Raw genomic sequence first — 57,671 nt, 5'->3', positions numbered from 1 at the left:
TACCAGGACAGCCGGCCGGTCGCGAAGTCGAACTCGCTGCCGTTCTTGGGCTGTCCGAGCAGGAAGACGGGAGCGGCGATCCCCTTCGGGAACGCCCGCATGCCCGGGGCCCGCTTGCCCCAGACGAAGTACCGGCTGGTACCCGCCTCGTCGATGTACTTGTCCAGCCACTGGTGCGCGACCGCACCACGGGTGCGCAGCCGCTCCAGGAAGATCCGCACGAACGCCAGGTACCGGGCATCGTCCTGCGCCACCAGCGGCAGCCCGTCCCGCACACACTCCTCGTGCAGTCGCTTGACCAGCGCGATCACGGCCGCCGGATCTTCGATGCGCACCTGCGCGGCGGCTGTGCGAGTCAGCTCCAGCGTGCGGCCGTTTCGGGAGCGGAAGCCGAACTCCATCAGCGCCTCGAATGCGAGCCGCTGACCGATCAGCCGCCATGTCCTGAGGTCTCCGCCGCGGCCCTGGCCGGACAGGAGCCGGTCCACGCCCTTGAAGCCGTGCAGGTCCGGCGGCACCACTGCGGAGAGGGTGTCCTTGTCCGTCGTGGCGGTGACGACGTTGGCGATCAGATCGTTCAGTGCGGTCGGCTCGTCGTGCCGCAAGTGGTCGGTGAGGAGGGCGCGGAGCGAGAAGGTGTACGAGCGGTTGGCGACGAACCCGGCCCGGTGCGCGGCATCCTGCACCGAGTCGTTGAACATCAGCGTCTTGTCCTCGTGTAGCTCCTCGTCGAGTTCCCCGCCGGTGAACAGCTGCGTGATGGACGCCGCGGCCATCGCGGCGGCGCCCGTACCGAGGTAGCGGATCGCGTTGCGCTCACCGCACGCCGGGCACCAGTCCTCCTTGGCCGCGGTGTTCGCCGTCTCGCCGAAGTTCACTAGGACGAACGCCGAGTCGCGGGCTGTCAGCCGGGGCTCCTTGGTCTCGCGGTCGTAGTCGTTCAGCGGATCGGGCAGTCGCAGCCGCTTACGGGTGCCGTCCAACACCATCAGCACCCCGCCAGCGCCCTGCGACGCGGCCGAGCCGGCCTTGCCGCTGGCTGCCGTGAGCGGCGCGGCACCTGAACCCTCCCGGGCCTGTTGGTCCGTCGCGGTGATCAGGTTCCGTACCCGCGCCTTGTCCTGGCCCAGTGAGGCCCGCCGGATCTTGTACGTGTCGAACTGAACGTCGTGGTCGTCGCTCTCTGGGGAGAACACCGCCCAGCCCGACCGTCCGCAGTCACGGCAGTAGATCGCCGGCAGGAACAGGTTCGCGCTCTGCCCCGAGGTTGCGGTCGTCACCGGCGCCGTGCGCCCACCGTCGGCCGCGTTCGCGTCGGCCATGCCGGCCGTGTCCCAGCGGAACTCTGCCTTCGGCCACGGCAGCACCCCACGCAGCAGGCGCGAGACCGACCGCGCCCACTGGTGCACCTCGACATGCACGAAGGGCCTGGGCTCGGCAGGCGAGGATTGCGGATCCCGGGCGTACGACAGCAGCGCGACAAACCGTGCCAGCGCCTCGGCCGCCTTCTCGGGCTGCCGCGCCACCGCCTCGGACCAGCCGGCCGCACCCGCCCGCCACATCACGTCCAGCACCTCGGCGCTGGTCTTCACCCCGCCGCCGAGGGCCTGCATCACCGCACGGGTGAACAGGTGCCGCCTGAGATTCCCGCCGAGCACGAAGGGATCGAGGTCACGGACGTCCGTCACCTTCTCGATCAGGTCCAGCAGCGCTTCGTCGCCGGTCGCCGGATCGGGCAGTGCCAGCAGCTCGTCGGGGGTCGGCATCGGCTGCATGGTCACCTCCCCGAGCGGGATGAACTCCTCGACGGTGAGCCGGTTCTCGCCGACGATGGAGTCCTTGGTGAACTCCGTTCCGAAGACGTAGGAGGCCACCTCCAGCAGCTGCGCCGTGCCGTCCTCGTCCGTGCCGGAAGCGAGCGTTGCCGACGTCGCCACCGGGCAGATCTTCCCGAGTGGGCGGCCTTCCTCGGCCGCCCCCACGGCGGCGGCGAGCCGACGCAGCAGAATCCCGACGTCCGTACCCTGCGCGCCGTCGTACGTGTGGAACTCGTCGACAACGACGTAGCGGATGTCCGATTCCCGCCACAGGGCAGCGTCGTCGGCGCGTTGGAGGAGGAGGTCCAGCATCTTGTAGTTCGTGATCAGGATGTCCGGCGGGGACAGCTGCATGTCCGACCGCCGGGTCCGCACCTTCTCGTACTGCGTCGCGGCCTGCTCACCGATGTACAGGCCCGCCGAGAGCTTTCCCAACTCGGCGGTGTTCTGCGTGAGCAAGTCGTTGATGCGCTGGGCCTGGTCGGTGGCCAGGGCGTTCATCGGGTACAGGAAGACCGCCTTCACCCCGGCCTGGCCCGCTGCCCGCTCCCGACGACAGTGGTCCAGCACGGGGTACAGGAACGACTCCGTCTTACCGGACCCGGTACCGGTGGTGACCAGTGTTGGCTGCGGGGTGTGGCTGTGTGCGGAGGTCAACCGCGCGAACGCGAACGCCTGATGCGCGTACGGTCGGAAGCCCGGCCGCTGCCACTCCAGATGCTTGCGCCACTCGTCGTCGGCCACCGTGAACGGCGTCCGGATCCGCAGGTACGGGCCACGGAACATCCCGGACGTCTCGTCCCCGAGGAACCGGTGCAACGCCTCACGCGCGCCCTCATCGGTAAGCGCGTACGTCGTCGACAGATACTGCAGCAGGCTCTCCTTGAGCCCGCGCGCTTGAAGCGTCGGCCTCACGGCTTGGGCACCTCCTGCTTCACCGGATCCCACTCGCCCCGCGCGACGGCGGCGACCAGCCGCTCTTGGAAGTAAGCGTGCGCCCCGCGCATCTCCGCCTCGCGATCAGCCTTGTAGAACGGCGCGGTGTAGCCGTCTGGCACTGAAAATACTTCGGGGTCGGCAAGATGCGATTGAAGCTGTCCGTAACTTTCCTTCGACTGCCCGTAGCCAAATGCATACGGATCCAGAGCGACACGTCGGCCAGCTGCGTCGAACCACATCTCAGTTTCCCGATCGGCAAGAATAGAATAGCGTGATCGGTAAATGGAGATCAGCTGCTCGGCCGTAATGCCCAGCCATACAGCCACAAGTGCGTCCAGCTCAACGAGAGCGGATCGGCGTTCATATTCGCTACGCAGCGGCGTCCTTGGGCTCCATTCTCCAGAGAGGCCGCCTGCGAGCGCTCCCTGGATAAGTGGCCATACTATAGCCCACTTCTCTTGTTCAAGCCATTCACGCCTGAAGAGCTCACTCCAAATCGGCGCAAATTCGTCTGTGATGCAGTTCAGGCGGAGAGTCCGAAGCACTAGCGCTTGAGCGAGCGGGTGCGCGGCGATTGCTGCAGGCATCTTCTGCACCTCGGCGATTTGGAGGTGGGACCGCCCTGTGACACGGAGGAGGTAATCCAATGGCAGCGATGCCCAGAATCCCGCATTGAGCGCCAATGAGAGATTGCCTTGCAACCTCAGGGAATGAACAGCATGAACATGAGTGGGGCCCGGAGGGATGATGGCAGAGAAGAGACTACGTTCAGTATTCTTTGCATCAATCATGGCACGCCAGGCCAGACGGAAGAAACTAGATGAGGGCTTTCCATCCCACTGGTCCTGGCGCGCCAGATACTGCTGCCGACTGCAGGCGCGCGCATAGGTGGCCCGGGGGACGGCATCGACTGGAACACAGGGGATTTCCCAAGGCAACCAGTCCTTCACGTTTCGCATGGGCAGGTTTGGCTGTTTAAAGAAGATTGACGAGATCCCAATATGGGACCCTTGGAGAATCACCTCCCCCCAGTTCTCCGGACTGTTCACCTCATGGCGAATGGTGCCGTCAGACTTCCGCGATGCTTCATGATATCCGGAGCTAATGAGCGGCGCGGAATTTCCGAGTCTCATCTTATATTCACCCAGCGCCGAGATTGCCTCCTGCTCGACAGTGGTGACTGGGTAGAGGAGCTGCGTCTCCTCCAGCTCCTGCCCCGCTTCACCAGTCAGCTTGCTCCATTCGGAAAGGAGCGCACCAGTAACGTGCACGACCCGCGCGCGGTGAGGCCTCACGTCCCATGTTCCAGCATGCTTCTGGGCTGGCCTGTCACCAGCTCCGTCATGCGTTAGAGAATCTGGCAGTGTCCGTGCGGCACGCAGCTGGCTCAGATTCAAGAAGTCAATCTGCTTGCGTTCTGATCCATAGATATGCATGCCAAAGGAGACGGTTCGGTCAACGTCCTCGAAAGCCCAGTTTGCCGAGTTAACGAAGCTAGCATGCAAACGAAGATGGCGATAGGAAGCGGCACGAAGTCTACCTTCCTTTACGCCTTCCAGATGCGTGTCCGGGTGGAGCAACCCAGCCACCCCATCATGGCCTAGGTGCTCCCAAACCTGACACATGAAGGATCGGTAGAGATTGGCTTGAGTGCCAGCCATAAGTGGATAAACGTGAGGCGCGGTCAAGTAGTCAGCAAGGGTGACCGTCACTGTCAGCTCGCTGAGGACGTAATCACGTACGCTCTCTCTCGCGAACTCGCTGTTCCGGCGCCTATTGCGCTCGTCGTTTGGAGGTTTCTCAGCGAGCATGAACCACGGCTCATGCTCCGCCAGGACTGAATTCTCCTTCCATACCGGCCGCACCCAAGGCGGATTTCCAACTTGGAGATCGAAGCCTCCCTGTTTGGCGAAGACGAGGGCGAACTCGAGCTCCCAGTGCAGGAATCCCTGGCTCTCTGCGATGTCGTGCACCTCCCGGAGCCACGGAAAGCGGTCCTCCGGGTTGCCGGCGTCCATGCCCATGAAGCCGGGGAGTGTCTCCTCGAAGACCTTGAGCTCGTCGAGGTCGTTGAAGGTGTAAATGAGCGTGCCCTCGGGCACGTCATCCGTGCCGAGCATGGCCTCCAGGAACTCCAACCAGTCGTCGAGGTCCTTGAGCGGGACGATCGGTCGACGCTCCGGAGCCTTCGGCTTCGGAGCCGTCGCCTGCACTCTGCCTCGCGACGTGATCTCCTTGATCTCCACGACGGCGTCGTCCGCGCTCAGTTCGAGGTCCGCGAAGCTGGTCTGCTCCGGACCGAATGCGAACAGAGCCGGCGCCTCGACGAATCGCGGCATGGGCGTGGGCGTCGGGGCAGCCGGTGGTTCCGGTCCGGAGAGGGCGCCAGGCGCCTCCGTCAACATCGGCGCTCCGTCGAGCAGCTGGCTGAGGCCGTCCGCTCCCGTCACCTGATGACCAGCCAGGTACTCCCCGGCCGTCCCGTCGAGCAGCCCCGCCTTGTCAACGGGCCAGAACCACAGCGCACACCAGGCATCCATGATCTTCTTCAGGCGCCAGTACGGAGTATCCACAGCATTGAACAGGTCTTCGAGGACCTGCTCCTTGGTCACCGCCTGATCCGGGTGGCGCAGGAAGGCGTACTCGGGATCGGCCGGATCGGCGCCCCAGACGTCTATCCGCCGGGCGATCGCCCGTTCGGAGAGCTCCATACGCTTGACGACGAGCGACCAGAGGAACTCGGCCCGGCGGGCGGCGTCTCGGAGACGGGTGAACTGGGATCCCGGTTCCTTCCTCGCCTTGCCGACCTTGCCTCGCTTCGGACGCTGGAGGATCCCCTTCTTCCAAGCAGCGAGCTGTTCGACGCCTTCCTGCGCGAGTTCCTTGGCCTCCTTCGAGCCCGCAACGGCGGCCCATCCGGGGCTTGGCAGCAGGAACTGGTGGACTGCGTCTTGGGGCAGCGGCTGGGGCTCGCCGTCCTTGAGGAAGGGCAGCAGGGTGGGGGCCAGGGCGCCCTTGGCCTTGAGCCTTTCCTTGCCGGTGACGTCGTCGGCCGCGTAGACGGCGCGGCGGGCGCCGATGAGGCTGTTGCCTCGGCGCAGGTGGAGGCCGAACCAGGGGGCTCGCATGCCGGGGTGCATGGTGTTGAGCCAGAGGGAGACCTCGGCGAGTTCGACGCCGGTCGCATTGAGGTCGACACCGTAGGCGTTGTGCAGGGCGATGTACGCCTTGGCCTTCTGCTTCTCGGTGAGGGTGTCGGCGGTCGGGATGGTGACACCCAACTCGTCCTGCCTACGCCGCAGGTACTCCTCCGCGACCTGGTTGATGGCCTCGTTGAGGAAGGCCCCGGATCCCAGAGCGGGCTCGCAGATCTTGTACGTGAGCAGCTCGGACGCACGCGTCTTGACGACGTTGCCGTCGGCGTCGCGCGCCTGGTCGAGGCGGTGCTTGAGCGTGAGCTCGACCGTGACCTGGGTCAGCGACTCGGGGGTGTAGTACGAGGCAGAGGTCTCGCGGTCCCGGCCGGCGAGACGGTAGACGAAGGAACCCTCCTCGTACTTCTTGACGCCGCGCAGGCCCTTCCGGGCGTCATCCTCGTCGTAGTGGACCAGGGTGGCGTCGGGGTACTGGTCCTGCTTGTGCGAGGGGATCAGCCAGGAGCCCTTCTCCGGGTCGCCACCCTTGGCGACCTCGCAGAGCTCCTCCTCGGCGATGATGCCGGTGTACGACATCAAGCCCTCGTACACGGCGCCGAGTTGGTTGATACCGAGGTTGCGGTAGGAGACGAAGCCGCCCCGCTCCCCGCGCTTGCCCTTCTTCATGGTGAGCAAGCGCAGCACCTCATGCAGGGCGGCGTTGCGCAGGCGCAGGTCGAGCCACCTCGGCGCCTCGTCCTCGTCGCTGCGGGGGTCGAGGACGCCCCGGCCGATGAGGCGTACTGCGCCGGGTTCGAAGAGTTCGCTGCGCAGGGGTTCGAAGCGCAGGCCGCGGTCCTCGCTGCGGCGGGCGGCCTTGGCCTTCCGGGTCTCCTCGTCGTCGCCGGGCTGCTCGTCCGTGGCCTCGGTGCCGTAGGGGCGGTGGCCGAAGTTGACCTTGTTGAAGAGAACGTCCAGGGATTCGTGCAGGTGGAAGCCTTTGCGCGCCTCCTCCTCGACGAGTTCCTCGTCCCGTTCGACGAGCTCGCGCAGACGGGCCATGGAGTACCCGGCCTCGTAACTGCCGTCATCAGCGGGGAGGATGCCGAGTTCGGGGCGGGCCTCGGCGTAGAGGAGGAACAGGATGCGGTAGAGGTAGCGCAGGGATTCGCGGGTGAGTTCCCGGGCGAAGGGGATCTTGGGGCTCTCGATGTCGGACGGAGTGGCGCCGTTCCGCGGTTCGGCCATCCGCGCCAGGACCTCGTTGGCGATGATCTCCACCGAGCGCTGGAGGCCGTGGCGCAGTTCGCCGGAGACGCCTGCGGCGTTGGTGCCGGAGGACTTCAGCAGGGCGTCGATGGCCCGGCTCTGGTCGTTCTCGCCGGGCCTGAGCATGTCCAGGCTGAACAGGGCGGCGATGGTGGCGAGTTCGCCCTGCTGGGTACGGTCGTTGCGTTCCAGGGCCGCGTCGAGGTTCACGGCCAGGTAGCGGCCTTCGCTCCAGGCGCTGCGGTCCGCGAGGACGAGGACACCGCCGCAGAGCAGCAGGACGAACCGGGGGTGGGGACCGCCGGCCTCGCCGATCTCGCTCTGGAACAGCCAGGACGCGAGGGCCGGGCCGGTCTCGTAGATCTCGCTCGCGCTGACCCGCAACTGGTGCAGCAGCCGTCCGGGGCCGTCGGCGTCGAGGGCCGAATCGTTGTCGGCAGCCCAGCCGCAGTCCAGGGCGATGATCCCGTGGCCGTGGTAGGCCACGGTCAGGCTGTGGTCGCGTCCGGCCCGGTGGACGGTGATCTCGGCCTGGCCGGCCCCGAACCCGAGCGCGTCCAGGACCGTTCGGTGCCACTCGGAGAGGCGCTTTCGCCACTCGGGGTCGTTGTGGGTGCGCGGCCGGAACTCGTCCCCGGCGTCATGCTCGGCAGCCTGGGCGAAGTAGCCGCGCACGTCCTCGGAGAGGTAGGTGCCGCGCAGGGCGCGGAGCAGTTCCCGCGGGGTCTTCCGCGGGTCGTTGTCGTCGCCTTCGCGTAGGGTCCAGGTGGCGAACAGGTCCTTCTTCAGGTCGGTGCCGAGCTGTTCGGCGAAGTAGTGCGCGGCGAGGTACTCGCCGCGGTTACTGAAGGAGTCGAAGTCGGTGCTCATCGGTGGGTGCCTCCCTCAGCGGCGTTGAGCGGTTCCAGGACGGCGAGAAGGCGCAGCATCGGCTTGCCCGTGGTCTGCAGGGACTTGAGCAGGGTCAGCCGCGTGCTGGCGCTGCGGTTCACTCCCTGCTTGCCCGTCCCGTCAGAGGAGAACAGGGCTTCCTGCCGCCAGTGCACGACGCGCTTGCGGTACGGGGTCAGGAGCGCCTCGATCTCCTCGCCGTGCCGCTCCTTCAGGCCCAGGAGGTGCTGTTCCGCCCGGTCGACGGCGGCGGGCACGAGCGCGGCCAGTGCGTCGGGGTCGCGCGGTGCTGCGCGGCCGGGCATTGTCGGGCCCACGCCGTAGTCCTCCAGGACCTCCGGGGTCACCGGGGTCACCTGAAGGGCGTCCGGTTCGCCGTGGACGGCCATCCACTCGACGATGGTGGGCCGCCCCAGCGCGTTGGAGCAGATGCCCTGGACCAGGAAGGTCGGCGAGGTGACGGCGGCGGCGAGCACGGGGGCCTGGTGACGGCCGACCTCAACGAGCACCTTGTCGGTCAGCCAGTCCATGACCGGGTGGACGTCGGTGACGTAGGAGACGTTCGGCCACTGCGACTTGGAGGATTCCCGGGCCGCTTTGAGACGCCTGGCCGCGAGGTCCTTGGCGAAGGTGATCCGCATCCGGCCCGGCTCGCCCTTCCGGGGCATGATCCGCTGCTCGTCGAGATACGACTTCGGCAGTGCCTTCAGCCGGTACAGCAGGTCGCGCGGCGGTTCGAAGGCGATGGTGCCGTCGTCGTCGCGGCGCAGCGAGAGTTGGTCCTCCGGGTTGGGCCGGCAGATCTGGCGCAGCGCCTCGTCGAAGTAGTCGGCGGTGGAGGCGAAGAGCCGCGGCACGTACGCGCGCCGGACCTCGGGGTGCTCGGGGACTGCGCCCACCTGGCCGAGGAGTCCGGACAGGAAGGCGACCCCTCCCTGCTGGGACTGCTTGATGGACTCTTCGACCGTCCGGCCTGCGATGAGATCCTGGGTGAGGCGGTTCTCCTCCTCCTTCGCCCGGTACAGGCCGGTGACGGCCTCCACCGAGCCCTCGATCTTGTGCGCTTCCTCCTCGCGCTCCAGCAGCTTCTCACCCACGAGACGGTCGTCCAGCGTGCGCGGCTCCCCGCTCGCCTCGTCCGTCCGCCAGGGAACGTCGCTGGTGAGGATCAGGGCCCGGAACTCGGGCTGGTGCTTCTGGCCGTAGCGGTCGATGCGGCCGTTGCGCTGCTCGATGCGGATCAGGGACCACGGCAGGTCGAAGTGGATCAGCCGGTGGCACTGTTCGTGGAGGTTGACGCCCTCGGAGGCGACGTCGCCGGTGAACAGGATGCGGACGGGATCGTCGCGCAGCCCGAACTTCTCGACGAGTGCCTGCTGTTCCTCGTCGCTGGTGGCGTCCCCGTGCATGACCTGGACGGCTCCGCCGAAGGCCAGCCAGGGCTTGTTCTCGTCGGTGCTGGCCCCGCGCGGGAAGCCGAGCGCGGCCGGGACGGTCTGCGCGAGCCACTTCAGGGTGGGGATGCGCTCGGAGAACACCACGACGCGGGTCTCCGAGCCGGGGCCGACGCCCATGGCGCGCAGTTCCTCCAGGAGCGCCGCCAGCTTCGCCGAGTCCTCGTCGCGGATCCGCTCGGCCAGGTCCCGGAGGTCCAGGAGGGCCGCTCGCTCGGTCTGCCTGGCCGCCTCCCGAACCGCCGGGTCGACCGGGCGTGCCGTTGTCTGCCCGCGTCGTCCCGACTCGGCGGCTGGCTGCCTGTCCAGCGTTGTCAGTCGCGTCCTGACGGTCTCCAGTAGCGCCTTGTGCGAGGAGAGGAAGGACTTCAGCAGCTGGTACGGCACGAGCTGGTGCCGGCTGACGGACGGCTGGTCCGGATCGGCGGGGATCCAGCGCGTGGCCAGCTCCCGGAAGACCGCGAGCTCCTTCTCGCCCGCCGGGACGCGGATCGGCAGCGACGGTCCGCGGTCCGCCCAGGCGCCCTTCAGCGAGTCCCGGACCTCCGCCGTCGTCTTCGTGCGCCGGATATAGAGGTGTTCGAGGTCGGCCACCTCGTACTTCGACGGGTTGGCGATGGCCGCCTCGTCCAGCATCTTGATCAGCTCGGCGAACGACTCGGCGCGACCGTTGTGGGGTGTGGCTGAAGCCAGCACCAGCGCGTCGGTCTTCCTGGCCAGCAGACGGGCGAGCTCGTTGTTCTTGGTGCCCCGGTTGACCAGGTTGTGGGACTCGTCGATGACGACGGCGTCCCAGTTGGTGTGCTCCAGGTGGTGCGTGTAGACGTCGCTCTTGAGCGTGTCCACGGAGATGATCGCGCGCTTGAAGTACGCGAACGGGTTCCGCCCAGCGGGGATGTCCTGCTGGATGCGCTGGATGCCGGTGGAGTCCAGACGGACCAGTGGGATCGCGAATCGGGTCCACAGCTCCCGCTGGAACTGCTCAAGCACGTGCTGAGGGGTCACGACCAGGATCCGCTCGCCGCGCCCACGTCGGATCAGCTCGGCCAGCAGCACCCCGATCTCCAGGGTCTTGCCCAGGCCCACCACGTCGGCGATCAGGATCCGCGGCTGGGGGTTCTTCTCCAACGACAGCGCCAGTTCGGCGGGCCGCAGCTGGTGGACCTGCTGGTCCATGAGGAAGCCTTCGGCCAGCGCCAGCCCGTGCTCGGTCTGTGGCAGGAACGTCTTGCGCATCACCGCTTCGAGGAACAGGCGGCCCCGTCGGTGGTTGGGTGAGTCGTCCGGGACGAGCCGGGTCTCTCGCGGGTCCAGCATCTGGATGGCGTCGAGCCGGCTGTAGAAGACCGCATCCGTGCCGCGTACGAAGGACGAGATGCCGGTGACCTCCACCATCCACCCGTCCTTGCCGACGTCCTTGGAGTTCCGGACGAGCCACAGCTCGTCGCGGATCAGGACCTGGGACCCCGGGGCGTAGCCGGCGAACCCGGTGGTCGGCCGCACGGCCGGAGCGGCCTCCGGCTCCCAGGCGTCCCACACCGCATCGCCCTGGCCGCCCACGGCTCCCGCCTCGACGCTCAACATTCGCTCCGATCCCTCACCAGCGGCCTCCGGCGGCCGCTCGCACCTTGCGCGCCTTCCAACGACCGACTGCGTCGTCCGAGCGCGCCATTCCGACAAAGACTCTCACCTGGTGGTGTCGGCGAAGGAGTCACAGAACTGGATCGGCGGCATACAAATCACGCAGCTCGTCCGCGATCCTCTTCGACGCCGGGGGCCGCCCCCTCCCCGGACTGGTCTTCGACCGCTCGTTCCGCTGCCCGGAGCCCGCAGACGGCCCGGGCAGCGGAACCTGCGGCTCTGCCGGCTCCGCTTCGTCGCCCCGGGGCTGCGGTGCCCGCACGGGGTTATCGAGCGGGCTCGTCGGCCCGTTGTCCTCGACCAGGTTCGCCTGCTCCTGGAGGAGCTTCTCGAACGACATCGTCAACGGCTCGTCGGGGGCCGCTGGGGCCTGGCCCGCCCTGGTGTGGGCGATCAGCGCGAGCCGGGCGGCAGCCGGGGTCGCCCCGCCGTCGGTAAGGACCTGCGCGCACGCATCGGAGACCGCTTGCAGAGTCGGCCGCTCCTCCGGCGCGTGGGCGAGCATCGATTCCAACAGGGGAATCAGCGGCGTGGGCACCCCAGAGAGATCCGGAGCAATCTCGGGGTTGGTGACCTGCGCCGCGATCGCCTCCCAACGTGATCCGTCGTACGGATAGTGGCGAGCCGCCGCGTACAACAGAACCGTGCCCAGCGCATAGACATCCGCCGCGGGCGACACCTGCGGATGACCGCCGGCCTGTTCCGGCGGCATGCACCGCACGGTGCCGATGATCATGCCGCTGTGCGACAGCGTCTCCTGCGAGGCGTCCATGAACGCGCCCAGCCCGAAGTCGATGATCATCGGGCCGTCGTCGCCCATGACGACATTCTGCGGCTTGAGATCCCGATGGAGCAGCCCTGCGGTGTGCACCGCCGACAAGCCCTCCGCGAGCAATGCCCCGAGGCTGGCCGCCAGCGGCAGCGCAAGCACACCGTCGCTGTCCACGCAGGCCAGCAGCGTACGACCGGCCACATACTCCATGGCCAACCACGGCCGGTCCGCGTAGGGGTCGGCGTCCAGGAAGCGGGCCACGCGGTTCGTGCCGATCACGGTGCGGGCGATCAGCGCCTCCTTCTCGAAGCGCGCACGCGTCAGCGGATCAAGTTTGTCGCTGCGGATCACCTTCACAGCAACCGGATCACCCGCTGGCGTGTAGGCGAGATACACCTCACCCATCCCGCCCGAGCCGAGCTCACGCGCCACCGTGTACCGGCCGATCCGCGTGGGCACCCCGCTCATCCGTACCGACTCACCTTTCCGCCGCGCCTCACCCGAACAGCGCTCTTGACCTCGACCACTCTAATCGGCCGAGCTATCAGCCTGAGGGCTTTCACCCCGATCGAGACACTGAGCAGCTTTGTACTAGGGCCTCCTCGGGCCCAACCGGGGTCGGCTGGGCCCGGGGCGGCTCACGGGCTTCAGAGGCGGTTCAGGCGGCCTTCCCGGCGGGCAGGGCTGGGACGGCCGGCAGGAGGACTGCCTGGAGCCCGTTGTTCCACATCTGCGACTCGCTACCCTCCGGCCGAAAGTGGCGGGCGCGGTGCTGGGGGTGCCTCCACAGGTGGCGGAGCGCCCAGACGATCTCGTTGCGGCTGCGCCACCACCAGGCCTCCTGTGGCGAGGGGGCGAACTCCCGGTCCCTGGGGATCTCGGCCACGGAGGTCCCGTCCGGGCCGACGATGTGTTCGACGGCGATGTCCACAGTGCCGTTCTCGGAGTCGAGGCTGATGAGCAGGGCGCTGGCGGCGGAGTCGGGCGGCGAGCGCGCCGGCTACGTCTGGGGCGGGCAGGCGGAGTAGGTAGCGGTCCGGGGCACCGGTGCCCATCTGGACCACGGGGAGGCCGCTGACGTTCACGGCGTCGGACAGGAGGCCTTCCATGTCCTGGATCCGCAGGTGGTCGTAGAGCGATATGCGTTCGCCTTCCCGGCGCCGCCACAACTCTCGCCGGTACGGGGCGACCAGGACGGTGCGAACCTCGGGCCACAGGGCCTGGATGCGTGGGCCGCCGGCTTCGGTGGTGAATTCGAGGCTGGCCGTTCCCGGGCGGAACGCCCTGGCGGTGGCGGCGAAGAGTTCGAGCGCGGCGGTGGCCAGTGCCGCCTGCGCGTCCGCGACGACGGCGAGAGCGGTGTCGTACGGGCTCTGGAGGTCCACGCGCCGGAAGGGCGCAGGGATGGGCGGCGGGGCAATCACGATCTTCGGAGTTGGCATGAGGTGTCCTGGGTTGGGACCGGGCCGCGCGGCGGCGGCCCGGCTCGCGGGTCACTTGGCGGCAGCGAGCTGGCGGTGGGCCAGGTCAGCCAGGCGGTCGGTGAGGGCCTTCGCGGCGCGAAGGTCAGCGGAGGAATGGCCGGTCCCCGTGGCGCAGCTGTCGAGGAACTGCGTGGCGATGGTGGTCAGGCGCCACATCGCGAGGGTGTCGTAGGCGGGGATCGTGCGGGTCCAGCCGCCCTCAGGGCCGATGCGGTGGTCGAAGCCAGCGCGGTAGGCGAGCAGCAGTCGGTCGTCCGTCTCGTTGCCCGTGTAGGCGGCCGGGAGGCGCCCGTCGCGGGTCAGCCACTCGCAGAAGGGGCCGGGCAGGACGAGGGTCCATCGGCGGCTGGAGACGGCGTGGTGGCGGGCCTGCTCGGCGTAGGCGGCGGCGTAGCCCATGTGCCGGTGCACGGCGTCCGGGTCGGTGTCGATCGCCTGGAGGGCCCAGTCGTAGCCGCAGGCGGCGTGCTCGTGGTGGCGGCGGGCGGAGGGGCCGAGGGTCTCGTCGGCGGCGCTGCGGCGGTGCTTGTCGCGGGCGGTCCGCAGGTTCTCCGGGGTGGGCCGGTCGAGTGCCGGCGGGGCGGGGTTGGACATGGTGGCCTTCGGATCGGGGCTGGGAACGCCGTATGGCGTGCCCGGCCGTGGGCTGGGGCCGGGCAGTCCGGCCAACGCGCCCAGCCTCTCCAGCCGATCAGGCCGCTGGAAACATCAACTCCTCTACGTATCCTTTGACTTGACCGTCGAGGTCAGCGGCGTGCTCGCCGATGGCGCTCTCAAGCCCGATCGGAGGGCCGGCTAGGCGGCGGCGAGTTTGGCCGCGCGCTTGGCCAGAGCGGCGGCGCCAGGGATTCCACGCCCGGTGTAGACGGTCATGGCTGAGCGGACCGTCTTCAGCTCCTTCCGGTTCCGGTTGGACGCCACGCCGTCCATCAGGTCGAGGCACTGGCCCCACAGGATCACGGCTTCCTCGTGGCGGGACTGCGCCGCGACGGACGTGGCGATGTTGGCGAGGGTCAAGCCACGAACCCGCTGGTAGGCGCCGGACTCGCGCCCTTCCAGCGCGGCGCGGTAGTGCCGTTCGGCCGCCGCGTAGTCCTTCACCGCGGTCAGGGTCCTGCCCATGTGCGACGCCACGGTGGCTTCGACCGGACCGGATGCGGCGGCGTAGGTGGGGACGACATCTCTGGAGGCAAGCACTGCGCCCTCGGCCGCGAGGAGTGCCCGAGCGGCTTTCTGGCCCTCGCCGCTCGCACCGTAGGCGCGTGCCGCTGTCACGAGGAGCAGCGCCTGCGTGCCGTGGTCCACGTTGCCGTGGGATCGCGCAAGCGCCGCCTCCGCCAGCTGCACGGTGTTCATGGGCTGGTTGAGGTCGAGGGCCTGGTGGACGAGCGCGCGCATCAGCCAGGCGGCGTGGCCGGCGTCCTCGGAGGAGGAGGCGAGCTGGAAGGCGAGCAGGTAGTACCGCTGGGCGGCGCCCTCGCGGCCGAGGTCGTGGAGCTTCCAGCCGATGAGGGTGGCAAGTTCGGCGGCCGCCCCGTAGGCCGCCCGCTGTACGGCCTCGGTGGGGTAGTTGGCCTGGAGCATCGGCAGGACGGTGTCGGTCAGGTAGGAGACGACCGTGGTGAGGCCGTGACCGCCGCCGAGCCGGTCGTCGGCGCTGCGGAAGGCGGCGGTGAGCTGCCGCACCGCGGCTACTTCTCTGGCGCCGGCGCGGCCGCCGTTCCTGGCGGCGCTGAGCGTTGCGGCGGCGGCTTGGTGGTCGTAGACGAGTGGCAGCCCAACGGCTGCGGTGGAGAACGTGAGGGCGAGGAAGTCGCGGCGACGGTGCACGAGGTGCCTCCCGAGGTCGGCAACAGTGGCGAGGGGATCGGCGGTCATGGCCTCCCCGATGCCGTCGCAGCCTAGACCGATTTCGGAGGGCGTCACCTTCCGCTTCACCATCCGGGTGAGCGCTTCCGCAAGGTAGGCCGCTGTCTGGCCTGTTGGGGTGCCGCCGGCGATCCAGGAGTGGACGGCCGATGGCGAGGTGCGCAGGATCACTTCGGCCTCGGCGGCGACGGCCCGGACCGCCTTCGCCAGGGCTTGGTACGTACACCCGGCTTCCTCAACGACGGCTAACAGCCGCCGGTTCGGCTTCTTATGCTCAGTCAACTATTGCCCCCTGTAGGGATCTTGAACGGATTGAACGAGTCGGGAGGCCCATCACCGTACCGCCGGTGCGCGGCCTGAGGCTTCACTGAGATCACAACCCCGCACTTCAGAGGAGGCAGCCCTCATGGCTGAGGCGTACCCCGACCCGCGGTTGCGTGAGCTCGCCGGTTCCAGCGTGTTGGTCACCGGAGGCGGCGGACTGGTCGGCAGCCGCATCGTCGCCCAACTCGCCGCACATGGTGCCCATCCGGTCGTCCTGGACCGGTTCGACGCCTACCCGCACTCGGTGCGGGACCGGTTCGACGTGGACCGGCACGCGGCCGATGTGGTGCTCGGCGACGTCCGCGAGCGGGCGACTGTGAAGTGGCTGGCCGGCCGCGCGGACTTCGTGATCCACGCCGCCGCGTACGCCGACGTCGCCGCCTGCACCCGCCGGCCCGACACCGCGTTCGCCGCCAACGTGCACGGCACCCAGACCGTCCTGGACGCGATCGCCGAGTCGTCGGTGAAGCGCCTGGTGTTCGTGTCCTCCGCCTCGGTCTACGGCGACGGGGACCCGGCCGCGAGCGGCGCGGCCCGGTTCAGCGAGGAGCAGCCGCTCACCCCGATCTCGGTCTACGCCAACACCAAGCTGTGGGGCGAGAACCAGGTGCGGCTGATGCTCGGCGGCTACGGCACCGAGTTCTCGATCGTGCGGTACTTCTCCGTCTACGGGGACCCGCAGGTACCCAAGCCCGGCTCGCACTCGTGGATGGTGCCGTGGCTGGCGATGTCCGCCGAGACGGGCCGGCCACTGCGGCTGAACGGCGGCGGCCGGCAGGTGCGCGACATGGTGCACGTGGACGACATCGCCAACGCCACCATCCTGGCGCTGGTCGCCGACCAGGTTGCCGGGCAGACGGTCAACATCGGTACCGGGGTGGCGACGTCGGTCCGGGAGATCGCCGAGCTGATCGTGGCGCACTACCCCGAGGCGGTGCTCAAGGAGACGCCGATGCCCGAGGGTGACCCGCGCGGCGGCTACGCCGACACCCGCCGGGCCTTCGACTTGCTGGGCTGGCGGCCCACGGTCGCCCTCTCCGACGGCATCGACCGGTACGTGAGCTGGCTCAAGTCCACCCCCGGAGCGATCCCGGACTGGTTCACCGCGCCCACCGCGGCCGTCCTGGCCGCCTGACCGAAGACCGTGGGCGGTGTCCGTCCCGGGCCGGCCGTCAGAACACCGGCGGCCGGCCCAGCTTCGCCATCCGCTGCACGGTGCTCCACCGCATCGGGCGGCGCGGCGGGCAGGACACCCGGATGCCCTCGAAGAACCCGCCCCACCAGGCCTTCAGCCCGGACATCGGCGGGCGGCGCAGCATCGTGTAGGCGGCCCAGGAGGTGAGGTAGATCGGCACCAGGGGTGCGGGGAGGTGGCGTTTGGCCAGCCAGACGCGGTTGCGGGCGGTCATGCGGTAGTAGGTGGCGTGCCGGGCTGGGTCGGTGCGGGGGTGCTGGAGGACCATGTCGGCGCGGTAGTCGATGCGCCAGCCGGCGTCCAGGGCGCGCCAGGCGAAGTCGGTCTCCTCGTGGGCGTAGAAGAACGGGGCGGGGAACAGCCCGACCTGGTCGATCACGGACATGCGGATCGCGTGGCCGCCGCCGAGGAAGGTGGTGACCTCGCCGGAGAGCATCGGGTCTGACGCGCCGAGGCGAGGGACGTGCCGGCGCTGGGTGAACCCGGTCTCGTCCGCGATCCGGAAGCTCACGATGCCCAGGCGCGGGTTCTCCTCGAAGGCCTCCCGGATCAGCCGGAAGGTGTCCGTGCGGGGCAGTAGACCGTCGTCGTCCAGGACCACCAGGACGTCGACGCCGCCCAGCTCGCGCAGCCGCTCCACGCCGGCGTTACGGCCGCCGGGGATGCCCAGGTTCTCCGGCAGCTCCACCGCGTCCACCCACCCGGGCAGCTCGGGCAGCTTGATGCCCTGCCCGAGCACCACGGTCCGAACGGCGCCGTCGCCCTCCTGGGCCTCCACCGAGTCCAGCAGCGCCCGCAGCTCCGCAGGCCGGTTCCCCATGGTCAGCACCACTACGCCCAGCGTGACGCCCATCGCACCCGATCCCAACTCGAGGAACTTCATGATCACATCGACACCGCATCCCGGCGGGCCGTCGCTGCGCGAGCTCGCCGAGGCGAACCGGCTGCCGGACCACCAGGTGATGGACGCGGCCACCCTGTCCTGGATCGCCTGCAGCCGCCCGTCAGGGCCGGGTGTCCGGGCCACCATGCCACACCGGCCGCTCCTGCTGGTACCCGATGAGTCCTGGTTCGCCCGCACGGAGACGGCTGGCTCGATCCACGGCGTCCGGCACGGCGCCCGCGTCGCCGTCCTGGTCCAGCTCCTGGCCCACACCCGCGGTCTCGACCCCGCCCGGACGCGGGCCCTGGCCGTCGCGGCGGCCTGCCACGACTGCCGGCGCCACACCGACCGGGACGACCCCGGCCACGGCCAGCGCGCGGCCGGCTGGCTGGCCGGCAACGCCGAGACGGTGGCCGCCGTCCTCGGCGCCGAGCCGACGGCCGAGGCGATCATCGCCGTCGCCCTCCACGACACCGCCCATGAGGCGTTCACGGACGACCATGCCGACGCCTACCGCCGGCACCGGGAAGCGGTGGACCTGCTGAAGGCCGCCGACGCCCTCGACCGGTACCGGCTGCCCCTGGCCCGCTGGTGGCCCGATCTCGGCCGCCTGCGCCTTCCCGTCCCGGCCTGGCTGCCCGCCGCCGCCCATGACCTGGTGGTCCACAGCGAACAGGCGCACCTCGCCGGCGCCACCCACACCCAAGCCCTGGAGCACGCGCTCCACGCCACCCTCGCCGAGTAGGAGACCCCCTTCCGTGCACGCCGACTGGGACCACGCCCACATCGACTTCCACGCCCCCCGCAACCGCCCCTGCCCCACCGGACTCGCCGAGAGCGAGAGCGACTGGCGCCGGCACCTCGCACAGGCCCCCAATGGGCACCTCGTGCAGGACAACGCCATGCTCCGCGCGCTGGCCTCCGGCGCCCCCATCCACCTCCTGCACCTGACCCGCTCCCTGGACGCTGTCCGCACCAGCGAACAGCTCCTGGCCTCCACCGGGTGCCTGGTCGGCGCCATCTACGGCTCCCCGCTCACTCCGACCGCCGGCGGCGCGCTGCGGCCCCACAACCTCGGCGCGCACATGCTGGAGAGCCGAACCACCCTGGAGAGCCGCAGCAACAGCACGCCCCTGATCATCGAGGTCACCCCCAGCGGCCCGGCGCCAGCCAAGGGCCTGGACTACCTCCGCCTGGGCGGCATCCACCTGCGCACCCACCAGGCGTTCCGCCATGTGCTCACCAGCGAGGAAGACGACCAAGTCACGCGCTCCGTCGTGGACCGGGTCCGGGCCGCTGCGCCCTTCCTCGACACGCTCCTGCGCACTGCCAGCGGCGCAGCAACAGCGGACGAGGCGTTCCTCAACGACCTCGCCGCGACGGTCCCGGTGCTCCCCTACCTGGGTTACGTGTACTTCGAGACCGTGGCCGAGTACCTGATGCTCCACTCCACCAGCCCGGCGACCCGGGAGTACGCGGACCGCGGGGAGATGAACAACCGTCTGTACAAGGACCTCGCGTTCGCCGCTGTGGAAGGCATGGGCACGCTGTTCGACCTCGGCCGGTTCCACCCGGACCACGCCCGCCTCCTCAGCCTCGTCGGCCGTATCGAGGCCGGCCTGACGCCCGGGGTCGCCGGCTACGTCCGCCGACGCATGTCCCACCTCTTCGCCGCCACCGCGCTGGCCCCGGACCAGGACGCCACGGCGATCACCTTCCACGGCGCGGACCTCGACATGCTGACGCGCGCCACCCCGGGCCTGCTCGGCCAGCTCCTCTTCCGCGACGTCCGCCTCCTCGACCGGTACCCGCAGCTCTACCACTGCTTCGAGCAGGCCAAGGCTCTGGAGGCCTGGGCCTACTGGAACACCGAGGGCATCGCTACCCCGTTCAACGGCACATGCCCCAAGGGGGAGATCGGTATCAACCCCGCCTTCCCGAACGCACGGTTCACGGTGTGGACCGCCGAGATGTGCGGACAGGGGCTCCTGCACCCGGTCGAGCAGGTCGGCGCCGTGCCAGCTCCGCGACTCGCGCCCTGGCTGTTCGCGCCGCTGCGGGACAGGACCGAGGAGAACCGCTGGATGAACCGGCACCTTCTGCCGGCCTAAGCGGAGAACGACGACCAGTCGTGCACGCTGGCCGTGATGCTCTCGCGTCTCGGCCAGCGTGGAGGCCTCGGCCTACCTCTCGGAGGTCAGTCGCTCGTCTTCGCCGGCGGCGGGACCTCCACGATGCGGCCGAAGGCGGCACCGATGCGCAGCGCGAAGATCGCGTTGCCGTGGGCGTTGGCGAAGCCTCGGCAGATCGCGCCCTTCGTGCCGGGCGGGGCGAGGGCGGGCAGGGTGGAGTGGCAGACGATGTGCCCGTTGTGGGCCAGTGCCTCGTGGGCGAGCTGCCGCACGCGGCCAGGCGCGAGGTTCATCAGGTTCCCCGGCCGGTAGATGCAGGTGCCGCACAGGTCGGCGAGGACCCGGATTTCCCTCGTGGCGGGGTCGGCGACGGCCGGCGCCGGGTCGTCGTCTGGCTCGGGTTGCTGTTCGCCGTACTCCACGGTGTCCCCCTGGTTGTGGTCGAAAGGGTTGGGCGGGCCACGGCCGGGGCGGGCGCCAAGCGCCCCCCCCCCGGCCGGACGGTCAGCTGTCGCGGCGGCGAAGGCGGTCTTCGCGCTCCTGCCGGATCCTGTCGGTGATCCCGTCTACGGAGCCCGTCATCACGAGCTGCTCCATGAGGAGTTTGGCCAGAAGGTAGCGCGGGTCGACCGTCCTTGCCCGGTCGAGGGCGATGAGTGCGGCCGGGATCTCCTCGTCGACGGCGGCGGCGAACCCGGCGAGGGTCAAGGGTGCGGTGGCGAAGGTCGTGCTGTCGCTTGCGCAGCGGCGGGTGAGCAGCGCCCACAGCTCGCGGGCACGCGGGAGTTTGCTCGGTTCGCTGTAGCCGAGCGCGATGTCCCGCAGGGGCCGGTGCCGCAGGCCGACGATGAGCTCTGCCGTCTGCTCGGGGGTGAGGTCCGTCAGCGGGGTGCCGTCGCCGCCGCCCAGCAGTAGCCGGTCGAAGATCGCCGCGAGTCGTTCGGTCTCGGCGTCGAAGCCGCTGGACCGCACGCGCTCGGCCCGCAGGCCGATCGCCTCCGCGATCGCAGACCGCTGGGCTTCGGCATCCCTCCCGGTGACGGGCTCGAGGGCGGCGAGGATCCCAGCTTCGCTGGGCGGCGTCGGGATGCCGAGGGCGCGGGCGTTCATGGTGACGACGCCAGGGTTGTCTGGCCCATCCACCGGCATTCCCTCGACCCGGTAGTGGGGGTTGTCGTGGTGGTAGACCCACCAGTGAGTCGGGGTCACGAATATGGCGCCGAGGGTGTCCACGCCGTGGGCCTCTGCCGAGAGCAGCAGCGTGTCCGCGAGCACCCGGTGTCGGCACATCGCGTTGTAGCCGTCGTCTGCATCCTCCTGGCTCGCGCACAGGTACAGCAGGATGTCGACCGGTCCGGCGTCGAACTCCTCCAGGCGGTGCAGGATGTTGTGCATGATCTGGTGGCCGGCCAGGTATCCGTCACTTGCGGCTGGTCCAGTGAGCCAAGACGGCCACACCCTTCTGAACTGTTGAATCGTGGACCGAATACTCGGGTCAAACACCTAGCAATGTAGAGGGGTACTGATTCGGCGGAGCTGACCGGAGGAGCCTGTGTGGCTCAGGCCGAACAGGGACAAGTCCTCAATCGACATCCGGCCGACTCTCAATTAGCCGAATTCTCGGCAAGGTCAGGGGCCCGCTCAAGTCCATGGTGATCCTCGTCCAGCACCTCGAGAATCGGGGTTCCCCAGGTAGCCCATCGCTCCAATCGGTCTCCCCAGAGCAGGTGAATCCCGTGCCTGTCTGCGAGTTCGCGCGCTGGCTGGGTGAACGTACCGTTTGTTAGAACCACCGCGATGTCGGCTCCGTGTTCAGGTCGGGCCGTGCCGTTGACCGTCTGAATTACTTCCGAGCCGCAGGGCCGCTTCTGACTCCTGCGATGCTTGCACTGAATGACGATCCTGCGTCCGTCACTGGCTAATGCGATCACATCGGCGCCAAGGTCCCCACGCCCGCCACGACCTCGTACCACCTCCAGGCCGTCACGCCGCGCAAGGGCGGCGGCGGCTTGTTCGAATTCGCTGTACGTCATGGCATTGAGGGAGGAGAGCTGAACGCTTCCGGGAGTGCGGATGAACGCCAGGTAGTCAGCCTCGCGCAGTGCAATCTGGTGCATTGTCTCGGCGTGCTCGCGCAAGACGGCCGCGAGCCGTCGTCGAGCTACCTGCAGGTCGCACTCCAGCCGGCCGGCCTTCTCCAGTGAGACGGGAGTCGGGGCGTCCCTGCGGTAGCGTCCCGAGAGATCAGTTGCCCCTGCCTCGGAGTAGTGCTTCTCAAGGGTGGCGATCGCCTCCTTCTCGCGCTTGATGGCGTGATCAAGCTCCGCTTCAAGCTGGTCTTGAAGCCTTTCGCACGCATGCAGGTAGTCCGCGCGAACGGGCAACGGCTGCTCGGCTGGTCTGAGACGCTTCGCCCTGTCGACCTCCGACTCCACCTGGCGCAGGAATTCGTATGCGCTCTCGTAGACTTCTCCGATGACCTCACCCTCGGTGTGGTAGAGGAAAGCGGCCAGCAGGTCGTCGTCCGTGGCGTCGCGGACCAGTTCCCTGAGTGCGTCCCGGTAGGAGACCTCCTCCAGTGACGGCATCTTGACTTTGGTCTTCCAGTTGATGTGCGTCATGCCCCCACCTCTGCCCAACTGTCGTCGTAGCTGATGTCCAGGGGGAAGCGCCACACGGCCCACCGCATGAGGGTGTCTCGGTCCACTAACGTGACGGCGTGGGTCTGTGCGTAGCGTCGCCCGGGCCGAGTGGGCACGCCATTCCGCACCATGACGACGGCGTCGGCTTCAAGATGAGCGGTCATCTGTCGCGCCCTTTGGATCGCGGCGACGTTGAAGCCGCGCTCCTTCTCGGGCCACATCGAACCCTGTACACACACTGCGGCCGTATGGCCAGCCTCTGACTGCGCAACGATGATGCCGGCTCGCGAAGGGTGCTCGCTGAGCTCAGTCCAGCCGTCCTCCTTCAGAAGGTCCCGGACGAGCCGCGTCAGACCCTCGAGCTTCAGAACATCAATGCCGCCGAGGGTCAGCGCACCGCTCCTCGTCTTACGGCGCCGGTAGTACTCCTCCCGAAGGGCAAGCAGGTGCAGTCGCTCACGGTCCCTGGACAGCAGAAGATCCAGGCGCTCAACGGCCTCACTGAGCTGGTGGTCGAGTGGGGCGAGATCGTCGAGGGCGGTACTGGTGAGCCACTGAGCCTGCCGACACTCCTCCAGTGCCTCACAAGCCTCGTCCAACTCGGCGCGTACCTGCTCGCAAACGTCGCTCGCCGCCCCGCGACATTCCGACCGCTGAAAGTCCTTCACCTCGTTGAACTCGTAACGGTGGGACTCCCTGCGCCTCGCCTCACTCAGCTCGCGCTCGAGCCGGGCGATGTGGCCTTCCCAACCGTCCTCGACACCTCGGGCGATCCGGCACTGCCCAACCCAGAGGAACGCTCGAAGCTGGTCGTCTCGGTCAGACTTGCCGATCAGCCTTCCCATGGCACGCGAGATCGCTCTGTGGCTGGAGCGAGGAGGTACAACACGGGCGTCGCGGTCGATAATCACGACGCGACCCTAGCCGACGACACTGACAACCCTCGTTTCCTATAGATGACTTGGCGCAAATGAAGCGGCGGCGGGAAGGGACTCCTCCTCCACCCGCGACTACTGTTGACCCACAGACCGTTCAGCCTCGCGCCGTCGGTGCAAGGACTGTCCACTCCCTGAGTGAGCCGCCACCGATGTCTGGCCGCCATGGAACAGATGTGCTCCCTAGGATGTACTCCCCCAGGGGCGTGAGGAGTCTGGAGTGGCCTCAATACCGGCCTACGACGCGCAGCGACGAGCTGATGCTGTCGGTGGGCGGCTAACTGCACTGTTCGACCGCTCGTGTAAGGGACGCGGGCAGGTATGTCCGTGGGAGCTGGTCGTCTTCGACGACCTGAGCGCGGAGGCACGGGCGGCGGCGGCGTGGATCGTGGCCGATTCGGTCATGAGGGATCGCACAGGCAATCAGCCGGCGGCCTACAGCCTGTGGCGGCATGCCGTGCTCTCGGAAACGAAGCTGACTGGCGACGACCGCGCGGAGGTGCTCGCCTTCGCCATACCGGTGTTCAAGGCGGCGGGAGAGGAGGCGACCAACGCTCTCATCGGATACGTCGGCGAGTGGCTGTGGTACCTGACGACGCGCGAGCTCCCGCCGGGGGCCGACCGTACAATCGAGATCATCAACTCGCCGAGCGGCACGGTGACGGACAGTGGTGGTGACGGTATCGTCGTTCACCGTTTGACAGGTGCGGAGGGTGGATTCTCCTTCAGATTATGGGAGATGAAGAAGTTCACGGCAGACCCCGCAAAGTCAAGCGATGTGGGAACGACGATCCGGAACGCGTGGCGTCAGCTCGGCACGAGCGGGGCCGAATACCTGGCAATGATGTCGTTCGCCGACAAACACCTTTCCAAGGACTCACACGCGTTTGTCAGCACCCTCGTGCGGCAGTGGGTGCAGGCAGCCCCTTCCAGCAACGCGGGGGTGAGCGTGGCACTCGACGAGACCGCGGTCCCGCAGCAGGCATTCCACCTGTCTCACACGCACTTCACCTCACACAAGCACGACGGCGCGATGGCAGGGCTGATTATCGGCATCGACGAACTCGGCGAGTTCGCCAAGGATGTGAGGAGCTATGTGTGGAACGCACTCTAGACCTTCAGGTCTTGACCCTTGCCCTTGGTGATCACAGCGGTGCGATCCTCCCAGCCCCTGCGGGGCTTCTTGCCTTGCTGACGGAGCTGGAGATCAACGCCGTGCGGGCCGACGCTGGTGTTCCGGAGGATGTCCTGAACACGGCGTGGCTTCTCCATGGCCTTGCCGCAGTCAGCCCCGGCGCCGCGGACTATGACCCCGCCCAGGTCCGTCACGCGTTCGCGGTCAGTGCGCACGTCCTCGACCTCGCCCTCGCCGGTGAGCACGACGATACCGAGCGTCTGAAGATCGCATTCGCCGCCCAGGCCGGCTACCGGCGATGCGAGCAGGACCCCAACGCCGCCGCGGTCTACCGCGCAGTCGAACGGCTCGTAAGAATCGACGCAGAACTCCCCGACCACATCGAAACCCTCGCTCTCGAAGCGGGCGTGGCCTTCCTCGGCATGGACCGCCCCAAACTCACCACGGCGCTTCGGGCTTGGCGCCGCCAGCTCGCCCAACTCCGCGCACTTCTCGGCCGCCGCTTCGATCGGCCGGACACTCTAGCCGGCACCATGTATGGTCCGGCCGAGGCCGTCGTCAACGCAGTTCACCACCTCCACCAGCACCTCGCATTCGGCGACCACAACGACCTCGACACCGCGGTGCAACTACTCGGGGACGTCGTGGCGCAGCAAACCGGTACCAGTGACCTGCTGGCACGCTGGGTGGCCTCGCACCTACTCGAGCTCAGCGACGACCTCTCTGACAGCAGCCTCTACCAGCTACTGCCACCAGGCACGCCGCCGGCTGTCGCCCGAACCTTCGCACTCTCCAACCCCCCGGTGCTCACGCTGTGGCCCCCGCAGCGCAAACTGCTCGAACTCGACCGAGGGAACCCTGTCGACCCCGCGACGACGCGCAGCCTCATCAGCGTACCCACAAGCGCAGGCAAGACGCTCATGGCACAGCTGGTGATCTGCACGCATCTGGCGCAAGCCCACGGCCGGGTGCTGTACGTGTCGCCGATGCGCAGCCTCGGCCGCGAGATGCGGCAAGCCCTGCGTGGTCGGCTGCGGCTGCTGGGACGGCGGCTGGCCTCCGATCTGCCGGACTTCCCCATCGGTGACAGGACGTTGGGGAATCTCAACGACGACGTGGAGATCCTCACCCCCGAACGGCTGATGCACATGCTGCGCCACGATCCCGTGGAAGCCCTCGACGGCGTTGGGCTGATCGTGGTGGACGAGGCCCATCACATGGCGCAAGCCCAACGAGGCTTTGTGCTGGAGGGACTGCTGGCGTTCTGCCAGGTTCACCCGGGTGCGCCGCGGCTAGTGCTGCTGTCCGCAGCCGTGGGGAACCGGGCGGCGCTGGCGTCTTGGTTGGACCCGACCCGCCCGCCGGAGGAGGTGTTCTTCAGCGACACCTGGCGTGGACCGCGGCGCCTGCACGGGTTGCTGTCCCCGCACTACATGCGAGATCGCGTGGAGCGGACTGAGCGCAAGCCCACCAAGAGAGCCCGCGGGCGCATCAAAGCTGTAGTGCCCATGGCCCTGCGGATGGCCCTACGCCCCACCACGGCGTCGAAACCGACGGTGCTGCTCACCCGGGAGCTCGGGCGGCGATCATTCGCCGAGACATACGAAGGGGACTGGGGCAAGAACACGTTGCTCGCAGGCGGCACCGCGAACTACCAGCTGTTCGCGGCAGGCGCCGCCTACCTGGCGACCAAGGGCAGCGTGCTAATGGTCGTCTCAACAAGAAAGGACGCCCGCAACACCGCACGCGCAATAGCCGATCACCTGGAAGCGCGGGCCGAGGCCGAACCCTTGGCCGTCTACCTATCCGAAACCCTAGGGGAGGAACACCCCCTGGTGTCGTGCGCACGCAAGGGCGTCGCCTACCACCACGGCGCGCTGCCCGACGATGTCCTAGAGGCGATCGAGGACGCGTTGCGCACCGGGCAGCTCCTGGCGATCGCCAGCACCAGCACCTTGACCGACGGCGTCAACCTGCCTGTACGCACAGTCATCGTCCATCATTCGATCGACGGAGACTTCCGTACCTACGAACGGCAACGGCAGATGACCGACGCGGAGCTGCTGAACGCGGTCGGCCGGGCTGGGCGCGCCGGGCGCGAGAGCGAGGGATGGATACTTCTCACTCGGCAGGTCACACCCACTACTGCCGACTTCGACCGACTCACCCCGAGCGACGACCAGCTACACGTCACCTCGGCCCTGTTGGACGCCGAGATCCTGGAGCAGCTCGCCGAGGCCGAGAACAGGGTCCGAGACGACGCCGACGAGGTGCTTAACCTCGCGGGCACGCTGGTCGCGGACTTCGCCGCCTACGTATGGTTCACGGTGGATGCCCTCAGCTCGATGCCTGCCTTGGACAGCACCCCCCTCAAGGCCGTCGAGAACCTCCCCGCGCTACAGCTCGTAGAGGACCCCCAGGCGCGCTCGAGGTGGCTGTCGCTGGCCGAGAAGGTCGCCGCCGTTCACGCAGCGACCAGCCCCGTGGCCCGCAGGCGCTGGGCCACCACCGGAACCAGCCTATTCACCGCCCGCAACCTCGACGAGCTCGCCCGCTGGCTCACCATTGAGATCCTCGCCCTGACAGCACACCGTGACGAGCCACAGTGGGAAGACGACTTCGAAGGATGGCCGCTGGCCCCGGACGAGTGGCCGCTTCGCCGCACGCTCGACTTCCTAGCCGAGCACAGCGTCCTCGACACGCTGCTCGGTCTGCCCGAGGTCGCGGGAAACTGGAGGTTCACCGACCGGGAGCACCGAGGCAGCCCCCTGGAAGTGCCGGTGAGCCAAGCGATCACCGACTGGATCTCCGGCCTGCCCATCCCCCGCCTCGCACAGCGCTGGCTGCCGACTGTGGAGCGGGTGTGGGCACTGGAACAGACTGTCGACAACATCAGTCGCACCTTCGAGCACGCTTTGTCCTGGACCCTCGGTGCGCTGATCCACCTGGTCAACACGCAGCTCGGCGACCTCGGTTCCCGCACCCGTCTCCACCTTGAGACCGGCTGGTACCTGCGGCACGGCGTTGACACAGCCCAGGCTCTGAAGCTGCTTACCTCTGGGATAACCTCGCGCCGTCTCGCCCATGCCATGGGATCCGTGGCAGCCAACCAGCGGATCCCGTCCGCGGACATGAAGGAGTGGGTGTCGGCCTGGCAGATTGACGGCTGGATCTCCCTGTTTCAACCGACGCCGCGGGAGATCGATGAACTTCTGGAATACGTACGTCAGCCACGGGATCTGATTGGCGAACTGATAGGCGGCCGAACCGTCAGCGTCGAGGTTGTCCTCGACCCATGGAGGGAACCGGCCGTAGGTGAAGCCACCCTGGAGCGGCCGACCCCCGACTCCCCGACACTCAGCGTCTTCGTCGGACCGATCCGCGCCGGATACATCCAGGTCCAGCACCAGGTCGACGTTCTCGCCGTACTCGACAGCGGGCTGTCGCTCGATCTCTTCCTGGTGAACGGACAGCTGACTATCGCGAGATCTCCATGGTCAGGCTGAGCGGGCCGTCACGGCTTATGCCACTGGAGGGTGTAGCGCTGGCCGACTTGTGACGCTGACAACTCCAGGTACACCAATCAAAGTTGCCCACCGTAGCCTGGCGACGGTGGGCGGGCTTCGCACGCGGTTCTGCTGACAGCAGGTGGTTGCGGCACCGTGAAGTCGAACGTCGCCGCCCTCGCTACGGTCCCGATCTGTGGGTCCGTAGCGAGGGGCAGCTCCCCGACCAGCAGCGCTTCGAGCTCTGCCATCGCATATCCAGATCCGACAAGAGAGACCAAACCGGCATCAGCGAGGAACGCAGGTCGGTCTCCCTGATCGGCGCTGCTCCATCCCTGCAGCGGGGCGCTGCGCTTGCCGCACGCTCATCGACGGCCGCAACCTCAAGGCTCTGCTCGTCGAGCACCTGTGCATCCGACGCCGTGATCGAACTGCCCAAGTCCCTCCCGGGCCGGCGACCCGTGTGCGAACAGGCGTGCCGCCGCTGCAGCAGCTTGCGGCGGTCCTTCGGCTGACGGCTGCGGTCCCCGGCTGGTCCCTAGCAAGATCGCAAAACAGCAGCGCCACGGCCGCCGAGCACCTGCCAGTCCATCAACAAAAAGGCCGCTGGCCTGGGATCTCTCCCGGCCAGCGGCCTTCCGACATAATGTCGGGACGACAGGATTTGAACCTGCGACCCCTTGACCCCCAGTCAAGTGCGCTACCAAGCTGCGCCACGTCCCGTGGTCTCGGTGCCTTTGGCGGAGCCTGGGGGGCTCTACTGTGGGGCTTCTCGACCTTGTTGCCGGTGTCCCGGCGACGTGGAAAACAATACAGCACGTCGGGGGGTGCTCGCTGCCAGGTATCGGGGTGGCGGGGTGGTGGGGTCAGGGGGTGGGGTTGCGGGCGTCGTAGCGGAGGAAGGCGGGGCGGCGGGCGGCGAGGAGGAGGATGGCGGCGACGCAGGCCAGGCCGCCGGTGACGACGGAAGTGGCGGGGCTGGTGAGGGAGGCGACGGCGCCGGACTCGAAGTCGCCGAGGCGGGGGCCGCCGGCGACGACCACGATGAAGATGCCCTGCAGGCGGCCTCGCATCTCGTCCGGGGCTGCGACCTGCATCATCGTGTTGCGGAAGATCATGCTCACGGTGTCGGCGCAGCCGGCGACGGCGAGCAGGAAGAGGCCGAACCAGAGGTTGTGGATCAGACCGAAGGCGGCAATGGCGAGGCCCCAGGCGGCGACGGCGGCCAGGACGGCGGCGCCCTGGCGGTTGACCTTGCCGACCCAGCCGGAGAAGAGGGCGCCGACCAGGGCGCCGACGGCGGGGGCGGAGACCAGCAGGCCGACGGTGCGGGCGTCGCCGGCGTAGAAGGTGACCGCGATGGCCGGGAAGAGGGCGCGCGGCATGCCGAAGATCATGGCGGCGAGGTCGGCGAGGAAGCTGGTGCGCAGGTTGGGCTGCTCGCGGAGGAAGCGCAGGCCGTCCAGGACGGATGCGCGGCCCTTGCGCTCGCCGAGAGGGAGCATGGTGGGCAGGCGCCACATCGCGTAGAGGGTGGCGGCGAAGGCGACGGTGTCGACGAGATACGCGGCCTGGGCGCCGTAGGCGCCGATCAGGACGCCGCCGAGCATGGGGCCGACGGTCAGGCCGAGGTTCATGCTGACGGTGTTCAGGGCGTTCGCCGCGGGGAGCTGGTGGGCCGGGACGAGGCGCGGGATCATCGCCGAACGGGCGGGCGAGCTGAGTGCGAAGAAGCCGGCCTGGACGGCCACGGCGGCGTAGAGGACGGCGACCAGGCCGAGACCGGCGATGGCCTGGGCGGCCAGGACGGCGGAGACGGCGGCGAGGCCGGCGGAACCGATCAGGCCGAGGCGGCGGCGGTCCGCGGTGTCGGCGATCGCGCCGCCGTAGAGGCCGAAGGCGATCAGGGGGAAGAGGGAGAAGAGTCCGACCAGGCCGGTGGCGAAGCTGGAGCCGGTGAGGTCGTAGACCTGGACCGAGACGGCGACGGCGGTCATCTGCTGGCCGATGGAGGAGACCGCCTGGCCGAACCAGACCCGGCGGTAGTCGGCGTTGTCGCGCAGCGGGCTGAGGTCGGCGAAGGCCCCGCGCGCGAGTCTGCGGTGCCAGGGGAGCGGGCCGTCCGGGAGCGCGGATGGGGAGGCGGCGGCAGTCGCCGCCAGGGCGTCGGACGGTTCGGAGGCGGAGGACGGTGCTGCGCCGGGTTCCGGTGCCCCGGGGGCGGCCGTCGAATTGGCAGGATGATTGGTCGACACAGTGCCCCATACTCACTCCGCCCGCCGACCGTGCTGCCACCGGGGCGCCGGTTGCAGGTCTGCGGCTGACATGACCAGCGTCCATAAGCGGTCGCCCTGGGGGTGCTTATCGCGGGCGGGGCGGACGCCCACGCCCGCGAGGGCACCCACACTCCGCCCGCACACCCGGCGCTAACGCGTGAGGACCTGCTTCTCCCCCGCCTCGACCGCGAAGTCCAGCCGGTTGCCCGGCGGCGGGAAGGGGCAGATGAAGTGGTCGGCGAAGGCGCACGGCGGCAGGTACGCGCGGTTGAAGTCGAGCACCGTGTGGCCGTCCGCGTCGGGCGCGGGCAGGGTGATGAAACGGAAGCGATAGGTGTCCGTCCCGCTGCTCGCGTCGGCGATGACGCCGCTGAGGCCGTTGCCCGCGCGGCTGACCGTGAGGGTGCTGTGCTCACCGGCGACGGTGAAGGAGACCTGGCCGGTGACGGCCAGCGGGCGTTCCTTGCCGTCCGCGTTCGCCACCACGACGGCCTGGTCGTCGCCGCTCTCGAACGGGGTGAAGACCGCCGGGACGGCCCACTCCGGCGAGTACGAGTACGCGGAGATCCCGGCGAAGGCCGCCCGGCTCGGTGCGTCCGGGTCGAAGACCCGGAGGGCCAGCTCGCCCTCGCGCTCGATCGGGACGAGGAGCAGCTCGCCCCGCGAGGCGGTGTCGGCGGCCGGGTCGGTGTCCGGGCGGAGCAGGACCTCGCCGTCGACCGGGGCCGTGGCGCCGGCGGCGGAGATGCCGTCGCCGGCCACCGCCCGGAGCCGGACGCCCTCCGCGTCGGCCCACCAGCGGCCGGGCAGGCCGGGGATCTCGGTGGGCTCGGGCTCCAGCCAGTGCGTGCCGGTGAGCGCCAGCGGTCCGTGCGGTGAGCTCACGGCGGCTGCCCGGCCGTCGCTCCAGTGCTTCCATTCCTCCGCGGCTGTCGCCGTCATCGGCATGCCCTCCCACTTCGGTCCGAGGCCCGCAGGCCTTGCTGACAGGACTTCCCCACAAGCCTTCCCGGCCGGCCCGCCGGCAGGCCTTCCTGCTCCGTCAAGGGTCGCCGCGTCGACCGTGTCCGTACAGACCCGACATCGGCGCGTGACGACATTGGCACGGCGCGACACGGGTATGCCATCGCGTCGACACATCTCGACCCGTCGCGAGGCATGTCGCGAGACACGTCACCAGGTCAACACCGGCCACGGGGGTGGTTCATCCCTTCAGGGGTCGGAACAGGCCCTCCTGCACCACCGACACCACCAGCCGGCCGCTCCGGTCGTAGATCTGCCCGCGGGCCAGGCCGCGCGCGCCGTGCGCGATCGGGGACTCCTGCTGGTAGAGCAGCCACTCGTCGGTCCGGAACGGGCGGTGGAACCACATCGCGTGGTCGAGCGAGGCCATGTCGAAGTGGCGGGTGCCCCAGAGCGGCTCGACGGGGGCGCGGACGGCGTCCAGCAGTGTCATGTCGCTCGCGTAGGTCAGGGCGCAGACGTGGATCAGCGGGTCGTCGGGCAGCGAGCCGTTGGTGCGCAGCCAGACACCGCTGCGGGCCTCGACGCCGGCCAGCTCCTCCTTGCTCCAGCGCAGCCGGTCGACGTACCGGATGTCGAAGGGCTGTCTGCGGCTGATGAACGGCGGCAGCTCGCCGAGCCGGGAGCCGACCTCCTCCAGCGCGCTCGGCAGGTCTTCGGGAGCGGCGACGTCCGGCATGGGGTACTGGTGCTCGATGCCGCCCTCCTCCGGGAGATGGAAGTCGGCGGTGAGCGCGAAGATCGAGCGGCCGCCCTGGATGGCGAGCACCCGGCGGGTGGTGAAGGAGCGGCCGTCCCGGATCCGGTCGACCTGGTAGACGATCGGCACACCGGGCACACCGGGGCGCAGGAAGTAGGCGTGCAGTGAGTGCACGGGGCGGTCACTGTCCACCGTGCGCCCCGCCGCGACCAGCGCCTGGCCGGCGACCTGGCCGCCGAAGGTCCGCTGGAGCGCCTCCTCGGGGCTGCGGCCCCGGAAGATGTTCAGCTCGATCTGCTCAAGGTCCAGCAGTTCGACGAGTTCGTCGACGGGGGTACCCATGCGTGCGCTTCCTCTCCGGGCGGCCGGCCCGGACGGAGGTCTTCCGCCCGACTGTCGGCGCCCGTTCTCTCGAATTCTCCCGCCCCTTCGAATTCTCCAGCGAGTCCGCGCATTCCCCACACCCGGGGTGGTCGTCGGCGAATCACTCGAACGAGGTGCCGACCTCCGGAACGCACCTCGGAACGCACCTCGGAACGCACCTCGGTACGCACCTCGGAGCGAACTCCCGGAAGGCGCCAACCGGCGGGCCGGCCCGCCCTCAACCCCCGACGTCACCGGCACCACCGGCACCCCCGACGTCACCGACGCCCCCAATGCCCCCGGCACCGGCTCCGCGGCCGACCACGAGGCCGCTCTGCCGGACGGTGATGTTGAGCCGCCCGGTCAGCCCCAGCGCCGGGTCCGCCGTACCGGGCAGCGTGCGCACCACACCGTGGTAGGCGAACCGGGACGGACCGCCGAAGACCAGCAGGTCGCCGCTGTGCAGCTCCAGGTCGGTCCACGGGCGGGTCCTGGTCTCGGTGTTCCCGAGGCGGAAGACACAGGTGTCGCCGAGCGAGAGCGAGACGACGGGCGCGTCCGTCCGTTCGTCGCGGTCCTGGTGCAGGCCCATCTTCGCGCCGTGCGGGTAGTGGTTGACGATGGCGATGTCGGGCTCGTAGCCGGTCGCGCCCGCGATCGCCCCGACCGCGTCGCCGTACGCCGCCGCGACGGCCCGGCCGGCGAGCTCGCCGAGCTCGGGCGGGAAGGCCTTGACCGGCGTGCCGTCGGCGGCGGTCCGGCGGTAGCCGTAGGGGTACCAGTGCCAGCCGAGGCTCACCATCTGCACGGACATCATGCCGCCGGTGGGCATCCGGACGGAGTGCATCCCGGCGGGCGGCCGGGCCCACTGCCGGCAGGCGGCGACGAGCCGCAGCTGGGCGTCGGCGTCGAGCCAGCCGGGGAGCAGCACCGCACCGGGCGCCGGCTCGGACCTCTCCCGGGCCGCTCCGGCCCCGGTGCCCGCACGCCCGCCCGTCCCCGGCTCGTCGCCGAACAGCTCGCCCTGGATCACACCACCATCCTCGCGCAGCGGTCCGACAACCCGGACGACGCGGACCGGGCCGCCTGGCCGGCCCCACCGGGAACCCTCGACCACGGGCCGGAGACGGCGCGCTCACTCGTCCCCGATCATCCCGATCTCCCGGGCGCAGACCGGCCAGGCCTCCCACCCCTGCATCCGGAGGATCTCCTCGGCGACGGCGGTCTGCTGCCGGCGGCTCGCGTGGTCGGGCCGGTCCGCGAACCGCAGGCCGCCGGCCTCCTCCCAGGTGGGCGGCCAGATCTGCAGGCCGCCGAAGTAGCCGTTGCCGGTGTCGGTGCGCCAGTCTCCGTCGCTCTCGCACTCGGCCAGGTCGTCCCAGATCAGGTCCGCGACGGTCGCCGCGGCCCGCGCCCGCCCGTCCGGCAGCACCACCGCGGTCGCCGCCACCGCAACGGCCGCGAAAGCCGCGACGAGCGCGGCTGCAACAGCGACCTCGGCACCGCCACCACCCCGCACCGGTCCGCCCCCGGTCGGGACGAATGATTCACGGCTGATCCTACGAATCGAAGGCATAGCAGCCGACCCTAGGCGCGCGCCGCCCCGGCACACTCCGACACACCGGACACGCCGACGGCCGCTCCCCCGCACAGCGGAGAAGCGGCCGTTCCGGATCCCTCAGGACCCGCTGGCTCTACGGGACCGACCGGCCCCACGCAACCAACGAGCCTCACGGGACCCGCAGGACCCATGGATCACACAGGGCGAACAGGATCAGACGGTCAGGGTCTGGCCCGGGAAGATCAGGTCGGGGTTGCCACCGATGACCTTGGTGTTCTTGTTGTACAGGTCGTGCCAGTCCAGGCCCTTGGCAGCGGCGATCTTGCTCAGGGTGTCGCCGGACTTGACGGTGTAGTCGCCACCGTTGACCTGCTTGGCGTCGTTCGAGGTCTCGGACTTCCACGACTTGGCGGAGTCGTTGGACTTCGGCGCAACGGCGGCCTTCGGCGCGACGGCGGCCTTGGGGGCCTCGGCGGCCTTCGGGGCGGCCGGCTTCGGGGCCTCGGTCGCCTTCGGCGCGGCGGGCTTCGGGGCGGCGGCGGCGGCCGGGGCGGCCGGCTTCGCGGCGGTGGTCGCACCGGCGGAGGTGTCGACCGCGGCCGGGGCGCCGCCCTTGGTCAGGCCGGCCTTGACGGAGCAGACGGGCCAGGCGCCCGGGCCCTGCGAGGCGAGGACCTTCTCGGCGATGGAGATCTGCTGCGCCTTGGTGGCCAGGTTGGCCTGCGGGGCGAAGGCGGTGCCACCGAAGGCGGCCCAGGTGCTGGAGGTGAACTGCAGACCGCCGTAGAAACCGTTGCCGGTGTTGATGGCCCAGTTGCCGCCGCTCTCGCACTGGGCGACAGCGTCCCAGGTGGCGACGGAGGCGGCGGAGGCCGAGGTGGCCGTGACGAGGCCGGCCACCGGCAGGGCCGCGACAGCGGCGCCCGCCACGACAGCCATCCGAACGCGGTTGCGCTTGGTGACGGTGGAGGTGGTGGCAGCGGCAGACTCGTTACGGAAAGACATGAGGTTCCTCTCGACAGCCCCGGGCGGGCATGCGGAACCAAGCCCTCGGAGGGGATCGATTCGCTCGCCGCGTCCGTCGGGCGGCCGGGCACGTGTCGGACGTGCCGCGCCGCCCCGGCCACCCGCCACGCACCGGCGACCTGTTCGAGCGGTCGCATCGGCGGGCACGGCCTGCGCCGGGGTGAGCCGGCGGGCTGTGCGTCGGGGGTGAACCCGGGTGGTGCTCGTTGCACCGCCAATGAAGCTACGAGTCGGCCGCCGGGGATCCAAACATCCGACGGTCTGCCCAGCTCAGCCAAGGGTTACCGGCGGTAATGACCTTTCAATGGCGCCCCATTTGTCCGTTTTGGCCGTCATTTCCTAGATCAAACATCGAGGAGCCGTGACCCACCTCACGGTTTCATTCCGGCAGTCCCGTCGCCGACATCGACACATTGCGACCACGGGAACACGCGGGGCGATCGGATCCGGGGCAATAACCGTCAGCCTCGGCGACCACCCGTGACCCCTGCCACAGGGGTCCGTTGGTAGAGGCGGCCACAAACGGTCCCCTGCCCGCCCACGCGACCCGCCCACGTCACCCACCGACGACACCCGCCGCCTCACCCTTCCCACATCCCGACATCCCGACATCCCGAGGAGTTCCAGTGCCGCGCATGCTCGACGTCAGCGACGAAGTCCGGTCCGAGATCGGCGACGACGAGGCCGACCGCCTGCTCGGTGGCGCCCACGCGCCCGACAGCTACGAGTGCACCTCATGCCGCACGCCCGGCGACTCGCTCCAGGAGCCCACCAGCACCGTGCTGTTCGTCGGCGAGGAGACCGCGGTGCTCGCGTTCGCGCACGCCCGCTGCATTCCCTCCCAGGTGGTGCCGGTCGCCGAGGAGCAGCTGGTCGGCGCCGTCCGCAGCATCAGCCAGGCCCAGGTCGGGGCCCCGGCGGCCGCGGGTGGCCCGGCGGTGCCGCCGCCGGCCCCCGCCGCGTCCGCCGCCCTCGCGGGCCCGCCCACCGGCGCGCCGGCGCAGCCCAGCGCCCCGGGGCAGGCCGCCATCCTCGGCATCACGTGCGGGCTCGTCCTGCACGGGGAGACCGGCCACGCCTCGCTGGTCGTCGAGCCCACCGGGCCGGTCGGGCGGCCGGGCAACACCTCGGGCACCGACGAGTTCCTGGACCTCCTGCAGGACGCGGGCTTCCAGCTCGTCACCGATCTCGACAAGACGCCGGACCAGCTGCCCGGCTGGTCGGTGCTGGTGGCGATGGGCAAGCTGCACGCGATCCTGCAGCCCGCCGCGGCCGGCGGCAGCACGGGGTGGTGGCAGGCGCACCAGCCGCTCCAGGTCACCGAGGCCTGGCGGATCGCGGCCAGCCAGATGGCGGAGGTGACCATGTACGCCGTGCCGGCCGGCATGGTCGGCCGCCAGCCGCGCGAGGACCTGCTCCGCCAGGCGCTGGAGCGCGCCGTCGCCCTCGGACAGGTGGTCGCCGCGTCGCTGCCGCTCGCCGGCACCTGAGCCGTCCGGGACGGGCGGCCCGCGCCCGTGGAGCGCCCGGCCGCGCCCGGCGGGCCGCGCTGCGACGGGCTCCGGCAGGGCCCGCCCCCTCAGCCCGCCCCCTCAGCCCACTCCCCACCGACCCCCACCGAACGCCGCCGTGCGGACTCCCCGCCCACGGTCGGACGGTGGCCGGCCGGTGCCGATCGTCGGCCCGATCGGCGCCGGCCGCCTTCCGTCTCGGCGGCTGCCGCTCCCGGGCTGCACCACCCCGCGGACGGCCACCTCCCGGACGACCGCCTCCGGGTTGCGGAGCCCGCATCCCCCGGCGCCCTCGCTCGTTGGCCCTGTGTGTACAGCTACGAGGTCTCCGCATCCCACCGCCGGTCCGCCACCGTCCCACGTTCGATCCCGGGCATGCGCCCGTCGTACGACGCGGAGAACCCCCACTCGACGACGCCGATCTACGACGAGCTGTACTCCGAGTACCGGCGGCTCTTCCGGGCGCTGCCGGGCGACCGCTCGGGCGAGGAGAACCTGAAGTTCACGGGCTTCGCCGTCCGGGACGGCTACCCGCTCTTCGGGGAGCCGCGGTCCTACCCGCAGCAGCAGTCCTTCCAGACGTACGGGGGCCAGGCGCTCGGCCTCCCCCAGTTCATGCCCAGCCAGCAGACCGGCCCCGGCGTGGCCGGCCACACGACGCACGGCGGCCACGCCGCCCACAGCGGCCACGCCGCGCACACCAACAGCCACACCTCCCACCCCGGCACCTCCCACACCGGCACCTCCCACCCCGGCGCCACACACACCAGCAGCGCCACGCACACCGGCGCGGCCCCGTACGCCGCGCCGACCGCGCCGTCCGCTCCCGGAGCCCACCCGCCCGGAGCCCACCCGGCCGACCCCACCAGCGACGGCACCGGCCACGCCGCGCCGGCCGACCGCCACCTCGCCCACGCCCAGAGCCACCCCACCCCCGCACCGCACACCCAGGCCACCGGCCACGGCGGTCCGACTCCCCCCGGCGGCCAACCCGCCCAGCCCACGGGCCAGTTCGCCAACGGGCAGGGCTGGGTGGCGGCGGGCTACCTCGGCCCGGTCCCGCACCCGATGCCCGCCCCGGCCCACGCCCCCTCCCCTGCGCCGGCCGTGGGCACGGGTGCAAGTGCCACCGCCGGCCCGGCGACCGGCGGCCGCCACCGCAACCTGCTCTCGCTCCCCCCGGGCCGCAGCGGCGACCAGCACTGACCCGACCGGCCCCGCCCCGGCCCCGGCCGGGCCACGGCCGCCCCCGGGCTCCCGCAGCACCCCTCCCCCACCCCCACGGGACAGCCCCCGCACGCAGGAGGGCCCCGCCACCGAAGTGGCGAGGCCCTCCTCGTCGTTGCGCGGCGCGCGCCGCGTCCGTCCTACTTCTTCTTGCGCTTCTCGCGCACCCGGACGGAGATCGAGATCGGCGTGCCCACGAAGCCGAACTCCTCCCGCAGGCGGCGCTCGATGAAGCGGCGGTAGCCGGCCTCCAGGAAGCCCGAGGCGAACAGCACGAAGCGCGGCGGGCGGGTGCCCGCCTGGGTGCCGAACAGGATGCGCGGCTGCTTGCCACCGCGGATCGGGTGCGGGTGGGCGGCGACCAGCTCGCCGAGGAAGGCGTTCAGCCGCGCGGTCGGGATCCGGGTCTCCCAGCCGTCCAACGCGGTCTCGATCGCCGGGACGAGCTTCTCCATGTGCCGGCCGGTCTTGGCCGAGACGTTGACCCGCGGCGCCCACTGGACCTGGACGAGGTCGCGCTCGATCTCGCGCTCCAGGTAGTAGCGGCGCTCCTCGTCCAGCTGGTCCCACTTGTTGTAGGCGATGACGACGGCGCGGCCGGCCTCGACGGCCATCGAGATGATCCGGGTGTCCTGCTCGGCCAGGGTCTCGCTGGCGTCGATCAGGACGACCGCGACCTCGGCCTTCTCCAGCGCGGAGGAGGTGCGCAGCGAGGCGTAGAAGTCGGCGCCGGCGGTCAGGTGGACCCGGCGGCGGATACCGGCGGTGTCGACGAACTTCCAGGTCTTGCCACCGAGTTCGATCATCTCGTCGACCGGGTCGCGGGTGGTGCCGGCCAGCTCGTTGACGACGACGCGCTCCTCGCCGGCGACCTTGTTGAGCAGGCTGGACTTGCCGACGTTCGGACGGCCGATCAGCGCGACGCGGCGCGGGCCGCCGGGGGCGGCGTCGCCGAAGGTCTGCGGCGGGGCCTCGGGCAGGGCGGCCATCACGGCGTCGAGCAGGTCACCGGAGCCGCGGCCGTGCAGGGCGGAGACCGGGTAGGGCTCGCCGAGGCCGAGCGACCACAGGTAGGCGGCCTCGGCCTCGGTGGACGGGCCGTCGACCTTGTTGGCGCAGAGCACGGTCGGCTTGCCGGCCCGGCGGATGAGCTTGATCAGGGCCTCGTCGGTGTCGGTCGCGCCGACGGTGGCGTCGACCACGAAGAGCACCGCGTCGGCGGTCTCGATGCCGAGCTCGGCCTGGGCGGCGACCATGGCGTCGATGCCGAGGACGTCGATCTCCCAGCCGCCGGTGTCGACGACCTTGAAGCGGCGGCCGTTCCAGGAGGCCTCGTAGCTGACCCGGTCGCGGGTGACGCCCGGCTTGTCCTCGACGACGGCCTCACGGCGGCCGATGATGCGGTTCACCAGGGTCGACTTGCCGACGTTCGGGCGGCCGACGACGGCCAGCACCGGCAGCGGCGCGTGGCTGCCGTCGCCGAGGCCGTCGACGTCCTCCAGGTCGAAGCCCTCTTCGGCGGCGATCGCCATGAACTCGGCGTACTCGGCGGCGTCCAGCTCGCCGTGGCCGGCGGTGGGGTGCTCTGCGGTCATGTTCGTGTTTTCCGTTTCCCGGCCCGGCCCTTCCCAGGGGCGTGCCGTGCGTACCTGCCCCGCTCGGGGCAGCGCGAGTACTGCGACGGGGTGCCTCGGTGGCACCCCGCTTTCCTGCATGGGGCCGGCCCCGGCACGGAACCGGACGATCCGACCAGGCCGACCGACCCGACGGACCGGACCGCACCCGACGGACCGCACCCGACCGACCCGACCAAGCCGACCGACCGGCGAGGACCGGGGCGGGATCAGCCGGCCGACGGCATCAGACGGCCGACAGCCCGGCGCGCTCCTCCACCAGGGCGGCGATCCTGCCGATCACCTGCTCCAGGGTGAGCTCGCTGGTGTCGACCAGAACCGCGCCCGCGGCCTGGGTCAGCGGCGCCGTCTCCCGGGAGGAGTCGGCGGCGTCGCGGCGGGCGAGGTCGGCGGCCATCGCGGTGATGGTCGCCTCGTCCACCCCCTTGGCCCGCAGCTCGGCGGCGCGGCGCTGGGCACGGGCCGCCTCCGAGGCGGTGAGGAAGACCTTGACGGTGGCGTCCGGGAACACCACGCTGCCCATGTCCCGACCCTCGGCGACGATGCCGCGCTCGGCGACCTCGGCGCAGCCGCGCTGCAGTTCCACCAGCCGCGTGCGCACCGCCGGCACCGCGGACACGGCGCTGACGTGCGCCGTCACCTCGGGGCCGCGGATCGGGCCGGACACGTCCTGGCCGTCCACGGTAATGGTCGGGCCCTCCGCGTCCGTGCCGGAGACGATCACCGGCTTGCCGCAGGCGACCGTCACGGCGTCGGCGTCGGCGACGTCCACGTCGTTGGTCAGCATCCACCAGGTCATCGCCCGGTACATCGCACCGGTGTCCAGGAAGCTGAGCCCCAGCCGGGCGGCGACCGCCCGCGAGACGGTCGACTTGCCGGAGCCGGAGGGTCCGTCGATGGCGACGACGACCGGGGCGTGCGCCTGGTCGGCAGTGTCCACGGGGCGAACCTCTCTCTGAAAGCCTGGGGCCCGGACCCCGCGCGACCTGATTCCGCGCAGCGTGAAACCCGGGGATGTCTCCCTCAAGGTTAATGGACCGGCGCGAAAGGCCGTCCCCGCCCGGTGGGCCCCGGCCCGCGGCCCCGCCGCCGGCCCGGGAAGATCCCGCCGCCGGCCCGGGAAGATCCGCCACAGGCCTGGCGAAGGCCCCCGGCCGGGCTCAGTCCCGGACGCTCCAGCCGCTCGCCCGCAGCGCCGCCGTCAGCGGCTTCACCGCCGCCGGGGCGACCGACAGCTGGACGAAACCGACCTGCTGGCCGGTGGAGTGCTCGATGGCGACGTCCTCGATGTTCACGCCCGCCGCACCGACCTCGCCGAAGAGGCGGCCGAGCTCGCCGGGCTGGTCGCCGAGCACCACGGCCACCGTCTCGTACCGGGTGGGCGGCGCGCCGTGCTTGCCGGGGATCCGGGCCTGGCCGGTGTTGCCGCGCCGCATGACGGCCGCGATCCCGGCCGCCCCGGCCCGGCGCTCGCCCTCCTCGGCGGTCTGGAGCGCGCGCAGGGCGGTGACGGTGTCGCCGAGGTCGGCGGCGACCTCCTCCAGGATGTCGGCGACGGCGCCCGCGTTGGCGGAGAGGATGTCCACCCACATGCCGGGGTTGGAGGCGGCGATCCGGGTCACGTCCCGGACGCCCTGACCGGAGAGCCTTATGGCCGTCTCGTCGGCGTGCTCCAGCCGGGCGGCGACCAGCGAGGAGAGCAGCTGCGGGGCGTGCGAGACCAGGGCGACGGCGCGGTCGTGGGCGGCCGCGTCCATCACGATCGGCATCGCGCCGCAGAGGGCGACCAGCTCCAGGACGGCGTTGAGCGTCTCGGTGTCGGTGTCGGGGGTGGGGGTGAGCACCCAGGGCCGGCCCTCGAACAGGTCGGCGCGGGCGGCCAGCGGGCCGGAGCGCTCGCGCCCGGCCATCGGGTGGCTGCCGATGTAGTGGACGGTGTCGCAGCCCAGCGCGGCGATCTCCGCGCGCGGGCCGTCCTTCACGCTGGCGACGTCGGTGTACCAGCGGGCCAGGCCGCGCCGCTGGCAGTCCGCGAGCACCTTGCCGACCAGCGCGGGCGGCACGGCGATGATCGCCAGGTCCACCGGGCCGTCGGCGGGCTCGGTGGTGCCGGCGCCGAGCGAGGCCGCGGTCCGGGCCGCGTCCGGGTCGGCGTCCTCCAGATGGACGGTCAGCCCGCGTCCGGTCAGGGCGAGCGCGGCGGACGTCCCGATGAGTCCGGTACCGACGACGACGGCAGTGCGCATGGCGGGGTGGCTCTCCTCACGGCTGGCCTGGGCGTGCTCGCCCCATCCTCTCGCATCCCCGGGCCCGTCCCCCACCGCCACGGTCACGCCGTACGCCTGCGCGACCCCGTGCGACCCCGTACCCGCGCAACCGCCGGGCCCACGGCCCCGTCCCCTCTCACGACGACGACCACGATCACCTCACGACCGCAACCACAGCGACCACAGCGACCACGACCACCGCAACGACGAGCACGGGAACCACCACCACCGGGACCGCAGCAGGACACGGGCCGGAACGCACACGCCACGCAGGACGAAATCCAGCGACGCCCGCACCGAAGCGAGGCAGACTGACCGCTCAGGGGGGCGGCAGCGCGCGATTCGGCGCGGGACAGCGCGAACGAAGGGGCAGGCCGGGTGAACGATCAGCACAGGGCAGAGAACAGGAAGCGATCGGACGGGCCCGAGGTACCGGCCCACCCGTCGGTGCTCGACTCCGTCGTGGTCTACGCCGCCGGCGCGGTCTGCCGCCGCCGGGCCCGGGTGGCGCTGCCGCCCAACGGCCGGCTCCGGCTGACCGGCCTGCCCCGCGTGCTCGACGGGCGGTCCCTGCGCGCCCGGGTGCTCGACGGACCGCCCGGCACCGCCGTCACCGAGGCCCGCCTCGAACCGGTCGCCGAACTCCGCAGCCGCACCGAACTCCCGGAGCTGCGGCGCCGGCTGGAGGAGGCGCGGGAGCACGAGCACGCCGTCCGCGAGCGGCACCGGCTGGCCCTGGCGACCATCGCCGAGACGGCCGCCCTGCATGCGGTGCCGCCACCACGCCGTGAGGACGAGCCGCTGCGCCGGACGCCCGCCGACGCCTGGCTGGAGCTGGCCGAGTTCGTCGACGAGCGCCTCGACCGGCTCCAGCAGCGTGCCGAGGAGCTGACCCGGGATCTGGAGGCCGCCGAGCACGAGTCCGCGGTGCTCGCGGACCGGCTGGAGCGCTCCTCCACCGCCGAGCCGGCCCACCCCGTCGAAACCTCGGCCACCGTGCTGGTCACGCTCGCCACCCCCGACGCGGCCGCCGCGCCCGACGGCAGCCCGCCCGACGGCAGCCCGCTCGACGGCGGTGCTCCCCTCCCCGACGCCACGGCTCTCCCCGGCACCGCAGCCCTCCCGAACGCCGCCACCACCGCCGCTGCCGCCACCACCACCGTGACCACCACCGCCGACGCCGCCGAGATCGAGCTCGAACTCGAGTACGGCGTCCCCGGCGCCCGCTGGGTGCCCGCCTACCGCCTCTCCTACCACCAGGGCGCGGACACCGGACAGCTGCTCCTGCGGGCCTCCGTCGCCCAGCGGACCGGCGAGGACTGGACCGGCGTCCGGCTCGCCCTCTCCACCGCCGACCTGGACCGGCGCACCGACCTTCCCAAGCTCCGCTCGCTGCGGATCGGCCGCAGCCAGCCCGTCCCGCCGCCGTCCGGCTGGCGCGAGACCCCGGGCGGCCTGTCCGACCTCTTCACCGGCTACGACGCGGCGGGCCCGCGGCCCACGCCCGAGCGCCCGGCCGCGGTCACCGCCGTGCCGCCGCCGCCCGCCCCGGTCACGGCCCGCGCCCCGCGCGCGGGCGTCGCCCCCGAAGCCGACGGGCCGGACTTCCTCCAGGTCGGCTTCGCCGGGTACGGCGGACCGCCGCCCCCGCAGCCCGGCGGCCCGCTGCCGCCGCCCGCCGCCGCACCGGCGCCGGCCCCCTTCGCATCGCCCCCTCCCGCACCGGCCGCCCCCGGCGGCATCCCGGCCCGCGCCAGACGTGCCTCCCGCCCGGCGGCGCGCGCCTCCCTCGCCGCACCGGCCGCCGAAGCCGGCGGAGCCGGAGCCGAGCCCGCCGCCGAGCAGTTCGCCGAGCCGTTCGCACCGCTCACCCCCGACGCCGCGCTGCTCGACTACCCGGCCCTGGTGCTGTCCGGCCCCGAGCAGCCCGCCGCCCGCCGCGGCACGCTGCGGACGCCCACCGCCGGGCGGCCCACGCCGGCCCGGCAGCACTCGGCGAACGTCGCCCGGTCGGTGGCCGCCCTGCCGCTGCCCCGCCACGCCGTGCCGCCGCGCGCCTCCGCGGGCTCCTTCGACCACCGCTTCGACGCCGCCGCGCCCGCGGACATCCCGTCGGACGGCACCTGGCACACCGTCACCATCGGCGAGATCCCGCTCTCCGTCCGCCCCGAGTACGTCACCGTGCCCTCCGTCGAGGAGAAGGTGTACAGCACCGTCGTGCTCGCCAACCCGACCGCGCAGGCCGTGCTGGCCGGGCCGGTGGAGGTCACCGTCGACGGCGAGTTCCTGCTCACCGCCGCGCTGCCCACCCTCGCCCCCGGCGGCACCCGCCGGCTCGGCATCGGCGTGGCCGAGAGCATCGAGGTGGTGCGCCGCACCGAGCTGCGCGAGTCCACCGCGGGCATGCTCAACAACACCACCCTGCTCGACCACCGGGTGCACCTGGAGCTGGCGAACCGGCTCGGGCGGCCGGTCACCGTCGAGGTCCGCGAGCGGGTGCCGGTCGCCTCGGACGCGGACATCCGGATCGAGGAGCGCGCCGACTGGCACGCGCCCGCGAACCCCGCCCCGGAGTACCCGCCGGGCACCCGGCTCTGGCGCGTCGAGCTGCCGCCGGGCGGCCGGGCCGAGCTCGACGCCGGCTTCCAGATCAGAATCCCGGCCGGCAAGGCCATCGTCGGCGGAAACCGGAGGAACTGAACGATGACCAGCACCACCGCCCCCCTCCCGGTCACCGCCGTCACCTGCCTGGAGGACCGCAGCCAGATCGAGCGCACCGCCACCGTCGAGCTCTCCGCCGGCGTCCAGCGGCTGCGCCTCGGCCCGATCACCGCGCTCGCCGTCGACCGCACCCTGCGCGCCGAGGCGGACGCCGCGGGCACCCGCGTCCTGGACGCCCGCATCGTGCGCGCCTGGACGCCGCGCGCTCCGCAGCCGCCCGGCCCGGGCGACTCCGAGCTCCGCCACCGGGTGCACGAACTCGAACAGCGGATCCGCCGCGAGGGGCAGCTGCGCGACCGCCTCCAGGCCAGGCTGGCGCTGCTCGCCCAGCTCTCCGCCGACCTGCTGCGCGAGGTCGGCGAGGGCGCCGGCGCCGGCGAGGTCGAACGGGCCCGCTGGACGCGCGAACTGGACCGGGTGGACGGTGAACGCGAGCGGTACGGCGAGGAGCTGCGCGCCGTCCGCTCCCGGCTGCTCCGGCTGGAGGAGGACGCCACCCGGGCCCGGATCGCGCTCGACCAGGCCGAGGAGGAGCCGGCCGAACTCGTCGCCCACCTGGACCTCACCGTCGAGGCCGCCACCGCCGGACCGGCCCGGCTGACCGTCAGCCACCTGGTCCCGTGCGCGCTCTGGCGGCCCTCCTACCGGGCCACCCTGGTCGACGGCACCCTGCGGCTGGAGTCCGAGGCCGTGGTCTGGCAGCGCACCGGCGAGGACTGGACGGCCGCCCGGCTCACCCTGTCCACCGCCCGCTCCGCGCTGGCCACCGAACCGCCCGCCCTGGCCGAGGACCGGCTGACGCTGCGCGAGCGCAGCGCCGAGGAGCGCCGCACCGTCGAGGTCGAGCTGCGCGAGGAGGCGATCGGCACGCTCGGCCCGTCCGGCGAGGTGCCGGGGGTGGACGACGGCGGCGAGGTCCGGGTGCTGCGCGCGCCCGCGCCGGCGACGGTGCCCTCGGACGGCCGGGCGCACCGGGTGCCGCTGGGCGCCTTCACCGTGCCGGCCACCACCGAGTACGCCTGCGCGCCGGAGCTGTCCCCGCTGGTCACCCAGGTGGTCCGGTTCCGCAACGCGGCCGGGCACGCGCTGCTGGCCGGCCCGGTGGAACTGATCCGCGGCAGCGGCTTCACCGGCCGCGGCGAGCTGCCGTTCACGGCGGCGGGCGCCGACGCCGAGCTGGCCTTCGGCAGCTCCGACGGCTACCGGGTGGTCCGCGAGGCCGAGGAGGTCCAGGCCACCACCGGGCTCAGCCAGCGCCAGGTGACCACCCGGACGGTCCGGCTGCACATCTCCCGCTTCTCCGGCCCGGAGGAGCAGGACGAGCAGCTGGTCGCGGTGCGCGAGCGGGTGCCGGTCTCCGAGGTGTCCGCGGTGGAGGTGCGGCTGCGCAAGGAGGACTGCCGGCCGGCCCCCGACGCCTTCGACGCCGAGGGCATCGCCCGCTGGGACGTCCCGCTGGGCCCGGGCGCGCACCGCACCGTGACGCTGGTGTACGAGGTCTCCGCCTCCTCGAAGGTGGCCGGCCTGTGACGACGACCGCGACCGCAGCCACCGCCGGTGCCACGTCCGCGACCGTGCGCGACGGCCGGCCGCTCCGGCGGGTCCGCCCGGCGACCCGCCGTCGTGACACCCGCTCAGTCACGGTCGTCCGCTCGGCTACCGGCTCGGGTACAACAGAACCATGATCCTGCACCTCGCCCCCCTGGACGACTGGCTGGCCGACCCCGGCCGGCCGTACGCCACCGCCTCGTTGCTCACCGACGGGTTCATCCACTGCTCGGCGGACGAGCAGACGGCACTCGCGGTGGCCAACGCCTTCTTCGCCGACGCCCGCGAGCCGCTGATGGCGCTGCTGATCGAGGAGTCGCTGGTGGAGCCGATGGTCAAGTGGGAGGCTCCGCACGGCGCACCGCCGCCCGGGGCCACGCCCGGCGTGCTGTTCCCCCACATCTACGGGCGGCTGAACCGGTCGGCCGTGGTCGGCCTGGAGAAGGTCGAGCGCGGCCCGGACGGCCGCTGGGCGAGCCTCACCCCCTGGAGCTGAGCCCGCGCGAGCACCGGCACGGCCGGGGTTCCGGCGACAACCGGGGTTCCGGCGACAGCCGGCGTGCCCGCGCCCACCGGGGTGCCCGCGCCGACCGGCACTCCGGCGACGGCCGAGGGTTCCGGCAGGGGGTTCCGGCAGGGCGGTGCCCGGGGTCAGAGCCAGCCGCGCTCCCGGGCCGCCATGCCGGCCTGGAACCGGGTGGTGGCGCCCAGCTCGCGCATCAGGCTCTGCAGCCGGCGCTGGGTGGTCCGGGCGCTCCAGCCGAGCGAGCGGGCGATCGACTCGTCGGTGAGGCCGGCCGCGAGCAGGCCCAGCAGCTTGCGGTGGTCGGCCTCCGGCTCCAGCGCCTCCTCCGCCGCCCCGATCGCGGCCTGGAGCTGGACTGCGCGCTCCCACTCCGCCTCGAACAGCGTGTCCAGCGCCTGCAGCAGCGCGGACGGGTGGATGACGTAGGCGGCGTCGAGGACGCTGTCCCCCACACTGATCGGAATGATCGCCATCCGGTCGTCCGACATGATCATCTTCATCGGCAGCACCGGCCGGACCCGCGCCTCCTCGCCGTCCGCGACGCCGACCAGGATGTTCTTCTCCAGCCGGCCCGGCCAGGCCACCGCCTCCCGGTCGTAGATGGTCCGGAACCGCAGCCCCTCCTTCATCCGCCGGCGCTGCAGCGGGATGTTGGCCACCGGGTCCTGGATGTACGGGGGGCAGTCGAAGCCGCGGACCTGGTACTGGCTGGTCTCGGTGATGTGCTCCAGCCGCTGGGCGATCGCCTCCCCGCCGGTCAGCACCTCGACCGAGTGCGCCGGGTCGGTGTAGCGCGAGGCCTCCCGGAAGGCGTCCATCAGGCGGTGCATCTCGGCGCGGGCGTGCCGCAGTTCGGACTCGCGGTGGCCGATCAGCGTGCCTATCGCGACGTCGGGGGCGACCGGCAGGAACCGGTGCCGGTCCACCGGGGCGCGGGTCGCCATGCCGTGCTGCGCCAGCCGGTCCAGCGCGCGCATGCTCTGCTGGAGGGTCAGTCCGCACTCGACCGCCAGGTCCTCCGCCGTGGACTGCGGATTGGCCACCAGCGCCGCGTAGACCCGCCCGTCCGGTGCGGCCAGTCCCAGTGCGCTGAGTGGTGCATCGGACACGACGCCGCTCCCCCGTCTCGCCTCCCGCCCGCGCCACCGTGGCGCACTCCCGCCACTCGGCGGGCCGCGGTCAGGTGGCAATCCTCGGCCACGGATCATCGCGCTGACAAGGCGGTGACCAGGCGATGCGTCCCGGCTCACAGCAGGACCCGCCGAACGGCGTGAGGGCCTCCCCGCCACTCGGCGGGGAGGCCCTCAGCACGCGTAGGCCGGAAGGTGCAGACCGGTCCGCCGGTTACCCGGCCGACCCGCCCGGCACCTTGCCGGCCGGTTCTACAGACCGACCTCGCGCATCAGCTGGCCGACCTCGGGGTTGGTCAGGCGGCGCAGCCAGCCGGACTTCTGGTCGCCCAGGGCGATCGGGCCGAAGTGCGTGCGCACCAGCTTCTCGACCGGGAAGCCGGCCTCGGCCAGCATCCGGCGGACGATGTGCTTGCGGCCCTCGTGCAGGGTGACCTCGACGAGGTAGTTCTTGCCGACGTTGGAGACCACCTTGAAGCTGTCGGCCCGGGCGAACCCGTCCTCCAGCTCGATGCCCTGCGCCAGCTGCTTGCCCAGGTCGCGCGGGATCGGGCCCTGGATCGCGGCCAGGTAGGTCTTGGTCACGCCGTACCGCGGGTGGGTGAGGCGGTGGGCCAGCTCGCCGTGGTTGGTGAGCAGGATGATGCCCTCGGTCTCGGTGTCCAGGCGGCCGACGTGGAACAGCCGCGTCTCGCGGTTGGTCACGTAGTCGCCGAGGCACTGGCGGCCGTCCGGGTCCTCCATGGTGGAGACCACGCCGGCCGGCTTGTTCAGCGCGAAGAACAGGTACGACTGGGTGGCGACGGTCAGGCCGTCCACCTTGATCTCGTCCTTCTGCGGGTCGACGCGCTTGCCCTGCTCGGTGACGAGCTTGCCGTTGACCTCGACCCGGCCCTGCTCGATCAGCTCCTCGCAGGCCCGGCGGCTGCCGATGCCGGCGCGTGCCAGCACCTTCTGCAGGCGCTCGCCCTCGGGCTCGCCGAAGGTCTTGGGCAGCTTCACGGCCGGCTTGTCGTGCCGGGCGAGCACCGCGTCCTCGATCCGCGCCTGCAGCTCGCGCGAGCGCTGCGGCTGGCGGCGCGGGTCGCCCGGGGCGCCCTGGCCCTCACGGCGCGGGCGCGGGGCCGGGCCGGGACGGCGCCCGGCGAAGCCGCCGCGCGCGGGGGTGGCGTTGGGGCCGCCGCCGTACTCGGGGCGGTCGTAGCGCCGCTCCTCGGGGCGCAGCGGGCGGTCCGGGTACCGGCGGTCGTCGCGCCGGTCGTCACGGCGGTCGTCGCGCCGGTCGTACGAGCCGCCCCGCGAGGAGCCCGAGCCGCCGCCGTACGAGGAGCCGGACCCACCACGGCCCGAGCCACCGCGGCCGGCGCCGCCGCCGCGCGAGGAACCGGAGCCGCCGCCGTACGAGCCACCGCGGCCAGAGCCGCCCCCGTAGGAGCCGCCGCCCCGGCCCCCGCCCTGTCCGCCGCGACCGCTGCCGCCGCCGCTGCTGTTCCTGCCGTTGCCACTGCTACGCATCAAAGTGTCCGTACGTCGTTTTCCGTCTGGGCTGTGCGGTCGTTTCGGCCGACCTCACCGCCCCCTACCGATCAGGCGCAGCCCGATCGGCCTCGCCACTGCCGTCCGCGGCCTGCACGGCAGCGGCGGCGACCGCCTCCGCGATCATCGTGCCCTCCAGGGACTCCGCTTCCACGTCGTCGACCTCGGGCAGGAAGGGAGCGAGCTCCGGCAGCGCATCCAGGCCGCGGAGCCCCATCCGTTCCAGGAAGTAGTTCGTCGTCCGATACAGGATCGCACCTGTTTCGGGCTCGGATCCGGCCTCTTCCACCAGTCCTCGCTGTACCAGGGTACGCATCACGCCGTCACAGTTCACACCACGGACGGCCGAGACCCGCGATCTGGACACCGGCTGACGGTAGGCGACGACGGCCAGGGTCTCCAGCGCGGCCTGGGTCAGCCGGGCCTGCTGGCCGTCCAGGACGAAGCGTTCGACGGCCGGCGCGCACTCCGCCCGGCTGTAGAAGCGCCACCCGCCGGCCACCGGCCGCAGGTCGAAGCCCCGGCCCTGGGCGGTGTACTCGGCGGACAGCTCGCGCAGCGCCGCCGCCACCTCCGCCCGGGGGCGGTCCAGCACGGACGCCAGGTGGGCCTCCGCGGCCGGCTCGTCGACGACCATCAGGATCGCCTCCAGCTCGGCCCTGAGTCCGGGCCCGGCCGGGCCGCCGAACCCGCCCTCGCCCTCGCCCGCATCCGCGCTCTCGCCGGTCTCCGGCCCGATGCCCGGCCTGATGCCCGGCCCGCCGCCCCGCTCAACACCCTGCTCAGGGCCCGGCTGCCCGGCCGTCCGGCTCGTGGGCTCCGTGTCAGAAGTCGAAGGGGCCGACTTCCGATGCACGACGATCGGCTCCACCACGGCCGCCGCGGCCGCCACGGCCACCGGGGCCTCCGCCGGCCGGAGGGCCTCCGCCGCGCCGCTCACCGGCTCACCCCCGACGGGCTCCGGCTCCGGCCCCGCCTGCAGCTCCGGCTCCGGCCGGTCCGCACCGGCCGGCACCACACCGGGTGCCGGCTCCAGCCACTCCTCGGCGCGCGGCTGCCCGGGGACACCCAGCGGCCGCCGCGCCGGCCGCCCGCCGCCGTCGGCACCACCCGTCATCGCCGCTCCTCCTTGTTCTTCTCCCGCTCCGCCTGCTCCGGGAGCTCACCCGCGGGCCGGTCGAACTCGTCCGTCACCTCGACCGCGCCCCGGTCCGCCTCGGCCACCCAGCGGACCAGCAGCTCGCCCAGCGCCTCCGGCTGGTCGAAGTCGAGCACCCGCTCGCGGTAGAGCTCCAGCAGCGCCAGGAACCGGGCGACCACGACCAGCGTGTCCGGCGCGTCCGCGACCAGCCGCTGGAAGGACGCCTCGCCCAGCTCGGTGAGCAGGTCGACGACCAGCCCGGCCTGCTCCCGCACGCTGACCGGCGGGGTGTGGATGTGGTCGACGTAGACGACCGGCTTCGCCCTGGGTGCCATGGCCCTGGCCGCCAGCTCCGCGAACCGCTCCGGGCCGATGCTGATCACGACCTCCGGCAGCAGCTGCGCGTGGTGCGGTTCCAGCCCGACGGTCCGCGGACGGCGGAGCAGCTCGGCGGCCCAGCGCTCGCCGAAGAGGGCGGCCGCCCGCTTGTACGCCCGGTACTGCAGCAGACGGGCGAAGAGCAGGTCGCGCGCCTCCAGCAGGGCGAGGTCCTCCTCGTCCTCGACCTCGGCGGCGGGCAGCAGACGGGCGGCCTTGAGGTCGAGCAGGGTCGCGGCGACCACCAGGAACTCGGTCGCGGCGTCGAGGTCCCAGTCCGGGCCCATGGCCCGGATGTGCGCCATGAACTCGTCGGTGACCGTCGCCAGCGCCACCTCGGTGACGTCGAGCTTGTGCTTGGCGATCAGGCTGAGCAGCAGGTCGAAGGGGCCCTCGAAGTTCTGCAGCCGCACCCGGAAGCCGCCCCGCGACTCGTCGGCGCTCTCGACGGTCTCGGCGGCGGTGCCCCCGGGAGCGGTCCCCGCGGGGGCGGTCCCCGGGGTAGCGGTCCCCGCGGGGGCGGGCGGTTCCAGGCTGCTCGGCATGACGGTCCATCTTCGCCCGGCCCCGCCGCCCGCCCCACGCCGGGGCCGCCGACACGCCGCGCCCGGCGCAGCCACGCGCGGCGCCCGCGCGCCCTCACGGCTCTGCGCCCCCACGCCCGGGCTACGCGCCCCCGGACCCCGTACCCAGCCCCCGCAGCTCGGCACCCGGTCCCGAAGCGCCGCCCCGGCGCCCTCGGCGCCTCAGCGCCCGCGCAGCCGCCGCACCAGGATGCTCGCCTCGCCGCGCTGCTCCAGGTCGGCCAGCACCACCGCGATGGCCTCCCGGACGATCCGGCCGCGGTCCACCGCAAGGCCGTGCTCACCGCGCAGCACCAGTCGCGTGTGCTCCAGGTCCATCAGCTCTTCGGCCGAGACGTACACGGTGATCTTCTCGTCGTGCCGCTCCCGCCCGCTGGGGCGGCGCGGTGCCCGGCCACGCGGCCGGGGGCGCCCTGCGGCGCCCGCCTGCTCCTCGGCGGCAGCCGCGTGCTGGCGCCCCGCGGCTGCGGCGGTCCGGCTGCCCACGGTCTTCGCGGCCTGCGCGGCACCCGCCACGCCACCGGCCGCACCACCCGGCACCCCGGCGGCCCCGGCGCCCTGGGAGGCGCCCTGCGCGCCCCCGGCGCCCGTTCCGGCCCCGTGCGCGCCGCCCGGCTGCGCCGGAGCGGGCACCGTCGCGGCACCCGCGCCGCGGCGCTCCCGGGCCCTTCCGGCCCCGCCCGCGGCCTCCGTGCCCCCGGCCGTCCCGGCGGGCCCGTCGACGGCCCCCGGCGCATCCTCGCCGTCCGTGCCGGCCGTACCGTCCGCGCCGGCACCACCGACAGGAATGCCGCCGGCACCGTTGACGGTCCGCGCGGTCTCCGGTCTGGGCGCCTCTGCGGCCGGACGCGGCGCGAGGGACGGCGACAGCGCCATCCCTCCGGTGGTCCGGAACAGCTCGTCGGCACCCGGGAGACTCACTCGGCGGGGCGGCACCGGTCGAGCACCTCCCTGGCGAGCTGACGGTAGGCGGCGGCACCGACCGAGTTGGTCGCGTACGTGGTGATCGGCTCGCCGGCGACGGTGGTCTCCGGGAAGCGCACGGTCCGCCCGATGACGGTGTGGAAGACGTGGTCGCCGAACGCCTCGACGACGCGCGCCAGCACCTCGCGGCTGTGCACGGTGCGCGAGTCGTACATGGTGGCGAGGATGCCGTCCAGGCGCAGCTCGGGGTTGAGGCGCTCGCAGACCTTCTCGATGGTCTCGGTGAGCAGCGCGACACCGCGCAGCGCGAAGAACTCGCACTCCAGCGGGACGATGACGCTGTGAGCGGCCGTCAGGGCATTGACCGTCAGCAGGCCCAGCGAGGGCTGGCAGTCGATGATGACGTAGTCGTAGTCCGGCAGCAGCGGCTTCAGGGCGCGCGCCAGCGCGGACTCCCGGGCCACCTCGCTGACCAGCTGCACCTCGGCGGCGGAGAGGTCGATGTTGGACGGCAGCAGGTCCATGCCCGGCACGGCCGTCTTCAGCAGCACCTCATCGGCCGTCAGGCCCCGCTCCATGAGCAGGTTGTAGACGGTGACGTCGAGCTCCATCGGGTTGACGCCGAGGCCGACCGAGAGGGCGCCCTGCGGGTCGAAGTCGACGAGGAGCACGCGGCGGCCGTACTCGGCCAGCGCCGCGCCCAGGTTGATGGTCGACGTGGTCTTGCCGACGCCGCCCTTCTGGTTGCACATCGCGATGATCTGCGCGGGGCCGTGCTCGGCCACCGGCGCGGGGATCGGGAAGTACGGCAGCGGACGGCCGGTCGGGCCGACCCGCTCGCGGCGCTGGCGCGCGGCGTCGGGGGCCAGCGTGGCGGCGTACTCCGGGTCCGGCTCGTACTCGGCGTCCGGGTCGTCGTAGGCGCCGTAGGCGATCTCGCCGTAGGCCAGGCCGTAGGCCGGCAGGTCGGCGTCGTAGTCGGTCACCGTGGTCACCTGTGCTGTGTTCTGACGTGCTTCGAAAGTACGGAGTGCGACCGAGCCGACCTCGGCCGAGCCCACGGTGGCCTGCCGGGCCCCGGACTCCTCACTCGGCTGGCCGGCGGTGTGCTCCGCCAGTCCTGGCTGACCACCCCCGGGAGCAAATGTCGACTCATTCACAAGTCGTCTTACCTCCTTGGGCATCCAGGACTCTATGTCGATTCGTCAGCGTGGCAGCATGCCGACGGTTTGCGACTCTAGGCCGTTCAAGGCGTTCGCAGCAACACAATCCACGGTAGTGGGCCGGATGTGTCGACTATCGGGCAACCCTCTGTCAAGGGATGCGCGGGCCCTTGACCCTAACGTTTCTGCGGTCGGGTGACGCGACCCACAGAAATTGACGACAGAGCGACCCGCCGATGCAACCCCCCGTTCACGGGCATGGCGAGGCCCCCGACCCGGAAGAGGGGCCCTCCGGCCCGCAGGCGGGCAGGGGGGAGGATCGGGGGCCTGCGAACCGCTTCCGGGGAAGCGGCACGGCCGGGCCGGGTCCGGCGCCTGTGCGGCGCGGACCCGGCCCGGACCGGAGGTCGGACGTCAGGCGAGGACGCTCTCCAGGGAGACGGACTCCAGGCCGAAGGCCTCGGCGACGGCGCCGTAGGTGATCTGGCCCTCGTGCACGTTCAGGCCCTTGGCGAGCGCGGCGTCGCGGCGCAGCGCCTCCTTCCAACCACGGTTCGCCAGCTCGACGACGTACGGCAGCGTCGCGTTGGTGAGCGCGTAGGTGGAGGTGTTCGGGACGGCGCCCGGCATGTTGGCCACGCAGTAGAAGACCGAGTTGTGGACCTGGAAGGTCGGCTCGGCGTGCGTGGTCGCGTGCGAGTCCTCGAAGCAGCCGCCCTGGTCGATGGCGATGTCGACGAGCACGGAGCCCGGCTTCATGCGGGAGACCAGCTCGTTGGTGACGAGCTTGGGGGCCTTGGCGCCCGGGATCAGCACGGCGCCGATCACCAGGTCGGCGTCCAGGACGGCCTTCTCCAGCTCCAGCGAGTTGGAGGCGATGGCCTTGATCTTGGTGCCGAAGATCTTGTCGGCCTCGCGCAGCTTGTTGATGTCGCGGTCGAGCAGGGTCACCTCGTAGCCCATGCCGATGGCGATGGTGGCCGCGTGCCAGCCGGAGACGCCACCGCCGATGACGACGGCCTTGGCCGGGTGGGTGCCGGGCACGCCACCGGGCAGCACGCCGCGGCCGCCGGCCGGACGCATCAGGTGGTAGGAGCCGACCTGCGGGGCGAGACGGCCCGCGACCTCGGACATCGGGGCGAGCAGCGGCAGGGCGCCGTTGGCGAGCTGCACGGTCTCGTAGGCGATCGCGGTGGTGCCGGACGCGACCAGCGCGTCGGTGCCGGCGCGGTCGGCCGCCAGGTGAAGGTACGTGAAGAGGGTCTGGCCCTTGCGCAGACGGTGGTACTCCTCAGCGATGGGCTCCTTGACCTTCAGCAGCAGGTCGGCGGTGGCCCACACCTCGTCGGCGGTGGGGAGGATGGTGGCGCCGGCGGCCACGTACTCCTCGTTGGGGATCGAGGAGCCGAGACCGGCGTTGTCCTCGATGTAGACCTCGTGTCCGTTGCGGACCAGCTCATGCACGCCGGCGGGCGTGATGGCCACGCGGTACTCGTGGTTCTTGACCTCGCGGGGGATGCCGACCTTCACGGCTAAACACGTCCTCTTGCCATGGGGGTCCCTACCGGAGAAGACCGGCGGGCGACGCGCACGGGGGGAAGCCTCCGGGCAGAGCGGAGGCATGGATCGCTGCGCGACTGAGTTCGAGTGTAATGAAGCCCAGTCGGCGTGTCAGCCTTCCAAAGTGAATAAATCTGCGAGATGCATTGGCAGGTTCGTAGGCTTCCACGACGATCTTCCCGCCAAAGCCGTCCCAACCGGGCATCTTCGACAATACTCCCGAACCTCCCTCTACCACCCGGCGTCGAGGCGTTCCCGCAGCTCCGCGAGGGCGGACCCGACCGCCTGCTGCCCGCGCTCGTCGCCGAGCCGCCGCAGCACCCCGAGGGACGCCCGGTACTCCCGTTCGGCCTCCTCGAAACGGCGCTGCGCGGTGTGCGCCTCGGCCACCCGGGCGAGCAGCCGGGCCTCGGCGGCCTGGTCGCCCATCGACTGCCGCAGGCCGAGCGCCCGGCCGTACCAGTCGGCGGCGCGCACGGCGTCCCCGAGCGCCCGGTGGCAGCCGGCCGCGCCCTCCAGCGCCCGGGCGCAGAGCGCCTCGTCATCGGCGGAGCGGGCATGCTCCAGGGCGGCCCGGTAGTGTGCCACCGCCTGCTCCCAGCGGCCGGCCCCGGCCTGCAGGTCACCCAGGTTGAGCAGGGCGGCGGAGGCCCGGCGGGGCTTGCCGTGCCGCTCGGCGACGGTCAGCACCAGCTCGTGCAGCTGGTAGAGGTCGGCGGGCGCGGCGGCCCCGGTCAGCGGCAGCGCCCTGAGCAGGGCGGTGACCAGCCGGCCGGCCGAACCGTCCAGGTCGCCCTGGCCGATCGCGTCGGCGACCGCGCCGAGCAGGACATCGCGCTCCCCCAACAGCCAGGCGCGGGCCTCGGCCGCCGAACGCAGCCGCAGCGGGCCGGGCAGCGGCTCCGGACCGGGCCCGTCGGCGGGGTCGAGCAGCGTGCGGGCGGAGTCGGTGAGCCGGACCAGCCGCTCCAGCAGCCGGGCCCGGGCCAGCTCGACCTCGGCGGGCCGGTCCTCGACCTCGCGCAGCCGCACCAGCCGGGCGTGCAGGCGGCCGGGCACCCGGTAGCGGGGAGTGCCGTCGGCGGCGGGCGGCTCCTCGCCGAGCAGCTCCCGCTCGGCGAGGGCGGCCAGCGTGGCGGCGGCCTCCGGCGCCGGGCAGCCGACCAGCGCGGAGGCTGTGCGCAGGTCGGCGGACTGGGCGGGGGCGAGGGTGAGGGCGCGCAGCATCCGGGCCTGGTTGGCGGGCAGCGTGCGGTAGAGGAGGGTGAAGGCGCCGATCAGCGGGTCGTTGTCGGGCACGGGCACGGGCTCGGCGGGCTCCGGAGCGGGCTTCACCCAGGCCGCCGGGTCGGTCGCCGGCCCGGCCGGCCCGGGCGCCTCGTTCCGCACCGGCCCGGCGGGTGCCGGCTCCCCGGCGGCAGCGGGTCCGCCCGCCTTGCCCGCCTGGGCCCCCCGCCCGGTCCGGGCCTCGGCCGCCGCGGCCATGCCGGGCCGGCCCTTGCCGGCCGGCGCCTTCCCCGTCGTCCCCTTACCCGTCGTCCCCTTACCCACAGCACCGGCAGCGCCGGCGGCACCGGCCCCGTCGACAACGGCCGCCGCAGCCCCCGCAGCCCCCGGCACCGTGGACGGCCCGGCGGCCGGTCCCGCCGCGGACCCCTTCCGGCCCGGGCCGCCCGCCGGCTTCCCGTCCGCCTCGCGCACCGCCTCGGCCAGCTCCCGCGCCGCGTCCGTGACGGCCAGCTTCGGATTGCCCCTCAGCCACCCCGCCATCAGCCGCAGTGCGGCCGGCCGGGAGGCACAGGCCTCCGCGAGATCGGCCCCGCCGACCGGGTCACAGCTGATCCTGGTCCCGCCGACCAGGTCGCCGAGCAGTTCACCGGCGGCCTGCCGGTCCAGGCCGCCGAGGATGACGGGGTCGATGTCCTCGATCCCGGTGAGCGGCCCGGCAGTGGTGGCCAGCACCAGGCAGCCGGGCTCGTCCGCGACCAGCGGCCAGACCTGCCCCGCGTCCCGGACGTCGTCCAGCAGCATCAGCACCTTCCGCCCGGCCAGCGCCTCGCGCAGCGCCACGCAGGCCGGCTCGTCCCGGCCGTCCTCGACCGCGCCCGGCAGCGGGACGCCGGCGCCGTCCGCACCGAGCTGCTCCAGCAGCCGGCGCGCGGCGCGGGCGGGCGGCACCCGGCCGCCGTCCGGCGCGGAGAGACGGGCGAACAGGATGCCGTCCGGGTAGTCGGCGGCGACCGTCACGGCGAACCGGACGGCCAGCGTGGTCCGGCCGGAGCCCGGGCGGCCGGCCAGCACCAGCACCGGGCTGCGCCCCTCGGACGGCCGCACGGCGGCGGCCCGCAGCGCGGCCAGCTCCGCGCGCCGGCCGACCAGCAGCGAGGGCCCGACGGGCAGCCGGTCCAGTCCGGGAACGCCCGCGACGGGTGCGCCGGGGCCCGGGTCCATCGTCGCCGTCTTCCTCGCCACCCGTGCCACTCCCGACGTCACCCAGCGCTCAGCGGAGGCGGCCCGGGACGGGCGCCCTGTCTGCGAAGCGTAGTTCGACCGTCCGGCGCAGCCGACGTGACATCCGGTCGTACGAACCGGTAAATCACCCCCGCGGGCCAACCCGCCTGGAAGAAGCGAGGACACCCGTGAGGTACGAGCGGGTGTTGGAGCGCCGCCCGTCGGCACCGGACCGGAGCGCCCCGGCGGCGAGCCGAGCCCTAGGAGAAGCGAGCGAGCCAAAGGGGCGCGCCGGTGCCGAAAGGAAGAAGCGAGGACACCCGTGAGGTACGAGCGGGTGTTGGAGCGCCGCCCGTCGGCACCGGACCGGAGCGCCCCGGCGGCGAGCCGAGCCCTAGG

The 57,671-nt window shown here is 71.6% G+C and carries 39 protein-coding genes and 1 tRNA gene (1 of these 40 running past the window's edge); 10 read left to right on the top strand and 30 right to left on the bottom strand.

Annotated features, from left to right (window positions below):
- The 7 genes from ACIPSC_RS33760 to ACIPSC_RS33730 all read right to left on the bottom strand — a co-directional run.
- On the bottom strand, positions 1-2,732 hold the 5' end (the start) of the coding sequence (locus ACIPSC_RS33760; RefSeq protein ID WP_400831953.1) for a DEAD/DEAH box helicase. The gene continues 4,003 nt to the left of window position 1, outside the view; only the first 2,732 of its 6,735 coding nucleotides appear in the window; its start codon is at positions 2,730-2,732; its stop codon lies beyond the left edge, outside the window.
- Complete coding sequence (locus ACIPSC_RS33755) at positions 2,729-8,029, bottom strand: hypothetical protein (protein WP_400831950.1); 5,301 nt, start codon at positions 8,027-8,029, stop codon at positions 2,729-2,731. Before ACIPSC_RS33755 ends, ACIPSC_RS33760 begins: the two co-directional genes overlap by 4 nt.
- On the bottom strand, positions 8,026-11,088 hold the full coding sequence (locus tag ACIPSC_RS33750) for an SNF2-related protein (protein ID WP_400831947.1): 3,063 nt from the start codon (positions 11,086-11,088) through the stop codon (positions 8,026-8,028). The genes ACIPSC_RS33755 and ACIPSC_RS33750 overlap by 4 nt, the downstream gene beginning before the upstream one ends.
- Before the next feature lie 127 nt (positions 11,089-11,215).
- Positions 11,216-12,385 (bottom strand): protein kinase, encoded by a 1,170-nt coding sequence (locus ACIPSC_RS33745; protein WP_400831944.1) that lies wholly within the window; start codon positions 12,383-12,385, stop codon positions 11,216-11,218.
- 190 nt (positions 12,386-12,575) lie between these two features.
- Positions 12,576-12,848 (bottom strand): hypothetical protein, encoded by a 273-nt coding sequence (locus tag ACIPSC_RS33740; RefSeq protein ID WP_400831942.1) that lies wholly within the window; start codon positions 12,846-12,848, stop codon positions 12,576-12,578.
- A 562-nt stretch (positions 12,849-13,410) separates the two neighbouring features.
- Positions 13,411-13,995, bottom strand: coding sequence for a hypothetical protein (locus ACIPSC_RS33735; RefSeq protein ID WP_400831939.1), 585 nt, complete (start codon positions 13,993-13,995; stop codon positions 13,411-13,413).
- A gap of 201 nt (positions 13,996-14,196) precedes the next feature.
- Positions 14,197-15,552 (bottom strand): tetratricopeptide repeat protein, encoded by a 1,356-nt coding sequence (locus tag ACIPSC_RS33730; RefSeq protein ID WP_400831937.1) that lies wholly within the window; start codon positions 15,550-15,552, stop codon positions 14,197-14,199.
- Between the two features lie 124 nt (positions 15,553-15,676).
- Between ACIPSC_RS33730 and ACIPSC_RS33725 the strand changes: the two genes are divergently transcribed.
- A complete protein-coding gene (locus ACIPSC_RS33725) occupies positions 15,677-16,729 on the top strand; it encodes an NAD-dependent epimerase/dehydratase family protein (protein WP_400831935.1) in 1,053 nt (350 codons plus the stop codon).
- A gap of 37 nt (positions 16,730-16,766) precedes the next feature.
- Here the strand turns inward: ACIPSC_RS33725 and ACIPSC_RS33720 are convergent, their stop codons facing one another.
- Positions 16,767-17,672 carry a glycosyltransferase family 2 protein gene (locus tag ACIPSC_RS33720; RefSeq protein WP_400831932.1) on the bottom strand — a complete coding sequence of 302 codons (906 nt, stop codon included), beginning with the start codon at positions 17,670-17,672 and terminating at the stop codon, positions 16,767-16,769.
- Between ACIPSC_RS33720 and ACIPSC_RS33715 the strand changes: the two genes are divergently transcribed.
- Complete coding sequence (locus tag ACIPSC_RS33715) at positions 17,671-18,417, top strand: hypothetical protein (RefSeq protein WP_400831928.1); 747 nt, start codon at positions 17,671-17,673, stop codon at positions 18,415-18,417. The two genes, ACIPSC_RS33720 and ACIPSC_RS33715, sit on opposite strands and share 2 nt — an antisense overlap.
- 13 nt (positions 18,418-18,430) lie before the next feature.
- On the top strand, positions 18,431-19,783 hold the full coding sequence (locus tag ACIPSC_RS33710) for a hypothetical protein (protein WP_400831924.1): 1,353 nt from the start codon (positions 18,431-18,433) through the stop codon (positions 19,781-19,783).
- A gap of 86 nt (positions 19,784-19,869) precedes the next feature.
- On the opposite strand, the gene ACIPSC_RS33705 is transcribed toward ACIPSC_RS33710, so the two are convergent.
- The 4 genes from ACIPSC_RS33705 to ACIPSC_RS33690 form a co-directional block, all read right to left on the bottom strand.
- Complete coding sequence (locus ACIPSC_RS33705) at positions 19,870-20,226, bottom strand: hypothetical protein (RefSeq protein ID WP_400831921.1); 357 nt, start codon at positions 20,224-20,226, stop codon at positions 19,870-19,872.
- 82 nt (positions 20,227-20,308) lie between these two features.
- Positions 20,309-21,199: a DUF4192 domain-containing protein gene (locus tag ACIPSC_RS33700; RefSeq protein WP_400831917.1), complete on the bottom strand. Its 891-nt coding sequence runs from the start codon at positions 21,197-21,199 to the stop codon at positions 20,309-20,311.
- A gap of 209 nt (positions 21,200-21,408) precedes the next feature.
- Positions 21,409-22,425 carry a restriction endonuclease gene (locus ACIPSC_RS33695; protein ID WP_400831915.1) on the bottom strand — a complete coding sequence of 339 codons (1,017 nt, stop codon included), beginning with the start codon at positions 22,423-22,425 and terminating at the stop codon, positions 21,409-21,411.
- Complete coding sequence (locus tag ACIPSC_RS33690; RefSeq protein WP_400831910.1) at positions 22,422-23,357, bottom strand: restriction endonuclease; 936 nt, start codon at positions 23,355-23,357, stop codon at positions 22,422-22,424. Before ACIPSC_RS33690 ends, ACIPSC_RS33695 begins: the two co-directional genes overlap by 4 nt.
- A gap of 244 nt (positions 23,358-23,601) precedes the next feature.
- Between ACIPSC_RS33690 and ACIPSC_RS33685 the strand changes: the two genes are divergently transcribed.
- Complete coding sequence (locus ACIPSC_RS33685) at positions 23,602-24,495, top strand: hypothetical protein (RefSeq protein WP_400831907.1); 894 nt, start codon at positions 23,602-23,604, stop codon at positions 24,493-24,495.
- Positions 24,480-28,022: a DEAD/DEAH box helicase gene (locus ACIPSC_RS33680; protein WP_400831904.1), complete on the top strand. Its 3,543-nt coding sequence runs from the start codon at positions 24,480-24,482 to the stop codon at positions 28,020-28,022. Before ACIPSC_RS33685 ends, ACIPSC_RS33680 begins: the two co-directional genes overlap by 16 nt.
- Before the next feature lie 649 nt (positions 28,023-28,671).
- On the opposite strand, the gene ACIPSC_RS33675 is transcribed toward ACIPSC_RS33680, so the two are convergent.
- The 7 genes from ACIPSC_RS33675 to ACIPSC_RS33645 all read right to left on the bottom strand — a co-directional run bounded on the left by ACIPSC_RS33675 (position 28,672) and on the right by ACIPSC_RS33645 (position 34,950).
- Positions 28,672-28,745, bottom strand: a tRNA-Pro gene (locus ACIPSC_RS33675).
- 143 nt (positions 28,746-28,888) lie between these two features.
- On the bottom strand, positions 28,889-30,277 hold the full coding sequence (locus ACIPSC_RS33670; protein ID WP_400831901.1) for an MFS transporter: 1,389 nt from the start codon (positions 30,275-30,277) through the stop codon (positions 28,889-28,891).
- A 171-nt stretch (positions 30,278-30,448) separates the two neighbouring features.
- Positions 30,449-31,240: a DUF1684 domain-containing protein gene (locus ACIPSC_RS33665; protein WP_400831899.1), complete on the bottom strand. Its 792-nt coding sequence runs from the start codon at positions 31,238-31,240 to the stop codon at positions 30,449-30,451.
- A gap of 262 nt (positions 31,241-31,502) precedes the next feature.
- The gene (locus ACIPSC_RS33660; protein WP_400831897.1) at positions 31,503-32,363 is read right to left on the bottom strand and encodes an acyl-CoA thioesterase; all 861 of its coding nucleotides are present in this window, start codon (positions 32,361-32,363) and stop codon (positions 31,503-31,505) included.
- A 259-nt stretch (positions 32,364-32,622) separates the two neighbouring features.
- Entirely contained in the window at positions 32,623-33,315 is a 693-nt protein-coding gene (locus ACIPSC_RS33655) for an alpha-ketoglutarate-dependent dioxygenase AlkB (protein ID WP_400831995.1), read from the bottom strand.
- Between the two features lie 204 nt (positions 33,316-33,519).
- Positions 33,520-33,960, bottom strand: a complete 441-nt coding sequence (locus ACIPSC_RS33650) for a transglycosylase family protein (RefSeq protein WP_400831895.1) — start codon at positions 33,958-33,960, stop codon at positions 33,520-33,522.
- 198 nt (positions 33,961-34,158) lie between these two features.
- Positions 34,159-34,950, bottom strand: a complete 792-nt coding sequence (locus tag ACIPSC_RS33645; RefSeq protein ID WP_400831893.1) for a transglycosylase family protein — start codon at positions 34,948-34,950, stop codon at positions 34,159-34,161.
- A gap of 656 nt (positions 34,951-35,606) precedes the next feature.
- Here ACIPSC_RS33645 and ACIPSC_RS33640 point away from each other — a divergent pair.
- A complete protein-coding gene (locus ACIPSC_RS33640; RefSeq protein ID WP_400831889.1) occupies positions 35,607-36,461 on the top strand; it encodes a hypothetical protein in 855 nt (284 codons plus the stop codon).
- 396 nt (positions 36,462-36,857) lie between these two features.
- Positions 36,858-37,688, top strand: a complete 831-nt coding sequence (locus tag ACIPSC_RS33635) for a hypothetical protein (protein ID WP_400831887.1) — start codon at positions 36,858-36,860, stop codon at positions 37,686-37,688.
- Between the two features lie 161 nt (positions 37,689-37,849).
- Here ACIPSC_RS33635 and der read toward each other — a convergent pair whose 3' ends face one another.
- From der to ACIPSC_RS33620, 3 genes are all read right to left on the bottom strand, one after another.
- The gene (gene der, locus ACIPSC_RS33630) at positions 37,850-39,304 is read right to left on the bottom strand and encodes a ribosome biogenesis GTPase Der (RefSeq protein WP_400831885.1); all 1,455 of its coding nucleotides are present in this window, start codon (positions 39,302-39,304) and stop codon (positions 37,850-37,852) included.
- Between the two features lie 265 nt (positions 39,305-39,569).
- On the bottom strand, positions 39,570-40,283 hold the full coding sequence (cmk, locus tag ACIPSC_RS33625) for a (d)CMP kinase (protein ID WP_400831883.1): 714 nt from the start codon (positions 40,281-40,283) through the stop codon (positions 39,570-39,572).
- Positions 40,284-40,503: 220 nt separating this feature from the next.
- Positions 40,504-41,589, bottom strand: a complete 1,086-nt coding sequence (locus ACIPSC_RS33620) for a prephenate dehydrogenase (RefSeq protein ID WP_395293819.1) — start codon at positions 41,587-41,589, stop codon at positions 40,504-40,506.
- Positions 41,590-41,988: 399 nt separating this feature from the next.
- Between ACIPSC_RS33620 and ACIPSC_RS33615 the strand changes: the two genes are divergently transcribed.
- The 3 genes from ACIPSC_RS33615 to ACIPSC_RS33605 all read left to right on the top strand — a co-directional run bounded on the left by ACIPSC_RS33615 (position 41,989) and on the right by ACIPSC_RS33605 (position 46,375).
- The gene (locus ACIPSC_RS33615; protein WP_400831880.1) at positions 41,989-44,310 is read left to right on the top strand and encodes a DUF4139 domain-containing protein; all 2,322 of its coding nucleotides are present in this window, start codon (positions 41,989-41,991) and stop codon (positions 44,308-44,310) included.
- Between the two features lie 3 nt (positions 44,311-44,313).
- Positions 44,314-45,861: a mucoidy inhibitor MuiA family protein gene (locus tag ACIPSC_RS33610; protein WP_400831878.1), complete on the top strand. Its 1,548-nt coding sequence runs from the start codon at positions 44,314-44,316 to the stop codon at positions 45,859-45,861.
- A gap of 151 nt (positions 45,862-46,012) precedes the next feature.
- Positions 46,013-46,375 carry a DUF952 domain-containing protein gene (locus tag ACIPSC_RS33605; protein ID WP_395293822.1) on the top strand — a complete coding sequence of 121 codons (363 nt, stop codon included), beginning with the start codon at positions 46,013-46,015 and terminating at the stop codon, positions 46,373-46,375.
- A 155-nt stretch (positions 46,376-46,530) separates the two neighbouring features.
- Here ACIPSC_RS33605 and ACIPSC_RS33600 read toward each other — a convergent pair whose 3' ends face one another.
- The 8 genes from ACIPSC_RS33600 to ACIPSC_RS33565 all read right to left on the bottom strand — a co-directional run bounded on the left by ACIPSC_RS33600 (position 46,531) and on the right by ACIPSC_RS33565 (position 57,293).
- Positions 46,531-47,514, bottom strand: a complete 984-nt coding sequence (locus ACIPSC_RS33600; protein WP_400831874.1) for a helix-turn-helix domain-containing protein — start codon at positions 47,512-47,514, stop codon at positions 46,531-46,533.
- A gap of 273 nt (positions 47,515-47,787) precedes the next feature.
- Complete coding sequence (locus ACIPSC_RS33595) at positions 47,788-49,050, bottom strand: pseudouridine synthase (protein WP_400831872.1); 1,263 nt, start codon at positions 49,048-49,050, stop codon at positions 47,788-47,790.
- Between the two features lie 64 nt (positions 49,051-49,114).
- Positions 49,115-49,708, bottom strand: a complete 594-nt coding sequence (locus ACIPSC_RS33590) for an SMC-Scp complex subunit ScpB (RefSeq protein WP_400831993.1) — start codon at positions 49,706-49,708, stop codon at positions 49,115-49,117.
- Between the two features lie 476 nt (positions 49,709-50,184).
- Complete coding sequence (locus tag ACIPSC_RS33585; RefSeq protein WP_400831869.1) at positions 50,185-51,135, bottom strand: segregation and condensation protein A; 951 nt, start codon at positions 51,133-51,135, stop codon at positions 50,185-50,187.
- 201 nt (positions 51,136-51,336) lie between these two features.
- Complete coding sequence (locus tag ACIPSC_RS33580) at positions 51,337-52,095, bottom strand: hypothetical protein (RefSeq protein ID WP_400831867.1); 759 nt, start codon at positions 52,093-52,095, stop codon at positions 51,337-51,339.
- Entirely contained in the window at positions 52,092-53,159 is a 1,068-nt protein-coding gene (locus ACIPSC_RS33575) for a ParA family protein (protein ID WP_374209186.1), read from the bottom strand. The genes ACIPSC_RS33580 and ACIPSC_RS33575 overlap by 4 nt, the downstream gene beginning before the upstream one ends.
- A 516-nt stretch (positions 53,160-53,675) precedes the next feature.
- Positions 53,676-54,791 carry an alanine dehydrogenase gene (gene ald / locus ACIPSC_RS33570; protein WP_400831865.1) on the bottom strand — a complete coding sequence of 372 codons (1,116 nt, stop codon included), beginning with the start codon at positions 54,789-54,791 and terminating at the stop codon, positions 53,676-53,678.
- Between the two features lie 261 nt (positions 54,792-55,052).
- Entirely contained in the window at positions 55,053-57,293 is a 2,241-nt protein-coding gene (locus tag ACIPSC_RS33565; protein WP_400831863.1) for a tetratricopeptide repeat protein, read from the bottom strand.
- Positions 57,294-57,671 lie beyond the last annotated feature (378 nt).

Source organism: Kitasatospora sp. NPDC090091, from assembly GCF_044747365.1.
Lineage (GTDB): Bacteria > Actinomycetota > Actinomycetes > Streptomycetales > Streptomycetaceae > Kitasatospora.
This window is presented reverse-complemented; position numbering and strand designations above follow the sequence as displayed.

Excerpts from the sequence above, each read along its gene's own strand:
- ACIPSC_RS33660 (WP_400831897.1), bottom strand. The coding sequence starts at position 32,363 with ATGGGTACCCCCGTCGACGAACTCGTCGAACTGCTGGACCTTGAGCAG.
- ACIPSC_RS33585 (WP_400831869.1), bottom strand. The coding sequence starts at position 51,135 with ATGCCGAGCAGCCTGGAACCGCCCGCCCCCGCGGGGACCGCTACCCCG.
- ACIPSC_RS33665 (WP_400831899.1), bottom strand. The coding sequence starts at position 31,240 with ATGACGGCGACAGCCGCGGAGGAATGGAAGCACTGGAGCGACGGCCGG.
- ACIPSC_RS33645 (WP_400831893.1), bottom strand. The coding sequence starts at position 34,950 with ATGTCTTTCCGTAACGAGTCTGCCGCTGCCACCACCTCCACCGTCACC.
- ACIPSC_RS33590 (WP_400831993.1), bottom strand. The coding sequence starts at position 49,708 with ATGGTCGTCGACGAGCCGGCCGCGGAGGCCCACCTGGCGTCCGTGCTG.
- der (WP_400831885.1), bottom strand. The coding sequence starts at position 39,304 with ATGACCGCAGAGCACCCCACCGCCGGCCACGGCGAGCTGGACGCCGCC.
- ACIPSC_RS33595 (WP_400831872.1), bottom strand. The coding sequence starts at position 49,050 with ATGCGTAGCAGTGGCAACGGCAGGAACAGCAGCGGCGGCGGCAGCGGT.
- ACIPSC_RS33735 (WP_400831939.1), bottom strand. The coding sequence starts at position 13,995 with ATGTCCAACCCCGCCCCGCCGGCACTCGACCGGCCCACCCCGGAGAAC.
- ACIPSC_RS33610 (WP_400831878.1), top strand. The coding sequence starts at position 44,314 with ATGACCAGCACCACCGCCCCCCTCCCGGTCACCGCCGTCACCTGCCTG.
- ACIPSC_RS33635 (WP_400831887.1), top strand. The coding sequence starts at position 36,858 with ATGCGCCCGTCGTACGACGCGGAGAACCCCCACTCGACGACGCCGATC.
- ACIPSC_RS33620 (WP_395293819.1), bottom strand. The coding sequence starts at position 41,589 with ATGCGCACTGCCGTCGTCGTCGGTACCGGACTCATCGGGACGTCCGCC.
- ACIPSC_RS33720 (WP_400831932.1), bottom strand. The coding sequence starts at position 17,672 with ATGAAGTTCCTCGAGTTGGGATCGGGTGCGATGGGCGTCACGCTGGGC.
- ACIPSC_RS33715 (WP_400831928.1), top strand. The coding sequence starts at position 17,671 with ATGATCACATCGACACCGCATCCCGGCGGGCCGTCGCTGCGCGAGCTC.
- ACIPSC_RS33700 (WP_400831917.1), bottom strand. The coding sequence starts at position 21,199 with ATGCACAACATCCTGCACCGCCTGGAGGAGTTCGACGCCGGACCGGTC.
- ACIPSC_RS33695 (WP_400831915.1), bottom strand. The coding sequence starts at position 22,425 with ATGACGCACATCAACTGGAAGACCAAAGTCAAGATGCCGTCACTGGAG.
- ACIPSC_RS33605 (WP_395293822.1), top strand. The coding sequence starts at position 46,013 with ATGATCCTGCACCTCGCCCCCCTGGACGACTGGCTGGCCGACCCCGGC.
- ACIPSC_RS33650 (WP_400831895.1), bottom strand. The coding sequence starts at position 33,960 with ATGCCTTCGATTCGTAGGATCAGCCGTGAATCATTCGTCCCGACCGGG.
- ACIPSC_RS33725 (WP_400831935.1), top strand. The coding sequence starts at position 15,677 with ATGGCTGAGGCGTACCCCGACCCGCGGTTGCGTGAGCTCGCCGGTTCC.
- ACIPSC_RS33640 (WP_400831889.1), top strand. The coding sequence starts at position 35,607 with ATGCTCGACGTCAGCGACGAAGTCCGGTCCGAGATCGGCGACGACGAG.
- ACIPSC_RS33755 (WP_400831950.1), bottom strand. The coding sequence starts at position 8,029 with ATGAGCACCGACTTCGACTCCTTCAGTAACCGCGGCGAGTACCTCGCC.
- ACIPSC_RS33745 (WP_400831944.1), bottom strand. The coding sequence starts at position 12,385 with ATGAGCGGGGTGCCCACGCGGATCGGCCGGTACACGGTGGCGCGTGAG.
- ACIPSC_RS33750 (WP_400831947.1), bottom strand. The coding sequence starts at position 11,088 with ATGTTGAGCGTCGAGGCGGGAGCCGTGGGCGGCCAGGGCGATGCGGTG.